The organism is Achromobacter insuavis, assembly GCF_902859645.1.
Taxonomy (GTDB): Bacteria; Pseudomonadota; Gammaproteobacteria; order Burkholderiales; family Burkholderiaceae_B; genus Achromobacter; species Achromobacter insuavis.
The window spans coordinates 1-57,303 of sequence record NZ_CADIJR010000005.1 but is presented as its reverse complement, the minus strand read 5'-3'; the positions used below and the strand labels follow the sequence as shown (position 1 = coordinate 57,303).

Below are 57,303 nucleotides of genomic sequence, written 5' to 3'. Positions count from 1 at the left end.
TGTCGGTCGGCCGCGCGGCGCTGCCGGTGCTGGCCGATGTGCAGGCGCGCGGCGACAGCGCGCGCGCGCGCGGCATGGCGTTGAAATGGTCGGTGCTGATGGTGGCGGCCGGCGCCGTCGCCGTGGCGCTGGGCTGGGTGCTGGCGCCGTGGGGCGTGTCGGTGCTGTTCCAGCGCGGCGCCTTCACCGCCGAGAATACCGAGGCCGTGGCGCATGTGCTGCGCTGGGGCCTGTTGCAGCTGCCGTTCTATTTCGGCGTGCTGATCCTGGTGCAGTTGCTGGCCAGCCAGAACCGCTACCGCATCATGGCCGCCATCGCGGTCGGCAATTTCGCGTTGAAAGCCGCGCTCAACACGGTGCTGGCGCCGAAGATGGGGGCGGCCGGCATCATGCTGGCCACCAGCCTGATGTACGTGCTGTCCTATGTCTGCTACCTGGTGGTGGCCCTGCGCCGCGCCGAACCCAAAGAGGCCGCCTGAATGCCCGCCGTTCCCGAGTCCGGCCGCCCGTTGCGCGTGCTGCTGTTCATCCATTCGCTGCACGGCGGCGGCGCCGAGCGGGTCGCCGCCGACCTGAGCGCGCATTGGGCCGGCATGGGCCGCGAGGTCATGGTGGTGACGCAGGCGAGCGCCGACGGCGACGTCTACACCCTGCATCCGCGGGTGCGGCGCGAGGTGCTGCACACGGCGGGCGAGGGCGGCGGTCTGCGCGGCATCTGGAGCAATGTGCAGCGCGTGCGCGCGCTGCGGCGCGTGATCAAGGCCTTCCGCCCCGATATCGTGCTGGGCATGATGACCACCGCGTCGGTCCTGTCGGTGCTGGCGTCCACCGGGCTGCCGTGCCGCGTCATTGCCACCGAACACACCCATCCGCCATCGCAGACCCTGTCGGGTCTCTGGCAGCGCCTGCGCCGCCTGACCTATCCGCGCGCCGCGCGCGTGGTGGCCCTGACCCGCGGCACCGCGCAATGGATCGAGCAGCATGTGCCGGGTTCGCGCCTGGCGGTGATCCCCAATCCGGTGCATTGGCCGCTGCCCAAGGGCGAGCCGGTGCTGGCGCCGCCCGCGGGCGACGGCCGCAAGCGCCTGCTGGCGGTGGGACGGCTGCATGGGGACAAGGGTTTCGACCTGCTGTTGCAGGCCTACGCGCGGCTGGCGCCGTCGCATCCGGACTGGGATCTGGTTATCCTGGGCGAGGGCGATGAGCGCCGCGCGCTGGAAGCGCAGGTGCGCGAGGCCGGCCTGCGGGATCGCGTCAGCCTGCCGGGACGGGCGGGCAACGTGGGCGACTGGTATCAGAGCGCCGACCTGTATGTGCTGACGTCGCGCTTCGAGGGGCTGTCCAACACTCTGCTGGAATCGATGGCCAGCGGCCTGGCCGCGGTGGCGTTCGATTGCGATACCGGGCCGCGCGAGATCGTGCGCGAAGGGATCGACGGCGTGCTGGTGCGGCCCAACGGCGATGTCGACGCGTTGTGCCGCGAACTGGCCGCGGTGATGGGCGACGAGGCCCTTCGCCGCCGCATGGCCGACGCGGCCACGGCGGTGCGCGAGCGTTTCTCCGCCGAGCGGGTGCTGGGCCAATGGGAAGAACTTTTTGACGGTGTGCGCGCGTCAGGCCGCTAGGCCGCGCCACACCGTTGCTGCGGTGACCACGAGAACCTGAAATCATGTGTGGAATTGTCGGAATTTGGGGCCCCCTGGGTGACAAGGCGCAAGTGCTGGCGGAAAGCTGCCGGCGCATCCGCCACCGCGGGCCGGACAGCAACGGCTTCTGGGAAGACACCGGCGCCGAGCTGGCGCTGGCGCACGTGCGCCTGGCGATCCAGGACCTGACCGAAGCCGGGCATCAGCCGATGGTGTCCGCCTGCGGCCGCTACGTGATGGTGTTCAACGGCGAGATCTACAACCACATGGACATGCGCCAGCAGCTCGAGGCATCGGGCCTGGCGCCGTCCTGGCGCGGCCATTCCGATACCGAGACGCTGCTGGCGGGCTTCACCGCGCTGGGCATCGAGGCGACGCTGCAGGCCTCGGTCGGCATGTTCGCCATCGCGCTGTGGGACCGCGCCTCGCGCAAGCTGGTGCTGGCGCGCGACCGCATGGGCGAAAAGCCGCTGTACTACGGTTACTCGGGCGCCGAGCTGGTGTTCGCCTCGGAACTCAAGGGCCTGATGCCGATCCCCGGGTTCGGCCGCAACCTGAACCGCAATGCGTTGGCGTCGTTCATGCGGCACAACTACATTCCGGCGCCGCAATCCATCTACGAAGGCATCGCCAAGCTGCCCCCGGGCACCTGGATCGAATTCACCGCCGACGACACCCGCAGCCGCCGCATGCCCGAACCGCGCGTGTACTGGTCGGCGCGCGACGCCGCGGATACCGCGGCGCAATCGCTGCTGTCGTTCGATTCCGACGCGCAGGCCACCGATGCGCTCGAAGGCGTGCTGTCCAAGGCCGTGGGCGGCCAGATGCTGTCCGATGTCAGCCTGGGCGCGTTCCTGTCGGGCGGCATCGACTCGTCGACCATCGTTTCGCTGATGCAGGCGCAGAGCTCGCAGCCGGTGCGCACCTTCGCCATCGGCTTCCATGAAAAGGGCTACGACGAGGCGCAGCACGCCAAGGCGGTGGCCATGCACCTGGGCACCGACCATACCGAGCTGTACGTGACCGCCGACGACGCGCTGGCGGTGGTGCCGGGGCTGGCCGACATGTACGACGAACCATTCGCCGATTCGTCGCAGATCCCGACCTCGCTGGTGACGCGCATGGCGCGCCAGCACGTCACCGTGGCCCTGTCCGGCGACGGCGGCGACGAACTGTTCGGCGGTTATTCGCGCTATTTCCGCGTCAACAACTGGTGGCAGAAGTGCGAGCGCATTCCGTCGCTGCTGCGCACGCCGGCCGGCGCGCTGCTCAGCGCCTCGACCCAACTGCCGGGGCGCGGCGCCTGGCGCGGCAAGGTCGGCAAGCTGGGCGAATTGCTGCGCGCCGACTCGCGCGGCGATTTCTACCGCCTGTTCGTGTCGTACTGGTCGGACCCGGCGCGCGTGGTCAAGGGCGGCGTGGAGCCGGTGTCCGAGTTCGCGCGGGCGATGCGCGGCTCGACCTTCGAGTCCATGATGAAGCTCGACACGGTGACCTACCTGCCGGACGATATCCTGGTGAAGGTGGACCGCGCGGCCATGGCGGTGAGCCTGGAGACCCGGGTGCCGCTGATCGACCATCGCGTCTACGAATTCGCCTGGAGCCTGCCGCACCAGTACAAGGTGCGCGGCGCCACCGGCAAATGGCTGTTGCGCCAGGTGCTGTACCGCCACGTGCCGCAGGCGCTGGTCGACCGGCCCAAGCGCGGCTTTGCCGTGCCGCTGGCGGCCTGGCTGCGCGGACCGCTGCGCGACTGGGCCGAGGCGCTGCTGGATCCGGCGCGCCTGCGCCAGGAAGGCTGGTTCGAGCCCGAACCCATCCTGCGCAAGTGGCGCGAGCATGTGTCCGGGCATCGCAATTGGGATAGCCATCTGTGGGGCGTGCTGATGATGCAGGCCTGGCTGGACCGCTACCGCGCCGGTGGCGAACAGGGAGGATCGGTTGGGAGTCGCTGACGAATGAAAATACTGATGCTGGTCAGTTCCATGCACGCCGGCGGCGCCGAGCGCGTGGCCGCCACGCTGGTCAACGCGTGGGCTGAACGCGGTGACGACGTCACCCTGACGCCGACCTATTCGTCCAAGGGCACCTGCTTCTACCCGCTGTCGGACAAGGTCAAGCTGGACTGGCTGGCGGACCTGGCGGGCACCCGCGTGTCGGGGCCGATGGCCGCGTTCAAGCGCCTGCTGACGCTGCGCCGCCACATCCGCGACACGGCGCCGGACGTGGTGGTGTCGTTCCTGACCAACGTCAACGTGGCCGCCATCCTGGCCACCCGCGGCCTGCGCGTGCCGCTGATCGTCTGCGAGCGCACCAACCCGGTCGCCGAGACCACCACCGGCACGGTCTGGCGCCGGCTGCGCCGCCTGCTGTATCCGCGCGCCGACATGGTGACGGTGCAGGCGGCCGACACGGCCGGCCCGTTCTCGCGCCAGGTGCCGGGCATCAAGCGCCTGGCCGTGATTCCCAATCCCCTGCCGGCGCCGCTGCTGGACGCGCCGCTGGTGCCGCAGCATGACGACGGCGCGCCGCGCACGCTGCTGGCGATGGGGCGCCTGGTGACCGACAAGCAATTCGATCTGCTGATCGACGTCTTCGCGCAGCTGGCGCCGGACTTTCCCGACTGGAACCTGCGCATCTGGGGCGAAGGCCCCGAACGTGGCGCGCTGGAGGAACAGGTCGCGCGCCTGGGCCTGCAGGCGCGCATCAGCCTGCCGGGCCGCACCGAAGCGCCGTGGGATGAATTGGCGCAAGGCCAGGCCTTCGTGCTCAGTTCGCTGGTCGAGGGCTTTCCCAACGTGCTGCTGGAAGCGATGGCGCTGGGCCTGCCCTGCGCCGCGTTCGATTGCCCCAGCGGGCCGCGTGAAATGACGCGCGACGGCCAGGATGCGCTGCTGGCGCCCGCGGGCGATCGCGACGCGCTGCGCGAGTCGCTGCGTCGCTTGCTCGGCGATGCGGCGTTGCGTCGGCAACTCGGCCAACGCGGCGCCGCGGCGGTGCGCCAGCGCTATGCCCTGGCCAGCGTGCTGATGGAATGGGACGAATTGTTCGAAGCCGTGAGGGAAGGCCGATGAGCGCGGCGACCTTGCGCGTGGTGCATGTGATCGCCGGCCTGGGGCAGGGCGGCGCGGAATCCGTGCTGTGGCGCCTGTCCACCTATCCGGGGCAGGCCGTCGAGCATATTGTCGTATCGCTGACCGACGAAGGCGTCTACGGCGAGCGGCTGCGCGCCGCCGGCGTGACGGTGCATACGCTGGACATGCCGCGCGGCCGCATCACGCTGGGCGGCTTCATGGCCCTGCGCCGCCTGATCGCCGCGGCGCGGCCCGACGCCGTGCAGACCTGGATGTATCACGCCGATCTGATCGGCGGCCTGGCGGCGCGCCTGGCCGGTGTGCGCGCCATCGCCTGGGGCATCCGCAATTCCGGTGCGCACCTTGAGCGCAGCAGCCGGTCGGCCCGCATGGTGCTGCGCGCCTGCGCGCTGCTGTCGGGCGTGCTGCCCGGCGCCATCGTCTGCGCCGCGCAGGACGCGGCCGAACGGCATGCCGCCAAGGGCTACCGCCGCGATCGCATGGTGGTGATCGCCAACGGCTACGACCTGTCGCGCTATGCGCCCGACACGGCCGCGCGGGAACGGGTGCGTGGCCAATGGGGCCTGGCCGGCGACGTGCCGGTGATCGGCTGCGTGGCGCGCTGGGATCCGTTGAAGGATCATGCCAACCTGTTGCGCGCGGTGGCGGCGCTGGTGCGCGACGGCCGCGACGGCGGCCTGCGCTGCGTGCTGGTGGGACGCGGCATGACCGCGGACAACCCTGAATTGATGGCGCTGGTCGACAAGCTCGACCTGCGCGAACGGCTGGTGCTGGCCGGCCCCAGCGACGACGTGCCCGCGGTGATGAACGGGCTGGACCTGCACGTGCTGTCCAGTTGCGCCGAAGGCTTCCCCAACGTGGTGGCCGAGGCCATGGCCTGCGGCGCCTATTGCGTGGCGACGGACGTGGGCGATGCCGCCTACATCATCGGCGACACCGGCGTGGTGGTGCCGCCCGAGCAGCCCGAGGCGCTGGCGCGCGGCATCGAGAGCGCGCTGCGCGAGGTGGCATTGCGCGGCCGAAGTCGCGCCGGCGAGGCCGGACGGGCGCGGGTGCTGGAGAATTTCGACCTGGCGCGCATGGTGCAGAGCTACGCCGCGGTGTGGCGCCGTCTGTCCGGAGCATCGGCATGAGCGCCGCCCGTCGTCTGCTGTTCGTGGTCAACAACCCGGCCTTCTTCATGTCGCACCGGCTGCCGGTGGCGCAGGCCGCGCAGCGCGCCGGCTACGACGTGCACGTGGCCACGATGGACGGCCCCGCCGTCGCCGACATCGTCGCGCTGGGCATGACCCATCACGTCATTCCGATGACGCGCAGCGGCAAGCATCCGCTGCAGGAACTGGGCACGCTGCTGGCGCTGCTGCGCCTGTTCCGGCGGCTGCGGCCGCGGGTGGTGCACCTGGTGACCATCAAGCCCGTGCTGTACGGCGGCATCGCCGCGCGCCTGGCGCGCGTGCCGGGCATGGTGGCGGCGATTTCCGGGCTGGGCTTCGTGTTCCTGTCCAATTCCCTGAAGATGCGCCTGGTGCGCTCGGTGGTGGCGCGCCTGTATCGCCTGGCGCTGGGTCATCCCAACAGCCGGGTGATCTTCCAGAACGCCAGCGATCGCGATCTGCTCAAATCGCTGGGCGCCGTGCGTGATGAGCAGGTGGTGCTGATCCGCGGCGCCGGCGTCGATCTGGACCTGTGCCAGGCGTTGCCCGAGCCGGCCGCGCCGCCGGTGGTGGCCACCATGGTGGCGCGCCTGCTGCGCGACAAGGGCGTGTGGGAATTCGTCGAGGCGGCGCGCCTGCTGCGCGCGCGCGGCGTGCCCGTGACGATGCGGCTGGTGGGCGGCGTGGATGCAGGCAATCCGACGTCGGCCACGCCGGCCGAGGTCGAGGCCTGGCAACGCGAAGGCTGCGTGGAGGCGCTGGGCGAGCGCTCGGACGTGCCGCAACTGTACGCGGCCTCGCACATCGCCGTGCTGCCGTCCTATCGAGAGGGCCTGCCCAAGTCGCTGATCGAGGCCGCCGCCTGCGGCCGCGCGGTGGTGACGACCGATGTGCCGGGCTGCCGCGATGCCATCGATCCGGACAAGACCGGCCTGCTGGTGCCGGTGCGCGACCCGCAGGCTCTGGCCGACGCCATCGCCCGGCTGGCGGGCGACGCGACGCTGCGCCAGGCGATGGGAACGGCCGGCCGCGCTTTGGCCGAGCGCGAATTCAACATCGAGCGGGTGGCCCGCATCCACGTCGAGCTGTACGACACGCTGAGCGCCTGAGTCGGCCTCAGTGGCCCAGCGCGGCGCCGTCGCGGCGGGGATCGGCGGCGCCATCCAGCCCTTGCGGCGTCACGCGGATCGCGGCGGCGCCGCTTTTCATTTCCACCTGTTCGATCTTGTGGCCCCGCGCGGCCAGCGACGCGCTGGCGTCCGCCGGGACGCGGCCCTTCTCGACCTGGCTGCGGCCGGTGTTGCCCGCCACGTGCGGCAGCGCCAGCGCATCGGCCGGGCGCAGGCCCCATGCCAGCGTGCCGACCACGGCCTGGGCGATGTAGTCGACGATGTAGCCGCCGCCCGCCGAGCCGGTGACCAGCGCCAGCTTGCCGTCGCGGTCGAACACCATGGTGGGCGCCATCGAGGTGACCGGCCGCTTGTTGGGCGCCATGGCATTGGGCGCGCCCTTGCCATGCGCCGACGAGAAATTGGTCAGCGCGTTGTTCAGGAAGAAGCCGTGCGGCATCAGCCACGAGCCGAAGTTCAGGTTGATGGTGGTGGTCATCGACAGGGCGTTGCCCTGCGCGTCGACGATGGCGACCTGGCTGGTCTCGGTGGTACCGGGCGCCTCGGCGCCGGCCGGCGCCGGCACGCCCGCGAACACGCCGGGACGCGGATGCGTCACTGCCCTGGCGGACAGCAGCGCGGCGCGTTCGCGCGTGTAGTCGGGCGCGATCAACTGGCGCACCGGCGCCTTGACCTGGTCCGGATCGCCGATATAGGCCAGCCGGTCGGCGCGGGCGATGCGGGCGGTGTCGATCAGCAGGTGGTCGGCCGCGGCCGAGCCGGGCGCCAGCGTATCGATGCGGCGCGCGGCCAGCATGCCCAGCTGCTGCAGCACGGACACGCCGCCGAAGCTGGGGGGCGGGAAGGTGCAGACCTTCCATGACAGGAAGGGGCCGCAGATCGGCGTGCGTTCGGCCGGGCGATAGGCGGCCAGGTCCTGCGCCTGGATCAGGCTGGGGTACTTGCCCGCGCCCACCGCGGCGAGGACGTCGGCGGTCAGCGCGCCGTGGTTGATGGCGTCGGGATCGGCCGCGACCTTGCGCAGGGCGTCGGCCAGCAGCGGATTGCGGACGGTGGCGCCGACCGGCAGCACCTGGCCCTGCGTGTCGTAGAAGACCTTGCGGATCGCCGGATTCTCGGCCAGCTGCGGCAGCCGCTGCAGGCTGTCGTGCAGATAGGGCGACATCGGGAAGCCGTCTTCGGCGCTGCGGATGCCGGCCTGGAACAGGCTGGCCCATGGCAGCTTGCCGTAGCGCTGGTGCGCCAGCGCCATGACGCGCACGGTGCCGGGCACGCCGACCGGACGGCCGTAGCGCGCCACATCCTTGAGCGGCAGGGTTTCGCCGTTGACGTCGGTGCGCAGGCTGGCGGTGGCGCGCGCCGGCGCCGCGGCCAGGCCGTCCAGGGCCGACAGCGTGGCGCTGCCCTGGTCCCACACCAGCATCAACGAGCCGCCGCCCAGGCCGGACGATTGCGGTTCCACCACGGTCAGCACCATCTGCACGGCGATGGCGGCGTCGACCACGCTGCCGCCGCGCTTGAGGGCATCGAGTCCGGCCGCCGCGGCCAGCGGATTGGCGGCGGCGACCATGCCGGCCGGGGCCTGGGGCTGTGTCTGGGCCTGGGCGGAGGCGGCCGCGCACAAGGCGAGGGCGGCCAGGAACCGTGCGGGGCTGCGGGCTAGCGTAGGCATGGGGCGCTCCGGGAAGGACGACGGGCCATTATTCGCCCGTCATGGCGTCCTGTCCATAGCGGCCCCGGGGCGGGCCGGCCGGCCGCTTTGGCCGGGGCCTAGTCCTGGTGGCGTCGCGCGATGGCGTCGATCCAGAAGCGGGTCGAAGGGTCCTGCGGCGCGACCTGCTGAGATGGCGCATCCAGTTCGCGGATGATGTTCTTGGCCAGCGCCTTGCCGAATTCCACGCCCCACTGGTCGAACGGGTTGATGCCCCAGATCACGCCCTGCGCGAACACCTTGTGCTCGTACAGCGCCAGCAACGCGCCCAGGGTGTAGGCCTCCAGGTGCGGCAGCACGATCAGCGAGGACGGCCGGCCGCCCGGATGCACCTTGTGCTGGGCCAGCAGGCGCGCGCGCGCCGGATCGGCCTCGACCTGCGAGGTCTCGGCCAGCGCTTCCTCGAACGATTTGCCGCGCAGCAGGGCGGCGCGCTGGGCCAGGCAATTGGCGATCAGCAGTTCATGGTGACGCGCATAGGCGTGGTCGGGCTGCTCGCACAGGATGAAGTCGACGGGCGCGCCCGCGGCATCCTGGTGCAGCCACTGGAAGAAGGTGTGCTGGCAGTCGGTGCCCGGCATGCCCCAGACGGCCGGGCCGGTCGGCACGCCGGTCGGGCTGCCGTCCGCCGTGGCCACCTTGCCCAGCGATTCCATTTCGAGCTGCTGCGCCCAGGGCACCACGTGGAAGAGGCGCGAATCGTACGGCGTGATGACCAGCGAGTCGAACCCCAGCACGCTACGGTTGACGACGCCGGCCAGGGCCAGTTGCAGCGGCGCGTTCTCGGCCAGCGGCGCATGGTGGAAGTGCTCGTCCATGGCGGCGGCGCCGGCCAGCAGCTGGTCGAAGGTGTCGTTGCCCAGCGCCAGCGCGACCGGCAGGCCGATGGCCGACCAGAGCGAATACCGGCCGCCGACCCAGTCCCAGATCTGGAAGATGTGGTCCGGCGAGATGCCCAGGTTGAGCGCGGCCTCGACGTTGGCGGTGACCGCCACCACCTGCTTGATCGGGTCCGCCACGCCGGCATCGCGCAGCCAGTTCATAGCGACCTCGGCATTGGCCAGCGGTTCGGTGGTGGTGAACGATTTGGACGCCACGATCACCAGCGTCTCGTGCGGATCGAGGCGCACCATGGCATCGGCCACCGAGTGCGAATCGACGTTCGAGGCGAAGTGGACTTCGCGATGGATGCCGCCGTAGCGCAGCGCCCGGTTGACCAGGCGCGGCCCCCAGTCGCTGCCGCCGATGCCCAGGTGCAGCACGCAGCGGTAGCGCTTGGCGGCATCGGCCTCGCGCACGAACTGGCGCACGCGTTCGCGCTCGGCCAGCACGGCCGCGGCCACCTGGGCCGGGGGCTGGGGCGCGCGCAGCGCGGTATGCCAGGCCGGGCGCTGTTCCGTCCAGTTGGCGTCGCCGCCGTCGAACAGTTGCGCGCGGGCGGCCTCGAAGCCTTGCTGCTCCAGCAGCGCGACGGCGGCTTCCTGCAATGCCGGCGAATGCGCCTGCGCGGTCAGGTCCAGGCGCAGCCCGGGGGCATTGATCAGCCGCAGTTGCTCGCCGCGCCGGTCGGCGTTGCGTGCGGCGGTGGCGAAGCGGTTCCAGGCTGGGCTGTTGAGCAGGGACATGTCTTTTTGTTTTTAGAAGGGCAGGGAGGCGTCGGGCGCCAGTTTAGCCAGTTCGCGCCGGAAGTCACCCTGGATGCGGGCCAGCGCCTCGGCGGTCTGCGCCTCGAAGCGCAGCACCACGACCGGCGTGGTGTTGGACGGACGCGCCAGGCCGAAGCCGTCGGGATACTCGGCGCGCACGCCGTCGATGGTGACCACGCGCACCGCGCCGGGGAACTGGCCCTGTTCCTGCAGCGCCTGCACCAGCGTGAAAGGCTGGCCTTCTTCCATTTCCAGTTTCAGTTCCGGAGTCGATACGTCCTGCGGCAAGGCCTCCAGCGGCGCGCCGGCGTCGGCATGGCGCGAGACGATTTCCAGCAGGCGGGCGCCGGTGTAGAGCCCGTCGTCGAAACCATACCAGCGTTCCTTGAAGAAAATATGGCCGCTCATCTCGCCGGCCAGCGGCGCGCCGGTTTCGGCCAGCTTGGCCTTGACCAGCGAGTGGCCGGTTTTCCACATCAAGGGTTCGCCGCCCGCGGCCTGCACCGACAGCCCGACATGGCGGCTGCACTTGACGTCGTAGATGATGGTGGCGCCGGGATTGCGTTCCAGCACGTCGCGCGCGAACAGCACCAGTTGGCGGTCCGGCCAGATGATCTGGCCGGACTTGGTCACCACGCCGAGGCGGTCGCCGTCGCCGTCGAAGGCCAGGCCGAGTTCGCAGTCGGTGGTGGCCAGGCAATGGATCAGGTCCTGCAGGTTCTTCGGCTCGGCCGGGTCCGGGTGGTGGTTGGGAAAGGTGCCGTCCACCTCGCAGAACAGTTCGGTGACCTCGCAGCCCAGGGCGCGGAACAGCTTGGGGGCGATGGCGCCGGCGACGCCGTTGCCGCAGTCGATCGCGATCTTCATGGGGCGGGCGAGCTTCACGCCCGAGGCGACCCGCGCGATGTACGCGGCCACCAGGTCCAGCTCGCGGCGCACGCCGGTGCGGGCGGCGGGCGCGTCCGGGGCGCCGTTCATGCGGCGCGCCAGGGCCTGCACGTCCTCGCCATACAGGGCGCGGCCGCCCATCATCATCTTGAAGCCGTTGTACTTGGGCGGGTTGTGGCTGCCGGTGATGGCCACGCCGGAGCCGGTCTGCATGATGTGGGTGGCGAAATACACCAGCGGCGTGGGAACCTGTCCGATATCCAGGGTATCGACGCCGCCTTCCAGCATGCCTTCCTGCAGCGCCTGCGACAGCATCTCGCTGCTCAGGCGGCCGTCGCGGCCCACCACCAGCGTCTGCACGCCCTGGTCACGCGCGACCGCGGCCAGCGCCGCGCCCAGCGAGCGGGCGAAGCGCGCGTCGATCAGATCCGGGACGGTGCCGCGGATGTCATACGCCTTGAAGACGGAAGAGGGGAATTGCGCGTTGTCGGCCACGTCGGATCCTTATTGTTTGCTACGGCTTGCCGTGGCAGGACCGCCCGGGATGCCGGCAGCCTGCTGGTAAACCCGGATGCCGGCGCATGCCGGCCAGGGGGCGGAGTTGAATTATCCTCCATCGGGCGGCCGTGTGCCGCCCTGATCTGGTGCGCAAAGGAATCCCTTTTCGCCTTGTTCCGGTGCGTCGGCGCAACGGAAGCGGACCCTTCCTGTCTTGGCGGGCGGTGGCATGGAACTTGCTGGTCATCCGAAGGTGATACGCTTGTCATGCAAGCGGAAAGACCAGAAAGACCGGAGGGGGCCATGGGAGCCAAAGTATCCACAGTCACGTCATCAGGCGGCGCCAGGCGCAGGCGCGGGCCGCCCACGGACTTCGCCGGGCCGGCGGCCGGGCGGGAACGCCGGCTCGACATTCATGTATTCGTATCGCCCGAGGGCGAGCTGGCGACGGGCCGCGCCTGGGAGCGCTGCGTCTGGCGCGACGCCCGCGTGCTGATCGCCGAATGCCCGGCGCCGCATCTGCCGGCCTCGGTCGAAAGCGCCTTGCGCGGGGTTGCCGCCAGCGTGGCGCGGGATCGCGCCTGGCAGGGCATGGGCACGGTGGCCTTTTCGCTGGATGACCGCAGCGGCGTGTTCCGCGTGATCCGCGCCGAGGCGCAGCCGCGTTCGGGCGCCGCCGTGGCCGATTTCGAGCCGGTTGCGGCCCATGCGCTGGAAGTGCGCATCGACGGTTGCGCCGATCGCCACATGCCGTGCACCCACCTGCTGGTGTGCGGCGCCACCCGCGGCGAAGCGCTGCGGCGCGCCTATCGCGCCCTGTCCGAACTGCCCGGCCCCGCCGGCGTGGACCGGGCCTTCCTGCTGAACCGCATCGCCTCGCGCGCCTATTGCACGGGCCTGACGGGCACGCGCCTGGACCAGGCGGTCGGCTAGGGCCGGTTCAGCCTCTACAATAGTCCGCACTACCCTTGAACAGCGCCCGGGCGCGGCCCGGCGCGATCTTTCCGTGCGGCGCCTATGACCTTGCTGAGCGAATTGCAGTCCCTCCTGGGCGAGTCCCATGTGCTGACCGGCGCCGATGCCGAACCTTTCGCGCTGGACTGGCGCCGCCGCTATCGCGGCGAGGCGCTGGCGGTGGTCCGCCCCGGGTCCACGCAGCAAGTGGCCGACGCCATCAAGCTGTGCGCGCGCCATGGCGTGCCGGTGGTGCCGCAAGGCGGCAATACCGGCCTGTGCGGCGGCGCCACGCCCGACGGCTCGGGCAGCGCCGTGGTGCTGTCGACCGCGCGCCTGAACCGGGTGCGCGCGCTCGATACCGACAACGACACCATCACCGTGGAAGCCGGCTGCATCCTGCAGGCCGTGCAGCAGGCCGCCGCCGACGCCGGCCGGCTGTTTCCGCTGAGCCTGGCGGCCGAGGGCAGCTGCACCATCGGCGGCAATCTCGCCACCAACGCCGGCGGCACCCAGGTGCTGCGCTACGGCAACACGCGCGACCTGGCCCTGGGCCTGGAAGTGGTCACCGCCGAGGGCGAGATCTGGAACGGCCTGCGCGGCCTGCGCAAGGACAACACCGGCTACGACCTGCGCGATCTCTACATCGGCAGCGAAGGCACGCTGGGCATCATCACCGCGGCCACGCTCAAGCTGTTCCCGCGGCCGGTCGCGTCCTGCACCGCGCTGTTGACGCTGGACAGCATCGACAACGCGGTCGAGCTGCTGTCGCGGGCCCGCGCCGGCTTCGGCGCCGCGCTGACCGGCTTCGAGCTGATGAGCGGCGACTGCCTGCAGGCGGTGGTGCGCCTGTTCCCGCAGCAGCGCCTGCCGTTCGAGGGCGCGTCCGCCGCCTCGCCGTGGTTCGCGCTGCTGGAGCTGTCCGACAGCGAAAGCGAGGCGCATGCGCGCGAGCGCTTCGAGACGGTGCTGGGCGAGGCCATCGAGGCCGGCCTGGTGAACGACGCCGCCATCGCCGCCAACGTGGCGCAGAGCAAGGCGTTGTGGCACCTGCGCGAGAGCATTCCGCTGGCCGAGGCCGAGCTGGGCAAGTCGGTCAAGCACGACGTCTCGATCCCGATCTCGGCCATCGCCGGCTTCGTGCACCAGACCAATGGCCTGCTGCAGGCGCGCTTTCCCGGCGTGCGCCACGTGATCTTCGGCCACCTGGGCGATGGCAACCTGCACTACAACGTCGCCAACGCGCCGGGCCAGACCGAGGCCGAGCTGCTGGCGCTGCAAAGCGACATCTACGGCGTGGTGCATGACAGCGTGCATGCGCATGCCGGCTCCATCAGCGCGGAACACGGCGTCGGCCAGCTCAAGCGCGACGAGCTGCCGCGCTACAAGAGTCCGGTCGAGCTGGCCCTGATGCGCCGCATCAAGCGCGCGCTGGACCCGCAAGGCCTGATGAATCCCGGCAAGGTGCTGCAAGCCTGAGCGGGGCGTACACAACCTTCTTTCCATGGGGAACGAGAACATGGCGGCCAGTCCCGCAGCGGGTGCGAATCACCGGATCCTGATCGTCGAGGACGATCACACCATCGCCGGCAATCTGTACACCTTCCTGGAAGCGCGCGGTTTCCTGCCGGACGTGGCCTATAGCGGTCCGGCCGCGCTCAAGCGCCTGGAAGAACAGCGGTTCGACGCGATGATCCTGGACATCGGCCTGCCCGGCATGGACGGCAATGCGGTCCTGCACACGGTGCGCGCGGATCGGCGCCTGCCGCTGCCGGTGCTGGTCCTGACGGCCCGCGACAGTCTCGAAGACAAGCTGGCCGGTTTCTCCCATGGCGCCGACGACTACCTGACCAAGCCCTTCGCGCTGCTCGAGGTCGAGGCGCGCCTGCTGGCGCTGATCCAGCGCGCCAAGGGCTCGACCGTGGACACGGTGCGGGTGTTCGGCGAGCTGTCCTATGACACCCGCAGCCGCATGGTGTCGATCGGCGGCAAGCCGGTGCACCTGACGCGCAAGGCCATCATCATCCTCGAAGCGCTGCTGCGCGATCCGGGCCGGGTGGTCTCGCGCGAGGAGCTGGAATCGCAGTTGTGGGGCAGCGAGCCGCCGTCGTCCGACGCCCTGCGCAGCCAGGTGCACCTGCTGCGCCGCGCCCTGGCGGATGCCGGTTTCGACGGCATCGAGACCATGCACGGCACCGGCTGGCGCCTGGTGACGGGGGAGCGCAGCGCATGAGCCGGATCGCGGGCGGCGGGACCCTGACGCAACGGGTGGTGTGGGCGCTGACCGGCACCGTGGCGCTGTTCGTGACGGCGCTGGCCCTGCTCGCCTACCTGACGTTCGACCAGATGGAAGACGATCTGGTCAACGACATCCTCAATACCGAAATGGACCGCCTGGTGCAGCACGCCCGCACCAGCGACCAGTTCCTGCCGCGCCGTGGCGCCCGCGAACTGGGCGGCTCCATGCGCGCCTGGCTCAGTGTCGACGGCCTGGCCCCGGTCGGCATGCCGGAGGAAATCCGCGGGCTCGACAACGGCCTGCACCTGATCGAGCCCGGCGCCTACACCTGGCACGTGATGGTGGCCGACACCGGCACGGGCAAGGTCTACCTGCTTTACGACGCCACCGACAACGAAGAGCGGGTGCACGATTTCGGCCTGATCGTGCTGGGGGTCGGCGCGATCTGCGTGGTCGGGGCCTACGCCCTGTCGCGACGGGTGGCGGCAGTGGCCGTGGGGCCGCTGTTGGAGTTGACCGACCGCCTGTCCACCTGGGCCCCCGGCGCGCCGGACCTGGCCGTGACCCGCGACGACGAGGCGGGCCGGCTGATCGAAGCCTTCAACCGGGTGCAGAACCAGGTCGACCGCTCGATCGCGCGCGAACGCGAGTTCGCCGGCAACCTCAGCCACGAGGTGCGCACGCCCCTGGCCGCGATCCGATCCGACAGCGAGCTGATGCTGCTGACCCAGGAACTGACGCCCGACCAGCGCCAGCGGCTGACGCGGGTGATCGACAACGTCGACGACGTCATCGTCTGCCTGGAAAGCGCCCGCGCCATGGCCCGCGACCAGATGCGTCCGCCCGAGCCGGTCGACCTGTCCGAATGCATGCTGGACGCCTGGCGCGGTTACGAAACCCAGGCCGGCATGGCCGAACTGCGTTTCGACAATGTCATCCCGGCGGACCACATCCGCATCCTCGACCGCTATGCCTTGCTGACCGTCCTGCGCAACCTGGTGCGCAACGCCGTCGAGCACGCGGCGCCAGCCACGCTCACGGCCAGCCTGGGCGCCGACGGCGCGCTGCAGCTGAGCGACGACGGCAAGGGCATCGCGGCGGACGACCTGCCGTTCCTGTTCCGCCGTTACTACAGCGGCCGGTTGCGGGATTCGGGGATGGCCGGACGCGATGAAACCGCGCGCGGCCTGGGCCTGGCCATCGCCAAGCGGGTCTGCGACATGCAGGGCTGGACGCTGACGGTGGATTCGTCGCGCGAGGGGCCGCAGCGCGGCACCCGTTTCACCTTGCGCCTGGACGCGGCGGGGGGCGCGGCGTAGGGCGACCGCAAGGGGGGTGAGCCGCCCCTTTCCCGGCCAGGCCGAATTTGACGAATTTTCGACTGTCGGCCGCCTAAGCTGTTTGCTCCGGCCGATCGCCATCGCCCCTCGCGCTACATGTCACCCTTTTCTCCGCCAGCGGCCGTGCGGCCGACGCCCGCTTTCTACTTTTCCACGCATGTCCTCGGGGTGACGCTGATGCTGGCGTGCCTGGCGTGGTGGGCCAACGCCTCCGGCCTGGACCTGGCCATCGCCCGCGGCCTGTTCAGCGTGCCGCTGGATGACTTCCCCCTGCACACCAACCGCTGGCTCGAACTGGTCGGCCATCGCATGGTGCTGGCCCTGCCCATCGGCATGGCGCTGGGCGCGATCGCCGTCGTCGCGGCCAGCTACCGCATTCCCGCCTGGCGCCACCTGCGCGGCGCGGCGCTGGCGGTGGCGGTGACCTGCATCGTGGGGCAACTGGCCGTCACGCAGCTCAAGCACCACACCACCTTGCCGCGTCCCTATGACCTGGAGACGCTGGGCGGGTACACCCCGTATCCGCTGTCGTGGTGGACCTGGGATCGCGCCAAGGCGGGCGGCGCGCTGCCGAGCGGTCACGCCGGCGCCGGTTACTCGATGTTGACCCTGTATTTCGCCGGCTGGGCCGCGCAGCGGCCCGGATGGCGCTGGTGGGGCCTGGCCGTGGGCATCGCCGCGGGCGTCGGGTTCTCGATCGTGCGCGTGCTGCAGGGCGCGCATTTCCTGAGCCAGACGCTGTGGTCGGCGGCCCTGATGTGGCTGCTGGCCGCGCTGTTCTTCTGGCCGGTGCTGCGGGGCCCGGCCGCGTCGCGTGGTCCGGCCCGCATGCCCGGCGTTCAATTCAGCAGCACGCCCGGCAGCCACAGCGAGAACGCCGGCACGTAGGTGACCAGCGCCAGCGCCGCCAGCAAGGCGCCGTAGAACGGCCAGATGGTCCGCATCACCGTGCCGACCGAGACCCCGCCGATGGCGCACCCCACGAACTGTGTGGTGCCCACCGGCGGCGTGTTCAGCCCCAGCGCGCAGTTCAGCAGCATCACCATGCCGAATTGCACCGGCCCCATGCCGTACTGCATGCAGATCGGCAGGAAGATCGGGGTGCAGATCAGGATGGTCGCGGCCATGTCCAGGAACGTGCCCAGCACGAACAGGATCACGTTGACCATCAGGAAGATCGCCCACGGGCTGGTGGACACCGATGCCATCAGCTCGCCGGTCTTTTCCGCCACGCCGTAGAAGCTGATCAGGTAGCCGAAGGTGGCCGAGATGCCGATCAGCAGCAGCACCACGCCGGTCGTCTTGACCGCCTTGCTGGCGGCGCGCACGAACTGGTCCCAGGTCAGCGAGCGATACACGAAGACCGTCAGCGCCAGCGCGTACAGCACGGCCACCGCGGCCGATTCCGTGGCGGTGAAGACCCCGCTCAGGATGCCCACGATGATCAGCACCACCACGAACAGCCCGGGCGTCGCGGCCACCAGCGAGCGCGCCACGATGTGCCAGCCGGGAAACGTGCCCGCCGGATAGCCGCGGCTGCGCGCCACGAAATACGCCGCCGCCAGGTTGCACAGCGTCAGGATCAGCGCCGGCACCACGCCGGCCGCGATCAGCGCCGCGATCGACACCTTGCCGCCCGCCGCCAGCGTGTAGATGATGATGTTGTGGCTGGTCGGCATCAGCGCGCCCACCAGCGCCGCGTGGGTGGTGACGTTGACCGCGTAGTCGGCGTGATAGCCCTCGCGCTTCATCATCGGGATCATCACCGAGCCCATCGCCGACACATCCGCCACCGGCGAACCCGACACGCCGCCGAACAGCGTGCAGGCCACCACGTTGGACATGCCCAGGCCGCCGCGCACGTGGCCCACCAGCGACTTGGCGAAGGCGACGATGCGGTCGGCGATGCCGCCGTACAGCATCAACTCGCCGGTGAAGATGAAGAACGGGATGGCCAGGAACGAAAACGCATTCATGCCCGAGGTCATCTGCTGGAAGGCCACCGCCAGCGGCAGGTCCTCGTACATGATCGCGGTGATGGACGACAGCCCGATGGCGAACGCCACCGGCACGCCGATCACCAGGAAGCCCATGAAGGTGAAGGAGAGTAGGGTCAGCGCCATGCCGGTACCACCTTTTGGTTGCGCAACAGGGCGATGATGTGCTCGATCGAGAACAGCGCGATCAGGACGCCGGAGAGGGCCGCGGGCACGTACTTCCAGCCGTTGGAGATGCCCAGGTTGGGGATCTTGTAGGCCCACACGGATTCGGCCAGCAGGGCGCAGTTCCACGCCATCAGCGCGCCGAACAGCAGCACCAGCAGGTGGATGAAGATCTTCAGGCGCCGCTGGCCGGCCGCCGGCAATGCGTCGACCAGCGACTCGAAGCCGATGTGGCCGGCGTCGCGCACGCCGACGGCGGCGCCCAGCATGGTGACGTACAGCACCAGCAGCAGCGCCAGGCTTTCGGCCCAGGTGGGGGTGCTGTTCAGCACGTGGCGGCCGAAGATCTGCAGGGTGACCGCGACGATCAGGCAGACCAGCCCGAACACGCTGGTCCACATGCACAGGCGCGCCAGCCGGGCGCAGCCGCGGGAATAGGCGTCCAGCGGGGCAGCCGGGGCATGCGCCCGGCCCCCCGCCGCGACATCCGGGTCATGGGTGGAGGTAGCCAACATGCGGATTCCTTATTGGACGGCCTGGATCTTGGCGACCAGGTCTTTCATGTCGGGCGTGGTGACGAAGCGGTCGTACACCGGTTTCATCGCCGACTGGAACGAGGCCTTGTCGACCTCGACGATCTGCGAGCCGGCCTTCTCGACCACCGCGCGCGACTTCTGCTCGCGCTCGTCCCACAGCTTGCGCATGTAGGGCACCGACTCGCGCGCGGCTTCGCGCAGGATCTTCTGGTCCTCGGCCGACAGCTTGTCCCATTGGCGCTTCGAGAAGATCAGCATCTCGGGCGTCATGGTGTGGTCGGTCAGCGCGTAGTACTTGGCGACCTCGTAGTGGTGCGCGCTCTCGTAGCTCGGATAGTTGTTCTCGGCGGCGTCGACCAGGCCGGTCTTGAGCGAGGTGTAGACCTCACCCATCGGCATCGGCGTGGCGTTGCCGCCCATGGCTTCCACCATCGCCACCGACAGATCCGACTGCTGCACGCGGATCTTCAGGCCCTTGGCGTCGGCCAGCGTCTTGATCGGCTTGTTGCGCGTGTACATCGAGCGCGAGCCGCTGTCATACCAGGCCAGGCCGACGAAGCCGGCCGACTCGCAGGACTTCAGGATCTGTTCGCCGAGCTCGCTGTCGAGCACCTTGTGCAGATGGTCCTTGGAGCGGAACAGGAACGGCAGCGACGGCACGCGGGTGGTCTGGCAGATGTTGTGCATGGCCGCGCTGGACACGCGCGCCATGGCCAGCGCGCCCATCTTCACCTGCTCGATCGAGTCGTCTTCATTGCCGAGCGCGCCACCGGCGTACACCTTGACGGTGATGCGGCCGTTGGTGCGCTGCTTGACCAGTTCGCCGAACTGGCGCACGGCTTGCACGGTGGGGTAATCGTCGGGATGGATGTCCGCGGAGCGCAGCTCGGCGGCATGGGTGGCGGGGATCAGCGTCAGCAAAGCGGCCGCGGCCAGGATGGCGCGGGTCAGGGTCGGGCGCAACATGTCTACCTCCGGTTGGGAGTACGGCGTTTCGTTGAGGGCCATTGCGGCCCCGAAGCTCTTCGATGTGTACGGACCTGCTCACTACTCGTGCTTGGGCGCCTGGGGCGCCGCGGTCGGGTGCTAACCGGCGCTTGCGGTTTCCTCCAGGCCCCGCGCGCCGGGGCGCAGGGCAAAGACGGCGCCGGCGGCGGAATCGGGGGCGGCGTCCGCGGGGCGGATGGACGTGACCAGCAGCAGGTCCAGGTCCGGCCCGCCGAAGGCGCACATGGCGACGCGGGCGGCCGGCACATCCAGGCTGCGGTCGAGGCGGCCGTCAGGCGTATAGCGGTAGATGCGGCCGGCCTCGTTGCCGCAGATCCAGTAGCCGCCGTCGGCGTCGACGGCGGCGCCGTCGGGCCGGCCGGCCGGCAGTTTCGGGATGAAGACGCGGCGGTTGCGCGGCAGGCCGCTGTCGATGTCGTAGTCGAAGGCCCAGACCACCTGCCGCGACGGGTGCGAGTCGGACAGGTACATGGTCCTGCCGTCGGGGCTGAAGGCCAGGCCGTTGGGCACGATCAGGTCGTCGACGATCGCTTCCAGCGGCTGGCCGGGCGCATGGCGATACAGTTTGCCGGCGTTGCGGGCCAGGCCCATGTCCATGACCATGGTGCCGGCCAGGAAGCGGCCCTGGCGGTCGCAGCGGCCGTCATTGAAGCGCATGCCGGGCGCGCCATGGCGCACCGGCGCCAGCGGCCGCGGCTGGCAGGGTTGGCCGGCCACGAGCGGCCCGCAGGCGTACAGGCCGTCCTCCATCGCCAGCAGCCAGCCGTCGCCGCGCGGGGCGAGGCAGCCGGCCATCTGCGGCAGCGTCCAGTGATCGAGCCGGTCGCTGGCGGGCGTCCAGCGCCACAGCGCGCGGCCGGGGATGTCGGTCCAGTGGAAGGCCTGGTCGGCGGCGCGCCACACGGGGCTTTCGCCCACGCCGCAGAGCAGGGTTCCGATGCGTTCGGCAGAGGTCGCCATGGCGGGGAAGTGGCGTATCAGCGCGGAGGAAAGGGGAACGGGCCGGCCTTGACGAACGCGCCGCCCTGGTAGCGCGCGGCGGGGTCGTCGGCCGCCAGCGGCGGCTGCGCCTCGACCTGCGCGCGGAAGATTTCGGAGGAGTCCCCGGGGGCGAAGCCGAGCGCGGCGGCGCCGTGGTTGTCCCACCAGCTGTCGCGGTTGGCCGAGGCGCCATAGGCGATCAGGTGGCCGACGTTGGGCGTGAACAGCGAGCGGACCACCAGGTCGGTCAGATCGTCGTAGCTGAGCCAGGTCACCATCATGCGGCGGTCCCTGGGCTCGGGAAACGACGAGCCGATGCGCAGGCAGACCGTCTCGATGCCGTAGCGGTCGTAGTAAAAACGCGACAGGTTTTCGCCGTAGGCCTTGCTCAGGCCGTAGTAGCCGTCGGGCCGCAACGGCACGTCGGCATCGAGTTGCGCGCCCTGCTCGTAGAAGCCGATGACGTGGTTGGAGCTGGCGAACACCACGCGCCGCACGCCATGGAGGCGGGCCGCTTCGTAGACGTGATAGACGCCCTGGATGTTGGCCGGCAGGATTTCTTCGAAAGAACGCTCCACGGAAACGCCGCCCAGGTGCACAATGGCGTCGGCGCCGCGCACCAGCTCGGAGACGGCGGCGGGATCGGCCAGGTTGCACGGCACGACTTCCTCGCCGGCCGCGGCGGGCGCCATGGCCGCGACGTCGGAGACCCGCAACACGTCGGCATGGGCTTTCAGCCGCGGGCGCAGGACCCGGCCCAGGTTGCCGGCCGCGCCGGTCAATAACAGGCGATGACAGCGGGGGGAGGCAGGCATGCGGTCGACGGTTAGGCTCATGGCGCAACGCTCGGTGGATGGCGCGGTGGAGTGGACTTACCTGGTACGTTATCGTACAACCTGTCCAAAGTATAATAAGCCCGAAATTTTGCAGTCAAGCGCCACGCAACCGCTCCCGGATAATCCCTGATGAACGCTCCTGTCGATACCCCCGTCTTGCCGCAGCGTCGTCCTCGGAACCTGGCCCAGGGCCTGGTCGAGAGCATCTCCGAACGCATCCGCGGCGGCGACATCCGCCCCGGCGACAAGCTGCCCACCGAATCCGAGATCATGCGGCAGTTCGGCGTCAGCCGCACCGTGGTGCGCGAAGCCCTGTCGCGGCTGCAGGCCTCGGGCCTGGTCGAAACCCACCACGGCGTCGGCACCTACGCGCTCGAGCCCAGCGGCGGCGGCGATTTCCGCGTCGATCCGGCCGATATCGCCACGGTGCGCGACGTGCTGGTGCTGCTGGAACTGCGCATCTGCCTGGAAAGCGAGGCCGCCGGCCTGGCCGCGGTGCGCCGCAGCGAGACCCAATTGGCCGAGATGCGCCGGGCGCTGGATGCCTTCAAAAGCGCGCTGGACAGCGGCGGCGACACCATCACGCCCGATTTCCAGTTTCACCTGCTGGTGTCGCAGTCCACCGACAACCGGTATTTCGCCGACCTGATGTCGCACCTGGGCTCGGCCATCATTCCCCGCACCCGCATCAATTCCGCCAAGTTCGCCCACGAAGACCGCGCCGCCTACCTGGCCCGTGTCAACCTGGAGCACGAGGACATCTACAGCGCGATCCTGCGCCAGGATGCCGAAGGCGCGCGCGCCGCGATGCGCACCCACCTGAGCAACAGCCGCGAACGCCTGCGCCGCGCGCAATGACGCCGATCCGCGAGCGCGCGCGGCGGTAGCCGGGCGCCTCACGTTGCGCTTTGGCGTCGAAATCAGATGTCGTACAACATGACAGGGGTGTCATTCGTCTGATAGGGGCCTCGCGCCGCGCTGCCGCCGGCGCTGCGGCGCGTCAATCCGCGTTAACCTTGGCCGTTTTCAATCACCGGACGGCAGGCATGGTTTGGCTGGGTAATCGCGGGCAAGGTAAGCGCGGCGCATCAACGGATTTCATTCGTCCGGGGAGGGCCGCCGCATGCGCCGCCTGACGCTCCGTTTCATCGTGTCCGTGCTGGTTCTGCTGACGCTGAGCCGGCTGGGCCTGTCGTTGTGGATGTGGGACCGGGTCGAGGCGGCCGGCGGGCTGTGGCCGGTGCTGTTCGGCGGCCTGCGCATCGACGTCTGCCTGCTGTCCATGGTGATCGCGCTGCCGGCGGTGTTCTCGCCGTGGCTGGGGCATCGGCCGTGGGCCGCGCGCGTCACCGCCTGGTGGTTCCGCGTCTGGTGGATGCTGTACGTGCTGCTGGAAGTCTCCACGCCGCAGTTCATCGCGGAATACGACACGCGCCCGAACCGCCTGTATTTCATCTACCTGCTCAACCCGAAGGAAGTCGGCTCGATGCTGTGGCAGGGCTACAAGGGCGTGCTGCTGGCCGCCCTGGTGGTGTTGCTGGTGGCCGCGTGGCTGGCGGTCAAGCTGTTCCCGGTGCGGGTGCGCGATCCGTTCCTGGCGTGGTGGAAGCGGCCGCTGGCGTCGCTGGCGATCCTGGCGCTGGTGGTGCTGGGCGCGCGCGGCACGCTGGAGCATCGCCCCATCAACCCGGCCAAGGTCGCGTTCAGCTCGGACGCCATGGTCAATTCGCTGGCGCTCAATTCGCTCTACAGCGTGTTCGACGCCGCCTACCGCATGCGCGATGAGCGCTCGTCGGCCGCGATGTATCCGAAGATGCCGGTCGACGAGATGAACGCCATCGTGCGCGACAAGGCGGGCCTGACAGGCGCGCCGCTGGATGCGCGCTACCCCAGCCTGCACGAGCAGCAGGCCACGGTGCGGCGCGACAAGCCGCTCAACCTGGTGATCATCCTGCAGGAGAGCTTGGGCGCGCAGTATGTCGGCAGCCTGGGCGGCAAGGACCTCACGCCCAATATCGACCGGCTTGGCAAGCAGGGCTGGATGTTCCACCGCGCCTACGCCACCGGCACGCGCTCGGTGCGCGGCATCGAGGCGGTGACGGCGGGCTTCCTGCCCAGCGTGGCCGACGCGGTGGTGAAGCTGCCGCGCTCGCAGACCGGGTTCTTCACGCTGGCGCAGGTGCTGGGCAAGCATGGCTACCACTCGCGTTTCGTGTATGGCGGCGAGTCGCACTTCGACAACATGCGCGCCTTCTTCCTGGGCAACGGTTTCAACGAGGTGGTGGATCGTCCGAAGTTCGAGAACCCGGTGTTCGAAGGCTCGTGGGGCGCGTCCGACGAAGACATGTTCACCCAGGTCGACCGCCTGCTGCGCGCCGACGGCGACAAGCCGGTGTTCACGCTGGCGTTCTCGGTCAGCAACCATTCGCCGTGGGAGTATCCGGCGGGCCGCATCCAGCCGGTGGGCGATCCGGCCAGCGTCGACAACACGGTGCGCTATGCCGACTGGGCGCTGGGCCAGTTCTTCGACAAGGCGCGCAAGGCGCCGTACTGGGACAACACCGTTTTCCTGGTGATCGCCGATCACGATTCCCGCGTGTACGGCTCGATTCCGGTGCCGGTGCGGCACTTCCAGATCCCGGCCCTGATCCTGGGCGCGGGCATCGCGCCGCGCCAGGATGAACGCATCGTGAGCCAGATCGACATGGCGCCCACGCTGCTGTCGCTGATCGGGCTGGACAACGTCAACCCGATGCTGGGCGCGGACCTGACGCAACGCGATCCCAACCGCGCGCTGATGCAGTACGCCGACAATTTCGGCTACCTGCAAGGGGACAAGCTGCTGGTGCTGGAGCCGTCCAAGGCGCCGCGTGAATTCCGCTACCGCGCGGCGCCGGTCGGGCAGGACGAGACCTACGAGCCGGTCGAACCGGTGGACGAAGCCTTGATCAAGGAGGCGCTGGCGCACGCGCTGTGGGCCAGCTGGGTCTACCGCGAAGAAAAATACCGCCTGCCTTGACTTCACCCCGTCCGGGGCTGGGGCTGGTTTGATCCCGCTCAAACCGGCCCGAAGCCAGCCCTCGCACACTCGCGCTCATGACTTTTCCCGATCCGCTCGCCGGCACGGTCCGGCCTCCCGCCCCTGATGCAACCGACGCGCCCGCGTCCGTCCCGGCCGCGCGCTGGCGCGGCTGGCCGGTGCCGCGCGGCCGCCTGGCCTGGCTGACCGGCGTGTTCAGCACGCTCATGATCGGCGTCAGCACGCTGTTCTGGTGCCTGCTGCTGTTCCCCATGGCGCTGCTGAAGCTGGCGTTGCCCTTCGCCGCCGCCCGGCGCCGCATCGATCCGATCCTCAATGGCATCGCCACGGCCTGGATCAGCGTCAATACCGCCTGGTTCACGCGCATCCAGCGCGCGCCCTGGGACGTGCGCGGCAATACCGGCTTGCGCTACGCCGACTGGTACCTGGTCAACTGCAACCACCAGTCCTGGGTCGATATCTTCGTGCTGCAAGGCTCGCTGAACCGTCGCATCCCGCTGCTGAAGTTCTTCCTCAAGCAGCAGCTGATCTACGTGCCGGTGATCGGGCTGGCGTGGTGGGCGCTGGATTTCCCGTTCATGAAACGCCATGGCAAGGCCGCGCTGCGCCGCAATCCGGCCCTGGGACGCGAGGACCAGGAAACCGCGCGCCGCGCCTGCCAGAAGTTCTCATTGGTGCCGACCAGCGTGATGGTGTTTGCCGAGGGCACGCGCTTCACCCCGGCCAAGCGTGACGCGCAGGGTTCGCCGTACCGCCACCTGCTCAAGCCCAAGGCGGGCGGGCTGGCGGTGTCGCTGAACGCGATGGGCACGCGCTTTCGTTCGATGATCGATGTCACCATCGCCTATCCGGCGGGCGTGCCCAGCTTCTGGGACATGGCCTGCGGCCGCATGGGCGAGGTGCGGGTGCGCATGCATCACGTGCCGGTGCCGCCGGCTTTCTGCGAAGGTGACTACAGCCGCGACAAGGCCTTCCGCACCGAATTCCACCACTGGCTGGGCCAGCAGTGGCAGGCCAAGGACGACGAGATCGAGGCGTTGACGGCCGATGCGGCCGCCAAGCCCCGATCGTGACAGGCGACGCTCAGACCCGCGCCGGCAGCACCGTGCCCGAGCATTCGCCGAAGCCGATGCGCGGGTAGCCGGCCTTGACGCACTCGGCGCGCATGATGACCTGGTCGCCATCCTGCAGGAAGGTGCGCTTCTCGCCCCAGGGCAGTTCGATCGGGTTCTTGCCGCCGTGGTTCAGTTCCAGCAGCGAGCCGGCTTCCGACGGCTGCGGGCCCGACAGCGTGCCGGTGCCGAGCATGTCGCCCGGCTGCAGGTTGCAGCCGTTCACCGTGTGGTGCGTGATCAGTTGCGCCACGTTCCAGTACGCATCGCGGAAGTTGCTGCCCGACAGGCGGGCCGGCGCCTGCTTGCCGGCGCGCGACTGTTCGGTCGTCAGCAGCACTTCCATCCGCACGTCGTAGGCGCCCTTGGCGCGGTTGGCGTCGGAGGCCAGGTACGGCAGCGGCTGCGGCTCGGACGGGCCGCGGTTCCATTGCGTGCGGAACGGCTCCAGCGCTTCCAGCGTGACGATCCACGGCGAAATGGTCGAGGCGAAGTTCTTCGCCAGGAACGGGCCCAGCGGCTGGTATTCCCAGGCCTGGATGTCGCGCGCCGACCAGTCGTTCAGGATGCACAGGCCGAACACGTGGGCGTCGGCGTCCGCCAGCGCGATGCGGTCGCCCTGCGCGTTGCCGGTGCCGACGAAAATGCCCAGTTCCAGTTCGTAGTCCAGCCGTACGCACGGGCCGAATTGCGGCGCCTCGCCCTCATTGGCGGGACGCGTCTGGCCGACCGGGCGGGCGAACTTCTGGTCCACGCCGATGCTGGAGGCGCGGCCGTGGTAGCCGATCGGCACCCACTTGTAGTTCGGCAGCAGGGGATTGTCGGGGCGGAACTGCTTGCCCACGGCGGTGGCGTGGTGCACCGAGATGTAGAAGTCGGTGTAGTCGCCGATGCGGGCGGGCGTGGTGTATTCGGCGTCGGCCTGGGCCACCAGCAGCGGCTCGACCGTGGCGCGCAGCGCGGCGCCTTCGCGCAGCGCGCGCGACAGCGCCAGGCGCAGCGCGCTCCAGTGGGCCTGGCCCAGGGCCATCAGCGCGTTCAGGCTGTCGCCCTGGCAGGCGGCCAGCGCCTCGGCGGCGGCGCCCTCGAACGGCTTGGCCGCGGCCAGCGCGGCCAGGTCGACGATCTGGTCGCCGATGGCCACGCCGGGCCGGAACGATTCCTGCGAGTCCTTGCGGCGGAACGCGGCGTAGGGCAGGTTCTGCACCGGGAAGTCCGACGCGCCGGTGTTGGCGCTGGCGACCCAGCTCTTCAGGGACGGGTCGTGGGTTTCGTTGATGGGAGTGGTCATGGCGGGAATGTCTCGTTCAGTGTTTGTAAGGGGCCGGCGGGCGCCGGGAAAATCCAAAGCCAAACGGCGATGCGCTTGCGCGCATCGCCGTGGGCGGGCGTGACGGCGGAAACGCCGGTCACGCCTTGCGGGGATCGAAGTGCTTCTTCAGGCCCTGCCAGCACCGGTAATAGTCGCCCTGCAATTCTACCGAGGCCAGCGCCTGCGCCGTCGGGCGGATCACGCGCCGCGTCTCGAACATGAAGGCCATGGTCTCGCGGATGTAGTGCGCGTGGCTGGTGTCGGCGTGCGAGGCTTTCTCGAAGGTCTCGGCGTCGGGGCCGTGGCCGCTCATGCAGTTGTGCAGGCTGGCGCCGCCGGGGGCGAAGCCGTCGGCCTTGGCGTCGTACACGCCCTGGATCAGGCCCATGAATTCGCTGGCGACGTTGCGGTGGAACCAGGGCGGACGGAAGGTGTTTTCCATCGCCAGGATGCGCGGCGGGAAGATGGCGAAGTCCATGTTGGCCGTGCCCGGGGTGTCGGACGGCGCGGTCAGCACCGTGAAGATCGACGGGTCCGGATGGTCGTAGCTGATCGAGCCGATGGTGTTGAAGTGGCGCAGGTCGTACTTGTACGGCGCGTGCGTGCCGTGCCAGGCCACCACGTCCAGCGGCGAGTGGCCGATCGCGGCGCGCCAGAAGCCGCCGGTGAACTTGGCGATCAGTTCGAAGTCGCCTTCCACGTCTTCGTACCAGGCCACCGGCGTCTTGAAGTCGCGGGCGTTGGCCAGGCAGTTCGAGCCGATCGGGCCCAGTTCGGGCAGGCGCAGCGCGGCGCCGAAGTTCTCCAGCATATAGCCGCGCGCGGTGCCGTCCAGCAGTTGCACGCTGAAGCGCACGCCGCGCGGGATCACGGCGATCTCCAGCGGCTCCAGGTCGATCAGGCCCAGTTCGGTGGCCAGGCGCAGGCGGCCCTGCTGCGGCACCAGCAGCAGCTCGCCGTCGGCGTTGTAGAAATAGCGGCCCTGCATCGAGCGGTTGGCGGCATACAGGTGGATGCCGACGCCGCCCTGTTCATCGGGGCCGCCGTTGCCGCCCCAGGTCTTCACGCCCTCGACGAAGTCGGTGGGCGTGGCGGGGATGGGCAGGGGGCTCCAGCGCAGCTGGTTGGGCGTGACCGGGCCGTGGCCGAACGCGCTTTCCCAGCCGGCGGCGCCGCCGAACGGCTCGAACGGCAGGTGCTGGGCGCCCGGGCGGATCCGATACAGCCACGAACGGCGGTTCTCGCTGCGCGGCGCGGTGAAGGCGGTGCCGGACAGCTGTTCGGCGTACAGGCCGTAGGGGCATTGCTGCGGCGAATTGCGGCCCAGCGGCAGCGCGCCGGGTAGGGCTTCGGTGGCACAGTCGTTGCCGAAGCCGGTCTGGTATTGCAGTTCCATGGAATCCTCCTGGGTGGCGCGCGATGCGTGGCCGCGCGGTCTTGGTCTTGGCGCGCCGGATGGGGCCGTCCGGCGTCGATACGTCATTGTCGGAAAAATCCCCCGCTACGGCTACGGGAATGCAAAAATAGCAACTATAAATTTTGTGAATAGTAGGGGTGCCTGATGGCGGACTTGCGCGACGTCGACCTGAACCTGCTGATCCTGTTCCAGCACCTGCTGGAGGACCGCAACCTGTCCGCCGTGGCGCGGCGGCTGGACCTGTCGCAGCCGGCGGTCAGCAATGCCCTGCGCCGGCTGCGGCTGGCCTTCGGCGACGAGCTGTTCGTGCGCACCGCGCAAGGCATGCTGCCGACGCCGCGCGCGCAGCGCCTGGCCGGCCCGGTGAGCGAGGCGCTGGCGATGCTGTCGCAGGCCCTGCAGGACCAGGACGCGTTCGACGCCACCGCCAGCACGCGGCGTTTCCGCGTGGCGATGACCGACGTCGGCGAGATCCATTTCATGCCGCGGCTGATGGAGGTCTGCGTGCAGGTGGCGCCGCAGGTGCGCATCGATTCGGTGCGGGTGCAAGGTCCCGATCTCTCGCGCGAGATGGAGGCGGGCCGGATCGACCTGGCCATCGGCGCGTTCGACGAGATGGGGGCGGGGACCTTGCAGCGCATGCTGTTCCGGCAGGGCTACGCCACGCTGTTCCGCCAGGCGCATCCCACCGCCCATGCCGGCATGGGGCTGAAGGCATTCCGCGCCGAGCGCCACCTGATCGTGTCGCGCGCCGCGCCCTACGGCCAGGTGGTCCAGTCGATGGAGCGGGCCGGGGTGATGCTGGCCGAGCATTTCAGCGTGCCGCATTTCTCGGCCGTGCCGTACATCGTCAGCGCCACCGACCTGTTGGCCACGGTGCCCGAGAAACTGGCGGCCAGCGCCGCGCCGCCCTTCGGCCTGCGCTACATGACGCCGCCGGTGAAGGTGCCGGCGCTGCAGACCAATATGTACTGGCAGCGCCGCTACGACCGTGATGGAGGCAACCAGTGGCTGCGCGCCCTGATCGTCAATGCGTTTGCGGTGGGTTCGCCGCCGGCGTGACCGACGCGCGCGCCTGCGCCAGCGCTTCGCGCAGCACCGCCATGTCGCCCAGGTGGTTGGCCAGCAGCAGGATCAGCGCCGCGTTCATCTCCTGGCTCTGTTCGTTGCTCAGGTCGCGATGGGCGTCGATCAGCGCTTCGTAGAAGTCGTCCGGCGCGGCCAGGTTGGTTTCGGTGTTCAGCATGGATAGGGCCTCCGGGTTCAGGCGCGGCCAATCGCGCGGTTGACGGCCGACGTCACCGCGTCGGGCTGGAAGGCGCGCCAGCGCGCGGCGATGTGCTGGTCGGGGCGGATCAGATAGGCGGTGCCGGACAGCGCGTCGTAGCGCTGGGCCAGCAGGCCCTCGTTGTCGACGACGTGCGCCATGTCTTCCGGCCAGCCGGCGGTATCGCAGCCGGGTCCGGCCACCAGCACGGCTTTCACCGGCACGGCGGCCAGGCGCAGCGCGCGCAGGGCCTGCAAGGTGTCGATCGCGGGCGGCTGGTCGCCGCAGAACAGGGCCAGCGTGAAACCCGCGTCCAGTTGCGACAGCCACCACGGCGAGTCGCCGGGTCCGCGCACCGGCGCGTCCAGCGCCACCGCGCCGGGCCGCATGCGGCCGGCGAACGTGTCGCGGTCGGGGCTGTTCAGCGGCGAATCGGCGTAGGTGGCGGGCAGCGACAGGCGGCCGCTGTTGACTAGCGTGCGCGCGAACGCATGGGTGCGGGCCAGGTTCAGCACGGCGTTGCGGAAGCTGCGGCTGATGTCGCTCTTGGGCGTGATGAAGTCGGTGGCGCGCGACGAGTTCAGGATGTTCTCGTCGGCGGCGTGCTCGCGTTCGGCGGCGTAGCTGTCGATCAGCGATTCGGGCGCCTGGCCGGCCAGCACCAGGCGCAGTTTCCAGGCCAGGTTCTCGGCATCCTGCACGCCGCTGTTGGCGCCGCGCGCGCCGAACGGCGAGACGCGGTGCGCCGAGTCGCCGGCGAACACCACGCGGCCGTGGCGGAACTTGTCCATGCGCTCGCAGGCGAAGGTGTAGACGCTGACCCATTCCAGGTCGAATTGCGCGTCCGGGCCGAGCAGGGCGCGGATGCGCGGCAGCACGTTCTCGGGCTTGACGGCCTCGACCGGGTCGGCGTTCCAGCCCAGCTGGAAGTCGATGCGCCAGACGTTGTCGGGCTGCATGTGCAGCAGCACCGATTGATTGGGGTGGAAGGGCGGGTCGAACCAGAACCAGCGCTCGGCCGGGAAGTCGGCCTTCATCTTGACGTCGGCGATGAGGAAGCGGTCGCGGAAGATGCGGCCATGGCTTTCCTGGCCGATCAGCTTGCGCACCGGCGAACGGGCGCCGTCACAGGCCACCAGCCAGTCGGCGCGCAGCGCGTAGCCGCCTTCGGGCGTGTCGATCGACAGCACCACGCCGTCGCCGGCCTGTTCCAGGCCCACCACCTTGTTCTTCCAGCGCAGGTCGATGTTCGGTTCCTGGCGCGCCTGTTCGTACAGATAGCCTTCGGCGTAGTACTGCTGCAGGTTGATGAAGGCGGGGCGGCGATGGCCGGGTTCCGGCAGCAGGTCGAAGCGCCAGACCTCCTGGTCGCGGAAGAACACCTTGCCCACGTTCCACGACACGCCCTTGTCGACCATGCGCTGGCCGACGCCGAGGCGGTCCCAGATTTCGAGGGTGCGCTTGGAAAAGCAGATGGCGCGCGAGCCGGTGGACAGGCGGTAGTCGTCGTCCAGCACCACCACCCGCACGCCCTGGCGCGCCAGATCCAGCGCCGTGGTCAGGCCGACCGGGCCGGCGCCCACCACCACCACCGGGTGGCGCGCCTGCGTCGCGGCGGCCTGGTCGGCGTGCTTCTCATAGGCGAATTCCATCGCCTGAAAGTCGATGTCTCCCACGGTTGTCTCCTGTGTGGGTCATTTTGTTTTTATGCGCGGCGCCGCGCGTCGCCCGCGGCGCATGGCCGGCGGGTCGTGCGGCGCCGTTTCAATCGGTGGAACCGCGGCCGGCGGACCGGCCGCGCGGGATCAGCCCTCCAGCTGGGCCCACATTTCCAGGTCGCGCTTGTCGGTCCAGATGCGCGGGTGGACGTGGCCGCTGGCCTCGTCGTAAGCGCGCGACACGTCGAACGGCATGCAGTGGTCGAAGATGACCCAGTCGCTGTAGCGCGGCTTCATGAAGTCGTAGACCTCGCGGTAGATCGTCTTCAGGTCCTTGCCCTCGGCCACGCCGCGGTTGACCGCGCCGTACAGGTCGGTCAGGAAGGCGCGCGTGCCGGCCAGGCCCTGGCGCACTTCGGTGGCGTTCTTCAGCGCGGGGCCGCGGCCGGGCACCATCTTTTCGGCCTCGAAGCCCGACAGCGCGTCCAGCGTGCTGGGCCAGTCGCGGAAGTAGGCGTCGCCGCAGTAGGGGGTGGACTGGTATTCGACCAGGTCGCCGGCGAACAGGATCTTCTGCTCGGGCAGCCAGGCGATGGTGTCGCCCTTGGTGTGGCCGCGGCCGACCTGCAGCAGCTTGACTTCCAGGTTGCCCAGGTTGACGGTCATCTCGCCCTTGAACGTCATGGTGGGCCAGACCAGGCCGGGGGGAATCGATTCGGCGTTGCGGAACAGGCGCGGGAAGCGGCCGATCTCGCTGGCCTTGTCCTGCTCGCCGCGTTCGGCGATCAGGTCGTAGGTGTCGCGGCTGGCCAGGATCTCCTGGGCGTTGTAGGCCGAGGCGCCGAACACGCGCACCGCGTGGTAGTGCGACAGCAGGATGTACTTGATCGGCTTGTCGGTGACTTCGCGGATGCGGCGGATGACGTCCTGCGCCATCACCGGCGTGGCCTGGGTGTCGACCACCATGACGGCCTCGTCGCCGATGATCACGCCCGTGTTGGGGTCGCCTTCGGCGGTGTAGGCATAGGCGTTGTCGGACAGCTTTTCGAACGACACGACCTTGTCGGTCAGGTCGGCGTGCGAGGCGAATTGCTTGCTCATGGAGGCTCCTTCCACTTTTATAGGAATAGGGTGTGTGGAAGGACTATAGCTTGGCGTTAGTGGTTGTGCAATACGTTTGCTATAAACGAATCGCGCCTTTTTGGCAGGGATTTCCCTTGGATTTCCAGGGCTTGCCCAAATGCATCCGGGCCGCGCAGGGCGGCCCGGACGGGAACCTTTCGGGCCACGGGCGGCCCCAGGGGTTTGGATGTTTCAAGCGGCGCGCTCAGGTCTTCTGGCACTTGGGGCAGTAATAGGTGGCCCGCTGGCCCTGGACGATGCGCTTGATCGGCGTGCCGCAGACCCGGCAGGGCTGGCCGGCGCGCTCGTAGACCGCCGCGTGGATCTCGAAATACGCGCCCGGTTCGCCGGTGGCGCCGACGTAGTCGCGCAGGGTGCTGCCGCCGGAGGTCAGGGCGTCGGCCAGGGTGGCGCGCACCATGTCCGCCAGGCGGTCGCAGCGGGCGCGCGACAGTTTGTTGGCCGGGGTCTTGGGGTTGATGCGGGCGCGGAACAGGCTTTCGGAGGCGTAGATATTGCCCACGCCGACCACCGCCATGCCGGCCAGCAGCACCTGCTTGATCGCGGCGCCGTGGTTCTTGAAGTGGTGGTGCAGCCAGGCGCCGTCAAAGCGCGGATCGAACGGCTCGATGCCGAGCTTGGCCAGCAGGGGGTGGTTTTCGACCGGTCCGTCCGCATCGGGGTGCCACAGCACCGCGCCGAAGCGGCGCGGGTCGTGCAGCCGCAGCACGGCCTGGTCGAAGATCCATTCGACGTGGTCGTGCTTGCGCAGGAATTCGCCCGGGGCCACGCTGCGCAGCGACCCGGACATGCCGAGATGCACGATCTGGGTGCCGTGGTCGAAGCGCAGCAGCAGGTATTTGCCGCGGCGGCCGCATTCCAGCACGGTGCGGCCGCCCACCAGGGCGGGCAGGTCGGCCGGGATGGGCCAGCGCATCCGGGACTCGTGGACGACCAGCCGCGTGAGGGGGCGGCCGGTGATGACGGCGTCGATTCCGCGACGCGTGGTTTCAACTTCAGGCAGTTCCGGCATGAGCCAGTGTAAGATCATCAATTGCGTGTACGAAGATTGTGCCACCAACCGGACGGGCCGCGTGAAGTCGTCTTTCAAACAAATGAATATCGGGATTGCCGCGCTGGCGCTTGCGTTGGCCTCCGCCCTGGCCCCTCAGGCCCAGGCCGCCGACAGCCGGACGCGGGATGCGACCGGCCCCCGCATGGCGCCCCAGAACCGCCAGCCAGAAACCGAGGTGATCCGCCTGCGTCCGGGCCAGCTGCCCTACGTGTCGCTGACCGCCGACATCTTCTACCGTGTCCTGGCGTCGGAAATCGCCGCCCAGCGCGGCATGTACGGCACCGCCGCCAACACCATGGTCGGCCTGGCGCGCGACACCGGCGATCCCCGCCTGGCGCGCCGCGGCCTGGAATTCCAGCTGGCCGGCGGCAACCTGCCGGGCGCCCTGGACGCCGCCCGCGTCTGGGCCCGCCTGTCGCCCAACGATCTCGAGGCCAGCTCCACCGAATTGGCGCTGGCCGCCGCCAACGGCCAGACCAAGGGGCTGTCGCAGGCCCTGCGCAACCGCATCGAGGCCTCGCGCGACAAGCCGGCCGCCATCGGCCAGGCCCTGGCCGTGCTGAGCCGCCTGAACGACCGCCGCCTGGCGCTGCGCATCCTTGACGAAGCGCTGAGCGACAGCGTGCGCAAGCTGCCCGCCGCCCACCTGGCGCTGGCCGACGTGGCCTCCGCCGCCGGCGACTACCCGCGCGCCTCCCAGGAGGCCCATGCCGCCCTGGCCGCCGACCCCAAGTCCGAACCGGCCGCCCAGCGCGTCCTCGAGTACGGCGCCAAGGTCGACCCGCAGCGCGCGCAGGCCGATGCCCGCGCCTACATCAACCGCAATCCCAACGCCCGCAAGGTCCGGCTGATGCTGGCCGGCCAGATGGCCGACGCCGGCGACTACAATGGCGCCCTGGCTGAATTGCAGGCCATGTCGCGCCGCTCGCCGGAAGACTTCGACCTGCTCTTCATGCAGGCCCAGCTGGCCTACAAGGCTGGCCAGCTGCCGCAGGCCAAGACCTTGCTGCAGCAGTACCTGGACGTCCAGAACCAGCGCCAGCGCGCCATCGTGCCGGGCGCCACCGACGCCGGCGCCGCCGCGGCCGATGCCCACGTGCTGCTGTCGCGCATCGCCGAAGACCAGGGCCAGTACGACGAAGCCATCGCCGAACTGGGCCGCATCGACGATCCGTCGCTGCGCTTCTCGGCGCGCATGCGCCAGGCCGCCCTGCGCGCCAAGTCCGGCCGGGTCGACGACGCCATCAAGATGGTCGACGCCGCCGCGCCCCAGGACGAGGAAGAGCGCACCCTGGGCGTGCTGACCAAGGCCCAGATCCTGCGCGATGCCGACCGCATCGGCCAGGCCGTGTCGGTGCTGGAAGCGGCCGACCAGGCGCTGCCCGACACCGTCGAGATCAAGTACGAGCTGGCCATGCTGTACGAGCGCCAGGACCGCCTGGCCGACCTCGAACGCATGCTGCGCCAGGTCATCGCCCTCGATCCCGAGCATGCCCACGCCTACAACGCGCTGGGCTACACGCTGGCCGACCACAACCAGCGCCTGCCCGAAGCGCTGGACCTGATCACCCAGGCGCTGGAACTGTCGCCCAACGACCCGTTCATCCTGGACAGCATGGGCTGGGTCAAATTCCGCATGGGCGACCAGGTCGCCGCCGCCGACTACCTGCGCCGCGCCTACAGCGTGCGTCCGGAAGCCGACATCGCCGCCCATCTGGCCGAAGTGCTGTGGACCCAGGGCAAGCGCGACCAGGCGGTCGAACTGCTGCGCGCCGCCTTGGCCAAGGATCCCAAGAACAAGACCGTGCTCGAGGTCGTCAAGCGCCTCGGAGTCAGCCTGTGACGGCAGCGGTCGCGACGACGCCTCGCGGGTTGGCCGGCGGCATGGCCTGGATGCGCTGGGCCCTGCTGGCCCTGCTGGCCTTCGCGCTGGCGGCCTGCACCACCACGCCCAAGCCCATCGAGGGCGTCTCGGCCGACGCCTTCTCGCGCATCGGCCGTTTCGCCATCACGGTCAACGAGGAAAGCGGCAAGCAGAATGCCGTGCAGGGCGGCTTCTCCTGGTCGGACGACGGCCGCCGCTATGTGCTGGACCTGACCAACCCGCTCGGCTCGACCGAGGCGCGCGTCGAGGGCCAGCCCGGCGCGGCCAGCCTGACCAAGGCCGACGGCACCCGCCTGGTGGCCGACAACCCCGACGCCCTGGCCGAAGACGCCCTGGGCAGCAGCATGCCGGTGTCCGGCCTGCGCGACTGGCTGCGCGGCAGGCTGCCGGGCCAGCCCGAGGCCACCGACGTCTCCAACGACGAGCTGGGCCGCCCCGTGGCGTTCGAGCAGGGCGGCTGGCGCGCGCGGTTGTCGCGCTATGACACGCTCGGTCCGCAGATGCTGGTGCTCGAGCGCCAGGAGCCCGGCCGCCGCATCATGGTGCGGTTGGTCGTCAACAAGCCCTGATTGCTTCCGGTCTGTGACGTTCGCGACGGCCCTTCGGGGCCGTTGTGTCGTCTGCCGGTAGCACGTCCGTTTCGCCTCAATCGGCAAATAAGCGTTGCAAAAGCGACTCTGTTACTGATTGATAGATTCTGTTTAACCTGAATAATTCCTCCACACTCGCGCGCGCGACCCCTGCGCGCGGCATGCAAGGCCGGTGGTCGCGGATCGCACCGCCGCTTTTTTACGGAGAATGCCAATGTTCAGGAATACGCGGATCGCGACGATGCTCTTGGGGATCATCGCGGTGTTTTTCACTTTCCAGCTGCTGGTGGGCGGCATGGGTTTCGTCGCGCTGCGGCAGACCAATCAGGACGTCGGCCAGCTCTATCGCCTTTCCTCGCAACAGGTCAACGCCGTGAACACGGCCGCGCTGTCGCTGGTGGCGGCGCGCACCGACCTGAGCCGCTACGCCACGCGCGTGGCGCAGGGCAATGCCAGCGACACCACCGCGCTGCGCCTGGCGCGCCAGCGCATCGCCGCGGGCGACCGCGCCTTCCAGACCTTTGCAGGCGGTCTGTCGGCCGACGAGAAGGTCGTCTCCAAGGACCTGATCGAGGCCTACACCAACCTCAGCAACAACCTGCAGAGCGTCGGCAAAGTGCTCGAGGCCGGCGACATGGACGCCTATTTCAAGCAGGGCACGCAGCAGGTGCAGGAGCTGCTGGTGTCCGAGCGTGACGCCTTCATGAAGCGCGCCGAGACCACCGGCCAGGAGGTGATGGACGAGATCTCGCTGTTCCACATGATCTTCTCGTATCTGCTGGCCGGCATCCTGGTGCTGGGCCTGCTGATGGCGGTGGGCGCGCACGTGCTGATCCGCCGCATGATCGTGCGTCCGCTGCTGGAGGCCGGCGAGATCTTCCGCCGCATCGCCGAAGGCGACCTGACGCGCCGCGTGGCCGATCGCGGCCGCAACGAGATCGGCGCGCTGCTGAGCGCGCTGCGCGCGATGCAGGACAGCCTGGTGCGCACGGTGTCCACGGTGCGCCGTGGCGTCGATGAGATCAACGTCGGCGCGCGCGAAATCTCGTCCGGCAACGCCGACCTGTCCAGCCGCACCGAAGAGCAGGCCGCCTCACTCGAGGAAACCGCGGCCAGCATGGAAGAGCTGGCCACCACGGTGAAGCAGAACGCCGACACCGCGCGCGAAGCCAACCGCATGGTCGCCGCCTCGGCCGCCGTGGCGCAACGCGGCGGCGAGGCCGTCTCCAGCGTGGTCGAGACCATGCGCGCCATCTCGGGCAGCTCGTCGCGCATTTCCGACATCGTCGGCGTGATCGACGGCATCGCCTTCCAGACCAACATCCTGGCGCTCAATGCGGCCGTGGAAGCCGCGCGCGCCGGCGAGCAGGGCAAGGGCTTTGCCGTGGTCGCCAGCGAGGTGCGCACGCTGGCCCAGCGCAGCGCCGCCGCCGCCAAGGAAATCAAGCAGCTCATCGAGGACTCGGCGCAGAAGGTCGGCGTCGGTTCCGAGCAGGTCGAAACCGCGGGCGCCACCATGCGCGAGATCGTCGATTCGGTGCAGCGCGTGACCAGCCTGATGGGCGAAATCTCCGCCGCGTCGGAAGAGCAGGCCACCGGCATCGACCAGGTCAACCGCGCCGTCACGCAGATGGATGGCGTGACGCAGCAGAACGCCGCGCTGGTGGAGCAGGCCGCCGCCGCGGCCGGCGCGCTCGAAGAGCAGGCGCGCCAGCTGGCGGGCGCCGTGGCCGTGTTCAAGCTGCCGGAGGGGCAGGTGATCGAGGCGCCGGCCGAGCGCCTGGCCGGCCGCGTCGCGCCGCAGATCGCCTGATCCGGGGCCGTGCCGACGGTCCTTCTTTGCCGCGCCTGGCGCCGCCGTGTCCGGCGGATCGCTAAAATCGACGCAATCGTCCTTTTTCCCGATCCGCCGTGACTCTCTACGACGTACCCGCGCCCGCCAAGGTGAACCTGTTCCTGCACGTGGTGGGCCGCCGTCCCGACGGCTACCATCTGCTGCAGACCGCTTTCCGCTTCATCGACCTGTGCGACACGCTGCATTTCGAGGCGCGCGCCGATGGCGTCATCAGCCGCGCCACGGAATTGCCCGGCGTGTCGGAACAGGACGATCTCACCCTGCGCGCCGCCCGCGCGCTGCAACAGGCCACCGGCACGCGCCAGGGCGCGCAGATCGCGCTGGAAAAGCGCATTCCGCAGGGCGGCGGACTGGGCGGCGGATCGAGCGACGCGGCCACCGTGCTGATCGCGTTGAATCGCCTGTGGGGCACCGGCCTGTCGCGGCGCGAGCTGATGGACCTGGCGCTGCCGCTGGGCGCGGACGTGCCGGTGTTCGTGTTCGGCCAGTCCGCTTTTGCCGAGGGCGTGGGCGAAAAACTGACGGCGCTGGACCTGCCGGCGCGGGCCTATCTGGTGGCGCAGCCGGACGCGAGCGTGCCGACCGTTGGAATTTTTTCCGCACCCGATTTGACAAGGGATTCTTCTTACATCACAATAGCGGACTTTCTTGCTTCGCCTACATTTTCCTTCGGGAAAAATGATTTGGAGCCGGTGGTCTACCGTCTTTATCCTGAGGTTCTCAGGGCATCGCGGTGGCTTGCAGAGCAGGGTGTGTTGAAAGACACGGGAACCCAAGTTCGCATGTCGGGATCTGGCGCGTGTTTGTACGCCGAGTTTTCCGAACTTTCGGAGGCCGTTTTGGCGAAAACGGAAATTACCGCTACAATGCGCGGCGCTGTTGAATTAAACAGCACAACGCATCCACGGTTCCGGTTAGTGCAGGCATGTCCTGGGTTGACTGAACATCCGTTGCGGAATTGGATTGCAAGATAGTTGGGGAGTCGCCAAGCTGGTTAAGGCACCGGATTTTGATTCCGGCATGCGAAGGTTCGAATCCTTCCTCCCCAGCCAACCGAATACATAACAAAGCTGTTGAACACGCCTGTAAGACACTGGCCCGGGTTCAGCAGCTTTTTTATTTTCCGGTTTCAGCAGGTTCTCGCATCACCTCGTTAGTGTCTCGAAACGACCATCGCATCATCCATCATGGCAAACGATAGCTTCATGATCTTCACGGGCACGGCCAATACTCGGCTGGCCGTGGACGTAGTCAACCACCTCGATATGTCCCTGGGCAAGATGACCGTCGGTCGCTTCTCCGACGGCGAGGTGATGGTCGAGATCAACGAAAACGTGCGCGGCAAGGACGTCTTCGTCCTGCAGCCCACCTGTGCGCCTACCAATGACAACCTGATGGAAATCATGGTGATGGTCGATGCCCTGCGCCGCGCTTCGGCCGGCCGCATCACCGCCGCGATTCCCTATTTCGGCTACGCCCGCCAGGACCGCCGCCCGCGTTCGGCGCGCGTCGCGATCTCGGCCAAGGTCGTGGCCAACATGCTGCAAGTGGCTGGCGTCGACCGCGTCCTGACGATGGACCTGCACGCCGACCAGATCCAGGGTTTCTTCGACATTCCCGTGGACAACATCTACGCGGGCCCGATCCTGCTGGGTGACATCTGGCGCCGCAATTTCTCGAACCTGGTCGTCGTGTCCCCGGACATCGGCGGCGTGGTGCGGGCCCGCGCGCTGGCCAAGCAGCTCGAAGCCGACCTGGCCATCATCGACAAGCGTCGTCCGCGCGCCAACGTGTCGGAAGTGATGAACATCATCGGTGAAGTCGACGGCCGCACCTGCATCATCATGGACGACATGGTCGACACCGCCGGCACGCTGTGCAAGGCGGCCCAGGCCCTGAAGGACCGCGGCGCCGGCGCCGTTTACGCCTATTGCACGCACCCCGTGCTGTCGGGCGGCGCCATCGACCGCATCGAGGCGTCGGAACTGGACGAACTGGTCGTCACCGACACCATTCCGCTCTCCGAGCAAGGCCAGGCCAGCGGCAAGATCCGCCAGCTTTCGTGCGCCGCGCTGCTGGGCGAGACCATCCTGCGTATCTCGAACGCGGAATCGGTCAGCTCGCTGTTCGTCGACTGACGCCAGCCTCCCCGTTTTTTGTGTCTTGCTGGTCGCGGCAAGACGCAAGCAACACGGCGCACCTGTTGTGCGCCGTGATCACAACCGGCGAAGTCCGCTTCGCCAATTTTTGTTTTTGGAGTTTTCCATGAAATTTACTGCCACTGCGCGTAGCGTCCAGGGTTCGAGTGCGAGCCGCCGCCTGCGCCGCGCGGGCCGCGTTCCCGCCATTGTCTATGGTGGTACGGCTGCCCCGTTGAACATCGAACTCGACCACAACGAGATCTACCACGCCCTGCGCAAGGAAGAATTCCACGCTTCGATCCTGCAAATGCAGCTCGAAGGCGCCAAGGACGAACAGGTCCTGCTGCGTTCGGTTCAATGGCACGCCTACAAGCCGCAAGTCCTGCACGTGGACTTCCAGCGCGTCGACGCCAACCAGGCGCTGCGCACCAAGGTGCCGCTGCACTTCGTGAACGCTGAAGTCTCGCCGGCCGTCAAGCTGAGCGGCGCGATCATCAGCCACGTCGCCACCGAACTGGAAATCACCTGCCTGCCGTCGGCGCTGCCCCAGTTCATCGAAGTCAACCTGGCCGACATCCTGGCCGGCGCTTCGATCCACCTGGCCGACATCAAGCTGCCGATGGGCGTGACCTACGTCCCGCACGGTGGTGAAGAGAACCCGCTGCTGGCCGCCGCTGTCGTCAAGGGTGGCGCTGCCGCCGACGACGCCGACGCCGCTCCGGCTGCTCCCGCCGCCTAAGTCCTGCCGGAAAGCTTCGGCTTTCCCGCGGCTTGCGCCCGAAACCCTGCGTGTGCATTTGCATGCGCAGGGTTTTTTGGTTTAAACACCCCCCATCATGTCTATTCCCATACGCCTCATCGTGGGATTGGGTAACCCCGGTCCCGACTACGAAACCACCCGCCACAACGCGGGCTTCTGGCTGGCCGACCACCTGGCGGACGACCTGCGCGCTTCGTTCGCGCTGGAGAAGTCGTTCTTCGGCATGGTGGCCAAATCCCGCCTGGGGGCCGACAACGTCCTGCTGCTCAAGCCCAACACCTACATGAACCGTTCCGGCCAGGCGGTCGGGGCGCTGGCGCGCTTCTACAAGCTGACGCCGGAGCAGGTGCTGGTGCTGCACGACGAACTCGACCTGATGCCGGGCCAGGTGAAACTCAAGCAGGGTGGCGGCCACGCCGGCCACAACGGCCTGAAGGACATCCAGGCCGCGCTGGGCAGCCCGAACTTCTGGCGCCTGCGCATCGGCATCGGCCATCCGCGCACGCTCGGCCTGGCGCAGCAGGTGGCGGACTTCGTGCTGCATCCGCCGCGCCGCGAGGAACAGAAGGAGATCGAGGCGGTCATCGACCGCTGCCGCGCCGTGGTGCCCGCCATGCTGGCTGGCGACTTCGCGCTGGCCACCCGCCAGTTGCACAGCGGCAACGACGCCTGATGGACGGCGCTCCGGCTTTCGCCGAACCGCGCAAGCTGCGTTTCCGCAGCGAGCTGGCGGACTTCTGGCGCTTCGTGCGCCATCCGCATCCGGCGCGCCGCCTGCCTGGCCGCACGCCGGCGATCGGTTGGGTGTCGGACTGGTGGCCGGGCGTCGGCCCCGGACGCCTGCTGGCCTGGGCCGCGGTGCTGTGGCTGATCAATCTGTTCGCCCTGGGGCCGGTGGCGGTCGCCGCGGCCGGCGCCGGCGGCGTCACGCATCGGCTGGACCCGGCCAACATCCCCTGGCTGACGGCGGTGATCTGGGCCCCGCTGGTCGAGGAAATGCTGTTCCGCTATGGCCTGCGCCGGCCCAAGCAGGCGCTGTGGCTGTGCCCGGCGCTGCTGCCGGTGGTGCTGTACGGGCCGCGCATCTGGACCGGCCTGCTGCTGGCCGCCTTCGTGCTGCTGGCCTGCTGGTCGCTGCGCCCGCGTTCGGAGCCGCTCAAGGGCTGGAACACCGCCTGGCGGCGCCATTACCTGAAGCACTTCGGCTGGGTCTTCCACCTGGTGGCGCTGACCTTCGCCGCCGTGCACCTGACCAACTTCGTCTTCAATCACACGCCGTACTGGCTGCTGCCGCTGCTGGTGCTGCCGCAATGGGTCACCGGCCTGGTGCTGGGCTGGATCCGCATCCGCCGGGGCATCGGCGCGGCGATCGCGCTGCACGCCATGTTCAACGCCGGCCCCATTTTGCTGATCTGGGCCGTGATGCGCTGGGCTCCCACGGCGGCCGGTTGAGCCGTCCGTCCCCCTGGGCGCGGTCATCATGGCGCGTCGCCCGGCGGGGTAAACTAGAACGTTAACGATCAATACCGTACTTACACAGGATTCCCATGGCTCTGCAATGCGGCATCGTCGGCCTGCCCAACGTTGGCAAATCGACACTCTTCAACGCTCTGACCCGCGCCGGCATCGCCGCCGAGAACTATCCGTTCTGCACCATCGAGCCGAATGTCGGCGTGGTCGAGGTGCCGGATCCGCGTCTGCAGAAGCTGGCCGAGATCGTCAAGCCCGAGCGCATCCTGTCGGCCACGGTCGAGTTCGTCGACATCGCCGGCCTGGTGGCGGGCGCCAGCAAGGGCGAAGGCCTGGGCAACCAGTTCCTCTCGCACATCCGTGAAACCGACGCCATCGTCAACGTGGTGCGCTGCTTCGAGGATCCCAACGTGATCCACGTGGCCGGCAAGGTCGACCCGATCGCCGACATCGAAGTCATCGAAACCGAACTTGCGCTGGCCGACCTGCAGACCGCCGAAAAGGCCCTGCAACGCCACCAGAAGACCGCGCGTTCCGGCGACAAGGAATCGCAGCGCCTGGTCGCCGTGCTGGAAAAGTGCGTGGCGCAGCTGAACGAAGCCAAGCCGATCCGCGCGCTCGACCTGTCCACTGAGGAAAAGGCCGACATCGCCCAGCTCTGCTTCATCACCGCCAAGCGCGCGATGTACGTGGGCAACGTGGCCGACGACGGCTTCACCGACAACCCGCTGCTGGACCGCCTGACCGAATTCGCCGCCGCCCGCAACGCGCCGGTGGTCGCCATCTGCGCCGCCATCGAATCGGAAATCGTCGACCTGGACGACGCCGACCGCCAGGCTTTCCTGTCGGACATGGGCATGGAAGAACCGGGCCTGAACCGCCTGATCCGCGCCGCCTTCAAGCTGCTCGGCCTGCAGACCTACTTCACCGCCGGCGTGAAGGAAGTACGCGCCTGGACCGTGCCGATCGGCGCCACCGCGCCCCAGGCCGCGGGCGTGATCCACACCGACTTCGAACGCGGCTTCATCCGCGCGCAGACCATCGCGTATGAAGACTACATCGCCTACAAGGGCGAGCAGGGCGCCAAGGAAGCGGGCAAGATGCGGGCGGAAGGCAAGGAATACATCGTGCAGGATGGCGATGTGATGAATTTCTTGTTCAACGTCTGATCGTTGTTCCCAAGCGCGTTCGGTCGCGCTTCATGAATGTGAACGGGGCAGGCCCTTGGCAACAAGGGCCTGCCCCGTTCATTTAGAACTTCGCCTGCAGGCTCAACGTCACCCGCCGCGGCTCGCCGTAGATCAAGCCGTTATAGAACCCATACTGCCGATAGTAGGTCTTGTCGAACAGGTTGCTGACGTTGAGCATGGCCGACAGATGGCGGTTGATGTCGTAGCGCGCCATCGCGTTGAACAGCGCATAGCCCTTCAGCGGAATCGGCGAGCTGTCGAAGCCGCCGTGGCCATCCGGCTGGCCGGGATAGGGCTCGGACACCGTCTTGCCTTGCCAGGTCAGGCCGCCGCCGATGGTCAGCCCCCGCAGCATTCCCTGCAGCCGGTAGGTGGTGTTCAGCCGCAGCAGATGGCGCGGGTCGGGACGGTCGGCGGTGTCGTTGTTGCCGACGTCCAGGTAGGTGTAGCCCAGATAGACGTTCCATGCGGCGGTCATGGCGCCGGCGATTTCGGCGTCGACGCCCTTGACGATGACGCCGGTGCCGGGCCGGTAGGCCTGGTCGCCATCGGGCGTCAAGCTGTCGCCGTCTTTCAGGGCGACGTTCTTCTGCAGGCTGCGGAATGCCGACACGGCGGCATTGAGCGCGCCATTGAACCATTCGCCCTTGATGCCGGCCTCGTAGCTCGCGCCCGTGATGGGCTTGAGGGTGTCGCCGCCTTCGTTCTTGCCGGTCTGCGGCGTGAAGACATCGGTGTAGCTGGCGTAGACCGAGTAGTTCGGTGTCAGCCCATAGACCAGGCCGTAGTAGGGCGTCCAGGCGTGGGCGGCGTTTTCGCCGGTGCGCGCCCCGCGGACACCCGCCGCGTTGTAGTTGTCGCTGTGGATCTGGTAGACGCTGCGGCGCAGCCCGGTGATCAGGGTCAGGTCGTCGGCGAGCTCGAAGCGGCCCGCGACGTAGCCGCCATATAGCGTTGTCCGGGTGACGCGGCGGGCGTCGGTGCGGAACGCGCGGATGTTGCCGTATTCGTCGCCGCGCCAGGCGCGCCAATCCGCCACGGGCAACTCGGTGCGGTATTGGCAGCGGCCCTTGAAGCCGGCGATGCCATCGATGCTGCAGTTGCTGCTGTTGAAGGTCCAGGACGGTTCGTCCATGCGGGAGCCGTTCAGGCCGACGAGCAGTTCATGCCGGCGTCCGAGCAGTTCCAGCGGGCCCGACAGATCCAGCGAGAAGGCGTCGGTTTCGCCTTCCGTTTCCGAGTGGATGGCATTGAGGTAGGCGCCGCTGCCGTCCTGCTTCCAATGGGGCCAGCGGACCTTGCCGTTGTTGACCTTGATGGCGCCCTTGTTGCTCAGGTCCGCGCGCGAGGTGTGGGCATAGTCGGCGCGCAGCTTCCAGTCGTTGTCGAAGCGATGGTCGAGCGAGGCGAACAGCGTCTTCGCTTCCATGTCGCTCTTGCTCCAGTCCGCCGCGAGGTTGAGGCTGCGGCGGAAATGGGTCGGCGAGCCGTCCGCGAACCAGGCGGGCACGTTGGCGCCCCAGGAGGCGCCGTGGAAGATGCTGTGTTCGTACTGGAAGCCCAGCCCCACCTGCGTGCGGGCGGTCACATCCATGGCGACGCTGGCCAGGAACCCCTGCCGCTCGATGCCCGAGCGGTCGCGGAATCCGTCGGAGTTCTCGCCGCTGAACACCAGGCGCGAGCGGACGCGGCCGTCCGCCGCCAGCGGTATGTTGATGTCGCCGACGGCATTCTTCTTGTTCCAGCTGCCGGTGCGCAGGATCAGGCTCGCGCCGAGCGTGCGGCCAGGGCGCTTGCGCAACAGGTCGACGGTGGCGGAGGGATCGCCGATGCCGCCCATCAAGCCGTTCGCGCCGCGCACGATGCTGACGCGGTCGTAGAGGTCCATGTTGATCGCGCCGCTGCCGCCGCCGTTGAACGAGGATCCGCCGATGATCGACAGGCCATCGACCTTGTAGTTGGTGATGTCGAATCCGCGGGACCGGTAGGTGGTGCGCCCGCCGTTGTCCAGCTCGACGAAAGTGATGCCGGTGGTGCTGCCCAGGACGTCGCCGATGGACTGCATGCCCTGGTCGTCCATCTGCTGGCGCGTGACCACCGACACGGACTGGGGGGTTTCCTTGGGGCTCAGGGTCAGGCCCGTCGAGGCGCGGGTGGCGGGAACGGTATAGGCGCGTGTCGTCTCGGTGGGTTCGTCGGTCTGCCCGGTCACTTCGATGGCGGGCAGCGTGGCCGGGGCGGGCGAGGCCGTGGCGCCGGCGTCCGGCTGCCGCGCTTGGGCGGGGGCCGATGCCAGGGCCAGGGCAATCAGGCCGAGCAGGACGGACGAGCCAGACGGATGTGGGTGCATGAAGGGATCCCTTGAAACTTGAAAAGCAATGCCATTGATTGGCATTTCCATTTCGTAAATGAGGCGCCAAGGGAATATGCCGGATCTCTGGCGAAATGGATCAAGCCGGGCCGCGTGGCCCGCAAAAGAAGACTTGTTCAAGGCAGGCGCGGCGCGAGCCCCGCTGCGCGCGCGGCGGGCAGGACGATGGTGTGCCCCGCCGGCCGTCAGGCGCCGTCGATTGCGTTCACCACGGTTCCAGGAGCCAGCCCTGTTGCGTGGCGTGCAGCCGATCCGTGAGCGCGAGGCTGTCCAGGAACGCGTCGTCGTGCGACACCACCGCCAGGGCGCCTGGGTAACCGCGCAGCATGCTTTCCAGCGCGAGCGTGGAGGGCAGGTCGAGGTGATTGCTCGGTTCGTCCAGCAGCAATAGCCGCGGCGGCGGATCGGCGTAGAGCGCGCAGGCCAGCGCCGCCTTCAGGCGTTCGCCGCCGCTGAGCGCGCCGCTTGGCGCCGTGATCTTGCGCGCGTCCAGGCCGAGGTGCGCCAGTCGCATGCGCAGTTCGCCTTCGTCGAGGGCGGCGTTGACCGCTTGCAGTTGTTCGAGCACGGGCCGATCCGAGACCAGGTCGGTCAGGCGCTGGTCGAGATAGACGCATTCGGACGCGCCCTTGCGCTCGCCCGACAGGGGCGCGAGCAGGCCCGCCAGCACCTTGAGCAAGGTCGACTTGCCGCACCCATTCGGGCCGGTGACCGCGATGCGTTGCTGGCCGCCGAGCAGCAGGTCGACGTGGCGGGTGGGGCCTGCGATGAAGGGCAACGTGACGGCGTCCAGCTCCGCCACGCGCCGCTGCGCCGCCTGCGCGACGGGCAGGGCATGCAGCGAGATGTCGGCGTCCTTTTCCACCTGCGCCGCGGCGTCGCGCACGGCCTGGGCGAGGCGTTCGTGGGCGGCGGCATGTTGCTGCCGCAGCCTGCCGGCCGAGTCCTCGCTGCGGCCCTTTTGCCGGTCGAGCAGGATCTTGGCCTGGTTGGCCTCCTTGCCATGCCGCTGGCCGCGCGCCTGGCGGCGTTCCTGCCGCTCGCGCTGCGCTTGCATGGCCTGTTCTTCGCGCCGGCGTTCGAGCTTGTGGTGTTCGAGCCGCTCCAGGGCATTCGATCGTTCAAGCGCCTTGCTCGCGGCATAGGCGCTGTAGTTGCCGCCGTAGCCGCGCAGGCCCAGCGATGAGAGCTCCACGATGCGCGCCAGGGTGTCGAGCAGTTGCCGGTCATGGCTGACGACCAGCAGGCCGCGCGGCCAATGGCGCAACTGGTCGATCAGCGCCTGCCGGTTGGGCCGGTCCAGGTGATTGCTGGGTTCGTCGAGGATGAGGAAGTCGGCCTCGGACAGCAGGGCGCTGACCAGCGCCACGCGCATGGCTTCGCCGCCGCTCAGGGCGCTGGCGGGCGTCGCGGCGTCGAGGTGGCCGAGGCCGTCGCGTTCCAGCACTTGCCGCAGGCGTTGGCGGATGTCCCAGCGGTCGCCGACGCGCTCGAAGTCTTCCGGCGCGCTGCTGCCGGCTTCGATGCGCGCCAGGGCGTCCAGCGTCGTTTGCACGCCGGCCAGGCTGGCGACCGTGGCGCCGGCGGGCAGGGAGACCTGCTGCGCCAGGTAGAAGACGCTGCCCGATCGCAGGCAACGCCCGTTCGACGGCGGCAACTGGCCGGCCAGGATCCGCGCGAGCACGGTCTTGCCGGCGCCATTGCGCCCGACCAGGCCGGTGGGGCGTTGGTCGAAGGTTTCGTCGAGTCCGGAAAAAAGCGGGCTGCCATCGGGCAGCAGGTACGACACGCTTTCGAGCGTGAGATAGGGAGTCGTCATGCGTGATGCTTCCAGGGATGCCAGGAACTCCCCCTGCGAACGGGGGCGGGTGGAGACTGGCCGTCATTGCGACGGCGGCATCAATGGCGCATGGGACGAATACCTCGATGGATGGAGTTCAGGCCGTTACTTTAAAAGCCCTTGGCGGAATTGGCAAAACGCGAGCGCGGCCAAGCCGTGCGCGGCGGCGGGAAGCGCGGGGCAAAGATGCCCATGCACCTGAGCCCGCGCGCCGAGGCGCGGCGTCTCAGGCGTCCAGGCATGCCGCGACCAGCCATCCCGCCAGGTACAGCCCGACGCCGAACGACGCATGCGCCATCAGGCTGCGCAGCCGCGCCACGCCGGGTTTCGGCATCCGCGAGGCCGCGATGCCGGCGCCCATGCCGGGTTGCAGGATCAGGAATGGCGCCGCGACCGTGGCGATGCCGACGATCAGCGCCGGCAGCAGCGTCGGCCGCGCGGCCCAGGCCGGGCCCCAGAGCGCCAGCAGCAGCAGGGCGAACAGGACGCCGATGGCGTAGTGGGCGATCCAGCCGATGGCGCGTTCGCCCGCGATGGGCGCCGAGCGCGCGATGCCGGGATGGGTCAGGCGGCCGCGCGGCAGGTGGCCGATCCAGCGGCCGACCATGGCGTAGTCCAGCGACGGCGCGTTGAACAGGCGCTTGAGCAGCAGCGCCCACAGATCCATGACGAGGGTGGCGCCGACGCCGATCAGCACGGCGCGAAGCAGGAGGTCAGAAGGCATGCGGGGATTCCGGCAAGATGAAATAACAATCAATAGATTAATTGAATGTTATTCAATAACCTTTCCGGGTGTCAATGGCACGGACGAATGGCGGGGCTTTGCCCGCGCGTAGCGGCACGGGGGGATGGCTTTGGTCGCGACCGTTGGCGGGCTGCCCTGGGCGGCCCTGGGCGTGGTTACTCGCCCTTGTTGCCGCTGGCGGCGCGCAGGAAATTCTCTTCCAGCACGTTCAGCACGCGGTTCAGCGTGTCGATGTCGGTGGCCGACAGGCCCTTGAGCGATTCGTCGAAGAAGGCGGCCCGCTTGGGCAGGGCCTCGTCGACCACGGCCTGGCCGGCGGGCGTGAGGCGGGCGTTGGTCAGGCGATTGTCCTGCGCGTCGACCGCGCGCGCGATCCAGCCGAGCTTCTGCATCGCCTGCAGCTGGCGGGTGAGCGAGGCGGGATCGAGGCGGCAGCGTTCGGCCAGGTGCTTCTGCGAACACTGGCCGTTTTCATGCAGCGCCAGCAGGATGCGCCAGCGCGGCAGCGCGTGGCCGACCTGGCCGCTGAAGGCGCTCTGCATGACGCGGTAGGTCTGGCCCATGTGCTGGATGACCTGCAGGCCCTGTTGTTGTTTGGGCAAAAGCTACTCTCCGACGCTGGCGGGCTCCGGTTTGGAGACGCGCGCCAATTGCACCAGGGGGACGCGCCGCACGCACCAGAGCGCCAGCACCGCGACCGCCAGGGCGATGAGTTGCCCTTCGTGGATGGCGCTGACCAGCGCCACGCGCGCGATCTCGATCAGCGACGCTCCATCCTGGCCTTGATGCGCCAATTGTGCCAGGAACTGCGTCTGGGCCTCGGGATTGACCAGCATCTGCGGGTCGTCCAGCTGCGGTAGCCAGCGCGCCGAGGCGCCGCGCAGCGTCGATTCGACGCCGCTGAAGTAGCTGTGGTTGACCATGGTGCCGACCACGGCGGTGCCGAGCATGCCGCCGATCATGCGCAGCGATTGCAGCAGCGCGGTGGCGATGCCCAGGTGGGTGCGCCCGGCGGTCTGCTGCGCGAACACGGTCAGGTTGGGCATGATGAAGCCCATGCCCAGGCCGGCCATCAGCATGTAGCCGGCGATCAGCCAGTGCGCGGTGTAGTTGTGGGTGGTGACGATTCCCAGGCAGGACAGCGCCATCAGCAGGAAGCCCGCGTACAGCATGCGGTTGGGGTTGCGGATGCGGGTGATGATGCGGCCGTTGATGATGCTGCCGACGGTGATGAAGACCACCAGCGGCGTGATCAGCAGGCCGGCGTCCTGCGGCGACAGGCCGAAGCCGCCCTGCAGCAGCAGCGGCGCGTAGAACAGCAGCGAATACATGGTCACGCCGACCAGCAGCGCCAGCGTGAACAGCGTGGCCAGGCCGCGGTTGCGGAACATGTCGAACGGCAGCAGCGGATGCGGGCAGCGGCGTTCCCACCAGTACAGCAGGCCGAAGGCGGCGATGCTGCCGACGCCCAGCAGCACGATGGTGGCGCTCAGGCCTTGCTTGGGCAGCAGCTCCACCAGCAGCTGCAGGCCGCCGAGCGCGACGGCGATCAGCAGCGCGCCCTGCCAGTCCAGGCGCACCTTGCCCTCGGTGTGGTTGCGCAGGTGCGGCAGGTAGCGCGCCACGAACCACAGGCCGAGGATGCCGATGGGCAGGTTGACGTAGAACACCGAGCGCCAGCCGTAGTGCTCGGTCAGCGCGCCGCCCAGCGTCGGGCCGACCGCGTTGGCGATGCCGAAGGCCGAACTGAGCATGACCTGCCAGCGCAGCCGCACGTGCGGGTCCGGGAACAGGTCGGGAATGGAGGCGAAGGCGGTGCCCACCAGCATGCCGCCGCCCACGCCCTGCAGGGCCCGCGCCAGCACCAGCGTGAACATGCTGTCGGCGGCGCCGCACAGCACCGAGGCCAGGGTGAACAGCACGATCGCCGCCACCACGAAGGGCTTGCGGCCGTAGTAGTCGCCCAGCCGGCCGAAGATCGGCACGGTGATGACGGAGGTCAGCAGGTACGAGGTCGCCACCCAGGCATACAGCTCGAAGCCCTTGAGCTCGGCCACGATGGTGGGCAGCGCGGTGCCCACCACGGTCTGGTCGATGGCGACCATCATCATGACGAAGCACATGCCCAGCATGGCGAGCAGGGTCTGCCGGAAGGGAAGCACCTGGCCGGGTGAATAAGGGGTGCTGGGGGCGGGGGCGGGCATTGTTGGACGGATCAATTATTGATGGATCAATAATTCTAGTCCTACAATCGCCGAGACAGAAAACCGTCAGTTTCAGGCCTGGCGCGCAGGCGGGCCCGATTTGTTACGATAGCGGTATGTGCACGCTGGTCATGCCGGCGTCTTCAGCAGGTCTTTCCATGGCAGTCCCTCTCCGCTTGGCGTATCGGCCCCCGGCCTGACGCACGCGGCGGCATGCGATCGAAGACGGACAAATCATGAAGCCGCGCGTCCGGCGCGACGGCAAAGCGCCATTCCCGCGCCAGGCGCGGCGGGTGGCATTCTAGGATTACCAGTCGAGGTACCGACGGGGCGGCAATGAAAACGTGGTTCAAGCGCATTCTGATAGGCCTGGTGGTGTTGGTTGTCGTGGCCGTCGTTGGCCTGGCCATCTTTTTGCTGACGTTCGACCCCAACGCGTACAAGTACAAGCTCGAAGAGCTGGTCCAGGAACGCTATCACCGCACGCTCACGATCGACGGCGAGATCGAGCTGTCGCTGTTCCCGCGCATCGGCCTGTCGGTGCAGGGCGTGTCGCTGTCCGAGGTCAATAGCACCGAGACCTTCGCCTCCATCGAGAGCACCCGCCTGGCGGTGGCCGTGTGGCCGCTGCTGTCCAACAGCTTCGTGGTCGATCATGTCGCCATCAGCGGCTTCAAGGCGCGCGTGGTGCGCGGCAAGGACGGCCAGTTCAACTTCAGCAACCTGGTGGGCGGCACCGCGCCCGTGGTGGCCACGCCCGCCAATCCCGCCGAGGCCCTCGCGGGGGCGGCGCAGACCGCCGCGCAGGCCCTGACCAGCGGCACGCTGCCGCCGTCGCGCAACAACATGCAGATCGACATCGCCGGCCTCGACCTGAAGGACGGCGAGGTGCTGCTGCAGGACGAGATGTCGGGCATGGCCGTGGCCGTGACCAAGATCAACGCCAACACCGGCCGCGTCACCTTCAACCAGCCCTTCGATGTGCGCCTGACGGCGCGCCTGGAAGGCGGCAATCCGCGCATCGACGCCAATCTGACCGGCCAGGCGCTGCTGACGCTGGATCCGTCCGCCAAGCGCTACGCGGCGCAGAAACTCGACCTGCGCATGGACGGCAAGCTGCCGGGCGCCGAGGCCAAGAGCCTGGCGGTGCGCGGCAACCTGGCGTTCAACGGCCAGAAGTCGGCGCTGGACGTGGCCGGCCTGGAAGTCGTGTTCCAGGGCGACGTGACCGACCCGGCCGCGCGCGCCACCAACGTCGACGCCAGCGTGGCCATGCCCAAGCTGTCGATCGACCCGCACAAGAGCCAGTTGCAGATCGAGAAGCTGGCGGTGCGCGCCAAGGGCGGCGTGGCCGACGGCCCGTTCGAATTCGCCGTGGACGCGCCGGCGCTGAACATTTCGCCGACGCAGGCCACGGGCGAGGCGCTGACCGGCCGCGTGCGCATCAGCGGCCTGGACGCCAGCTTCGGCCTGAACGGCATCAGCGGCAACGCCACCGAGCTCGACATCAAGGAAGCCAAGCTCGACAGCACATCCAAGAAGGGCGAGCGCGTGGTCAAGCTGACCTTCGCCTCGCCGCTGTCGCTGAACCTGCTGCAGCGCCAGGGCGGCCTGGCGGGCCTGCGCGGCGACGTCAACATCACCGACCCGGGCCTGCCCAAGGGCAGCCTGCAGATTCCCGTGATCGGCAGCCTCAACGTCGACCTGTTGAAAGACACGGCCAGCAGCAAGATCAACGCCGTGCTCGAAGGCGGCAAGTTCGACCTGACCGCCGACATCGCCAAGCTGAGCGACGCGCCGCAGGTGAACTTCGCGCTGGCGGTGGACACGCTGGACCTGGACAAGCTGGTGCCGCCGGCGGCGGCTGCCGCCGCGCCGGCCAAGCCGCCCGCCGACGGCAAGAAGGACGAAAACAAGCCGGTTGCGCCGGCCGCGCCCGCGGACGATTCGATCAACCTGTCGGCGCTGGTCGGCCCGAGCGTGAACGGCACGCTCAAGGTCGGCAAGCTGGTGGTGCGCGGCCTGAAGGCCGATGACGTCGCCGCCGCCGTCAAGCTCGATCGCGGCAAGCTCGACATCTCCAGCCTGACCGCCGGCCTGTACGGCGGCAAGCTGGCCGGCGCGCTGTCGGTGGACGCGGCGCAGGGCAACCAGCTGGCGACCAAGATGTCGCTGGCCGGCATTTCGATCGAGCCGCTGCTGATGGACCTGGCGCAGCGCAACGTGCTGAGCGGCACGGGCAGCCTGGCGCTGGACCTGAAGACCGCCGGCGCCAACGCCTATGCCATGAAGAGCGGCCTGGGCGGCACGCTGCAGGTGCGGCTGCGCGATGGCGCGGTCAAGGGCATCAACCTGACGCAGACGCTGCGCGAACTGAAGGCCGCGCTCAAGCCCGAGTCGCAGGACGAAACGGTGGCGGCCGACACCAGCAAGCAGACCGCGTTCTCGGAAATGGATGCCGACCTGGCCTTCACCAAGGGCGTGGCGAGCGTCAAGCGCCTGAACGTCGTGTCGCCGCTGCTGCGCGTGACGCAGGGCGAGCCGGCCACCATCGACTTCGTCAAGAACGAGCTGGACCTGGTGGCGCGCGCGCGCGTCGTCAATCCGGCCGCTGACCCCGAAGGCAAGGAACTGATCGACCTGAAGGACGTGACGATTCCGGTGCACGTGCGCGGTCCGTTCGAGAAGCCCACCTACACGCTGCTGTGGAAGGACGCCATCGCCGGCATCCTCAAGCGCAGCCTGGAAAACAAGCTGCGCGAAGCCGTGACCGGCAAGGGCAAGGGCGGCGCGGCCGTGGACAAGGCGCTCAAGGGCCTGCTGGGCAAATGAGCGCCGCCTTCCAGCCCATCGCCCAGTGCGGCCACACGGAACAGGCCGAAGCCGCCGCCTATCACCGGCAGTGGCTGGTCGCCAATGATTCGGGCCAATGGCTCAATCGCGAGCTGTGCCCGCGGCTGGCCGACGTGACGGTGGAATTGCGCCTGGGCTACCTGGTGCTGCGCGCGCCGGGCATGCTGCGCATGGATATTCCGCTGGACGTGATCGAGGACGACGACAGCGTGCGCTACAGCATGAAGGTCGGCGAGCAGGTCATCGACGTGGTCGACGAGGGCGAGCTGGCCGCCGCCTGGATCTCGAATTTCGTGCAGGTGCCGTGCCGCATCATGAAGGTGCATCCGGACACGCCGGTGACCGCCTGGCCGGACTGACCCGGCGCGGCCAGGCGCCGCGCTCAACGCGGGGCGAGACCCGCTTCAGGCCGCCTGCTTGCGCTTGAATTCAAAGACGGTGTGGGCCAGCAGGCCTGCCACCAGGCCCCAGAAGGCCGAACCGATCCCCCAGAAACTGAAGCCCGACGCCGTCGCCAGCAGCGTGATGAGCGCGGCTTCGCGCCGCTGCGGATTGGCCATGGCGGCGGCCATGCCGCCCATGATGGTGCCCAGCAGCGCCAGGCCCGCCAGGGCCGCCAGCAGCGCGGCCGGCAAAGCCTGGAAGAACACCGCGACCGCGCCGGCGACGATGCTCAGCGCGAAGTAGCTGACGCCGTAGGTGGCCGCGGCGATGTAGCGCTTGGACGGCTCGGCGTGCGCCTCGGGGCCGGTGCAGATGGCCGCGCTGATCGCGCCCAGCGTGACGCTGTGGGCGCCGAAGGGCGCGGCCAGCAGGCCCAGGAAGCCGGTGGCGGCGACCAGCCGCGAGGCCGGCGGGCGATAGCCGGCGGCCTGCAGGATGGCCAGGCCGGGCAGGTTCTGCGAGGCCATCGCCACCACGAACAGCGGCACGCCCAGGCTGACCGCGGCCTGCATGCTGAAGACGGGCGTGGTCCAGACGAATTCGGTCAGGTGCCAGTCGAGCTGGTCGACCTGCACGAGGCCCAGGCCGGCGGCCATGGCGACCGCCACGGCCATCACCATCAGCACGGCGTAGCGCGGCGCCCAGCGCCGGCACACTAGGTAGGCGGCGCACATGGCCAGCACCAGCGCCGGCTGCTTGCCGACGTTGGTGAAGATGCCCATGCCGAAGTTGAGCAGCACGCCGGCCAGCATGGCGGCGGCCACTTCACCGGGAATGCGGCGCAGGATGGGATCGATCCAGCCGAACAGGCCGCAGGCCAGCGTCAGCGCGGCGGCCAGCACGAAGGCGCCGATGGCTTCGGGGAACGGCACGCCGGCCAGCGCGGTGACCAGCAGCGCGGCGCCGGGCGTGGACCAGGCCATGACGATGGGCAGGCCGGTGCGCAGGCTGTAGGCCGCGCCGCCCAGGCCCAGCACCAGGCTGAGTGAACCGATCCAGGAACCGATGCGGGCGGCATCCAGGCCGGCGGCGTGGCCGGCCTGCACCATCAGCACCGCGGTGCCGCCGAAGCTGACCAGCACGGCGACCAGGCCGGCCGCGATCGCGGAGGCGGACAGGTCGCGGCGGGCGTTGGGGCGGGAGGAGGGAGTGTCGAAGCCGGGCTGGGCGGTGTCGCTCATGCGGCACCGGTCAGGCGGCGGTACTTGGCCATCAGCTGTTCCTGGCCTTCATTCCATTGCGGATGCAGCTCGATGCATTCCACCGGGCAGACCACCTTGCATTGCGGCTCGTCGTGATGGCCGACGCATTCGGTGCAGCGGTCGGGGTCGATGACGTAGTAGTCCTCGCCCATGGAAATCGCGTCGTTCGGGCACTGGGGCTCGCAAACGTCGCAATTGATGCATTCTTCGGTGATGGTCAGGGCCATGATGGAGGGGCTACGGAATCCGGCAGGGATATTGCAATTGTACTGCCGGGCCCGCGGCGGGCCGGGCAAGCCCCTGGCGCCGACCTGCCCATCGCCGCTCATGAGGGGCGCCGAGCGGGCCGCCAAAACGCAGGGAGGGCGCGCAAGGCGCCCTCCGGGAGGGTTCGGTGAGGCGGAGAGCGGGGACGCTCAGCCCGGCCAGGATTGCTCGCGGCGTTCCTTGGCCTTTTCCTGCAGCCAGCGTTCCACCGAGGGGAACACGAACTTGCTGACGTCGCCGCCCAGCTGGGCGATTTCGCGCACGATGGTGCCGGAGATGAACTGGTATTGATCCGACGGCGTCATGAACAGGGTCTCGACGTCGGGCAGCAGATGGCGGTTCATGCCGGCCATCTGGAATTCGTATTCGAAGTCGGACACGGCGCGCAGGCCGCGCACGATGACGCGTCCACCCTGGTCGCGCACGAAATCCTTGAGCAGGCCGCCGAAGCTCTGCACTTCCACGTTGGGATAGTGCCCCAGCACTTCGCGCGCGATGTCCACGCGTTCGTCGATGCTGAAGAAGGGCTTCTTGTTGCGGCTGTGCGCGATGCCGACCACGACTTTGTCGAAAAGCGTGGCGGCGCGGCGGACCAGGTCTTCGTGGCCTCTGGTCAGCGGGTCGAAAGTGCCAGGGTAAACAGCGATGATCATGCGAGCTCCGTACCGTTATTAGTGGTGTACACCATCCTCCGAAGCTCGGATTATTGATCTATTTGCGCAATGCAGCAAATTCCAGGAGGTGGTAGTGCACCGCCCCGGCCTTGTCCTGGCGCAGGATCGTGAATCCCTCGGGGGGCTCGATGGCGTTTTCGGCCTCGACGTAGACCAGGCCGCCCTCGGCCAGGATGCCCGGCAGGATCGGCCACAGGCGCGGCAGCCAGCCTTGTCCGAAGGGCGGATCGAGCAGGATGAGATCAAATCGGGACGCATCCATTCTTTCGGCGACCTGCATCGCATCGCCCACGTGGATGCGTATCATGTCGGCTTTGAGCTTGTCGCGCAGTGTCCGCAGCGCGGACGCGGCGGTCTTGTCCCGCTCGACCATCTGTACATGCGCCACGCCGCGCGAGGCCGCCTCGAAGCCCAGGGCGCCGCTGCCGGCGAACAGATCCAGCACCTGTTTGTCGGCGAATTCGCCGCCCCACAGGTGGTTGAGCCAGTTGAACAGCGTTTCCCGCACCCGGTCGGGCGTCGGGCGGAGCGTCTCCACGTCGGGCACGACGATAGGGGTGCGCCGGTATTGGCCCCCGACGATACGAATATACTTGTTACCCATGTTTAGCCGCTTCTTCAAGAAAAAATCCCCTCCGCCCGCCGCGCCGGCCCAGCCCGCGCCGCCGCCGGAGCAGGTGGACGCCGGGATCGCGCCGCAAGCCGAGGTCGAGGTCCCCGCCCAGCCCGTCGAACCCATCGTTCCGGCCCGCGAATTCGCGCCCGTCGCGACGCCCGAGGTGACCCTGCCGGTGCCGTCCGCCGAGGTGCCCGCGCCGGCTTCGGCCAGTGTGCCGCAACCGGCGCCGGCCGTGGTGCCGCAACCGCAGGCCTCGGCGCCCGTGGTTGCGCCTGCCGCCACGCCCGTTTCCACACCTGCTTCCGCCGCACCCGCTTCCGCGCCCGTAGCCGCCGCGCCGGCCGTGACGCCCAGCGCCGCCGCGCC

At 68.8% G+C, this 57,303-nt stretch carries 49 protein-coding genes and 1 tRNA gene (1 of these 50 only partly in view); 27 read left to right on the top strand and 23 right to left on the bottom strand.

Annotated features, from left to right (window positions below):
- The 6 genes in view from murJ to H0523_RS04925 are tightly spaced (at most 44 nt apart) and all read left to right on the top strand, a layout consistent with a single transcriptional unit that may run on beyond the window.
- Positions 1-479: the final stretch of a murein biosynthesis integral membrane protein MurJ gene (gene murJ, locus H0523_RS04950; protein WP_054428982.1), read on the top strand. It extends 871 nt beyond the left edge of the window; 479 of the gene's 1,350 nt are visible here — the last part of the coding sequence; the start codon falls outside the window, past its left edge; it ends in the stop codon at positions 477-479.
- Positions 480-1,625, top strand: coding sequence for a glycosyltransferase family 4 protein (locus H0523_RS04945; protein WP_054428981.1), 1,146 nt, complete (start codon positions 480-482; stop codon positions 1,623-1,625).
- A gap of 44 nt (positions 1,626-1,669) precedes the next feature.
- Complete coding sequence (gene asnB / locus H0523_RS04940; protein ID WP_054428980.1) at positions 1,670-3,601, top strand: asparagine synthase (glutamine-hydrolyzing); 1,932 nt, start codon at positions 1,670-1,672, stop codon at positions 3,599-3,601.
- Between the two features lie 3 nt (positions 3,602-3,604).
- Positions 3,605-4,720: a glycosyltransferase family 4 protein gene (locus tag H0523_RS04935; protein WP_054428979.1), complete on the top strand. Its 1,116-nt coding sequence runs from the start codon at positions 3,605-3,607 to the stop codon at positions 4,718-4,720.
- Positions 4,717-5,874: a glycosyltransferase family 4 protein gene (locus H0523_RS04930; protein WP_054428978.1), complete on the top strand. Its 1,158-nt coding sequence runs from the start codon at positions 4,717-4,719 to the stop codon at positions 5,872-5,874. Before H0523_RS04935 ends, H0523_RS04930 begins: the two co-directional genes overlap by 4 nt.
- Positions 5,871-7,004, top strand: coding sequence for a glycosyltransferase family 4 protein (locus H0523_RS04925; RefSeq protein WP_054428977.1), 1,134 nt, complete (start codon positions 5,871-5,873; stop codon positions 7,002-7,004). The genes H0523_RS04930 and H0523_RS04925 overlap by 4 nt, the downstream gene beginning before the upstream one ends.
- Before the next feature lie 7 nt (positions 7,005-7,011).
- Here the strand turns inward: H0523_RS04925 and H0523_RS04920 are convergent, their stop codons facing one another.
- From H0523_RS04920 to H0523_RS04910, 3 genes are all read right to left on the bottom strand, one after another.
- Positions 7,012-8,697 carry a gamma-glutamyltransferase family protein gene (locus H0523_RS04920; protein ID WP_231689718.1) on the bottom strand — a complete coding sequence of 562 codons (1,686 nt, stop codon included), beginning with the start codon at positions 8,695-8,697 and terminating at the stop codon, positions 7,012-7,014.
- A gap of 98 nt (positions 8,698-8,795) precedes the next feature.
- Positions 8,796-10,361 carry a glucose-6-phosphate isomerase gene (pgi, locus tag H0523_RS04915; RefSeq protein ID WP_054428975.1) on the bottom strand — a complete coding sequence of 522 codons (1,566 nt, stop codon included), beginning with the start codon at positions 10,359-10,361 and terminating at the stop codon, positions 8,796-8,798.
- A 12-nt stretch (positions 10,362-10,373) separates the two neighbouring features.
- On the bottom strand, positions 10,374-11,765 hold the full coding sequence (locus H0523_RS04910) for a phosphomannomutase/phosphoglucomutase (protein ID WP_006391388.1): 1,392 nt from the start codon (positions 11,763-11,765) through the stop codon (positions 10,374-10,376).
- A gap of 306 nt (positions 11,766-12,071) precedes the next feature.
- Between H0523_RS04910 and H0523_RS04905 the strand changes: the two genes are divergently transcribed.
- From H0523_RS04905 to H0523_RS04885, 5 genes are all read left to right on the top strand, one after another.
- Entirely contained in the window at positions 12,072-12,701 is a 630-nt protein-coding gene (locus H0523_RS04905; RefSeq protein WP_054428974.1) for a BPTD_3102 family carboxylase-like protein, read from the top strand.
- An 84-nt stretch (positions 12,702-12,785) separates the two neighbouring features.
- Entirely contained in the window at positions 12,786-14,201 is a 1,416-nt protein-coding gene (locus H0523_RS04900) for an FAD-binding oxidoreductase (protein ID WP_054428973.1), read from the top strand.
- Between the two features lie 40 nt (positions 14,202-14,241).
- The gene (locus tag H0523_RS04895) at positions 14,242-14,955 is read left to right on the top strand and encodes a response regulator transcription factor (protein WP_054429260.1); all 714 of its coding nucleotides are present in this window, start codon (positions 14,242-14,244) and stop codon (positions 14,953-14,955) included.
- A complete protein-coding gene (locus H0523_RS04890) occupies positions 14,952-16,280 on the top strand; it encodes a sensor histidine kinase (RefSeq protein WP_054428972.1) in 1,329 nt (442 codons plus the stop codon). Before H0523_RS04895 ends, H0523_RS04890 begins: the two co-directional genes overlap by 4 nt.
- A gap of 117 nt (positions 16,281-16,397) precedes the next feature.
- A complete protein-coding gene (locus H0523_RS04885; protein WP_054428971.1) occupies positions 16,398-17,189 on the top strand; it encodes a phosphatase PAP2 family protein in 792 nt (263 codons plus the stop codon).
- Here the strand turns inward: H0523_RS04885 and H0523_RS04880 are convergent.
- The 5 genes from H0523_RS04880 to H0523_RS04860 all read right to left on the bottom strand — a co-directional run bounded on the left by H0523_RS04880 (position 17,141) and on the right by H0523_RS04860 (position 21,824).
- Complete coding sequence (locus H0523_RS04880; protein WP_006391382.1) at positions 17,141-18,424, bottom strand: TRAP transporter large permease; 1,284 nt, start codon at positions 18,422-18,424, stop codon at positions 17,141-17,143. The genes H0523_RS04885 and H0523_RS04880 overlap by 49 nt on opposite strands.
- Entirely contained in the window at positions 18,415-18,978 is a 564-nt protein-coding gene (locus H0523_RS04875) for a TRAP transporter small permease (protein WP_082380458.1), read from the bottom strand. Before H0523_RS04875 ends, H0523_RS04880 begins: the two co-directional genes overlap by 10 nt.
- 9 nt (positions 18,979-18,987) lie before the next feature.
- Positions 18,988-19,965, bottom strand: coding sequence for a TRAP transporter substrate-binding protein (locus tag H0523_RS04870; RefSeq protein WP_054428970.1), 978 nt, complete (start codon positions 19,963-19,965; stop codon positions 18,988-18,990).
- Positions 19,966-20,085: 120 nt separating this feature from the next.
- Complete coding sequence (locus H0523_RS04865) at positions 20,086-20,967, bottom strand: SMP-30/gluconolactonase/LRE family protein (protein ID WP_054428969.1); 882 nt, start codon at positions 20,965-20,967, stop codon at positions 20,086-20,088.
- A gap of 17 nt (positions 20,968-20,984) precedes the next feature.
- Positions 20,985-21,824 carry an NAD-dependent epimerase/dehydratase family protein gene (locus H0523_RS04860; protein ID WP_054428968.1) on the bottom strand — a complete coding sequence of 280 codons (840 nt, stop codon included), beginning with the start codon at positions 21,822-21,824 and terminating at the stop codon, positions 20,985-20,987.
- Between the two features lie 129 nt (positions 21,825-21,953).
- Between H0523_RS04860 and H0523_RS04855 the strand changes: the two genes are divergently transcribed.
- The 3 genes from H0523_RS04855 to yihG all read left to right on the top strand — a co-directional run bounded on the left by H0523_RS04855 (position 21,954) and on the right by yihG (position 25,937).
- Complete coding sequence (locus H0523_RS04855; RefSeq protein ID WP_054428967.1) at positions 21,954-22,682, top strand: FadR/GntR family transcriptional regulator; 729 nt, start codon at positions 21,954-21,956, stop codon at positions 22,680-22,682.
- Positions 22,683-22,947: 265 nt separating this feature from the next.
- Positions 22,948-24,843 carry an LTA synthase family protein gene (locus H0523_RS04850; RefSeq protein WP_054428966.1) on the top strand — a complete coding sequence of 632 codons (1,896 nt, stop codon included), beginning with the start codon at positions 22,948-22,950 and terminating at the stop codon, positions 24,841-24,843.
- A gap of 179 nt (positions 24,844-25,022) precedes the next feature.
- Positions 25,023-25,937: a 1-acylglycerol-3-phosphate O-acyltransferase, YihG family gene (gene yihG / locus H0523_RS04845; RefSeq protein ID WP_054429258.1), complete on the top strand. Its 915-nt coding sequence runs from the start codon at positions 25,023-25,025 to the stop codon at positions 25,935-25,937.
- A gap of 10 nt (positions 25,938-25,947) precedes the next feature.
- Here the strand turns inward: yihG and fahA are convergent, their stop codons facing one another.
- Both fahA and hmgA read right to left on the bottom strand, forming a co-directional pair.
- Positions 25,948-27,267, bottom strand: a complete 1,320-nt coding sequence (gene fahA, locus H0523_RS04840) for a fumarylacetoacetase (RefSeq protein ID WP_054428965.1) — start codon at positions 27,265-27,267, stop codon at positions 25,948-25,950.
- Positions 27,268-27,385: 118 nt separating this feature from the next.
- A complete protein-coding gene (gene hmgA, locus H0523_RS04835) occupies positions 27,386-28,684 on the bottom strand; it encodes a homogentisate 1,2-dioxygenase (protein WP_054428964.1) in 1,299 nt (432 codons plus the stop codon).
- 165 nt (positions 28,685-28,849) lie between these two features.
- Here hmgA and H0523_RS04830 point away from each other — a divergent pair, with 165 nt between their 5' ends.
- Positions 28,850-29,767, top strand: a complete 918-nt coding sequence (locus H0523_RS04830; protein ID WP_054428963.1) for a LysR family transcriptional regulator — start codon at positions 28,850-28,852, stop codon at positions 29,765-29,767.
- Here the strand turns inward: H0523_RS04830 and H0523_RS04825 are convergent.
- From H0523_RS04825 to mutM, 4 genes are all read right to left on the bottom strand, one after another.
- The gene (locus H0523_RS04825) at positions 29,733-29,951 is read right to left on the bottom strand and encodes a DUF2783 domain-containing protein (protein WP_054428962.1); all 219 of its coding nucleotides are present in this window, start codon (positions 29,949-29,951) and stop codon (positions 29,733-29,735) included. The two genes, H0523_RS04830 and H0523_RS04825, sit on opposite strands and share 35 nt — an antisense overlap.
- A gap of 17 nt (positions 29,952-29,968) precedes the next feature.
- Positions 29,969-31,648, bottom strand: a complete 1,680-nt coding sequence (locus tag H0523_RS04820; RefSeq protein ID WP_054428961.1) for an FAD-dependent oxidoreductase — start codon at positions 31,646-31,648, stop codon at positions 29,969-29,971.
- Positions 31,649-31,777: 129 nt separating this feature from the next.
- Entirely contained in the window at positions 31,778-32,731 is a 954-nt protein-coding gene (locus H0523_RS04815; RefSeq protein ID WP_054428960.1) for an MBL fold metallo-hydrolase, read from the bottom strand.
- Positions 32,732-32,957: 226 nt separating this feature from the next.
- Positions 32,958-33,785 (bottom strand): bifunctional DNA-formamidopyrimidine glycosylase/DNA-(apurinic or apyrimidinic site) lyase, encoded by an 828-nt coding sequence (mutM, locus tag H0523_RS04810; protein WP_054428959.1) that lies wholly within the window; start codon positions 33,783-33,785, stop codon positions 32,958-32,960.
- Here mutM and H0523_RS04805 point away from each other — a divergent pair.
- The 10 genes from H0523_RS04805 (at position 33,784) to ychF (ending at position 43,697) form a co-directional block, all read left to right on the top strand.
- Positions 33,784-35,670, top strand: a complete 1,887-nt coding sequence (locus H0523_RS04805) for a tetratricopeptide repeat protein (RefSeq protein ID WP_054428958.1) — start codon at positions 33,784-33,786, stop codon at positions 35,668-35,670. The genes mutM and H0523_RS04805 overlap by 2 nt on opposite strands.
- A 41-nt stretch (positions 35,671-35,711) precedes the next feature.
- Positions 35,712-36,281 (top strand): lipoprotein insertase outer membrane protein LolB, encoded by a 570-nt coding sequence (gene lolB, locus H0523_RS04800; RefSeq protein WP_054429257.1) that lies wholly within the window; start codon positions 35,712-35,714, stop codon positions 36,279-36,281.
- A 235-nt stretch (positions 36,282-36,516) separates the two neighbouring features.
- Positions 36,517-38,115, top strand: coding sequence for a methyl-accepting chemotaxis protein (locus H0523_RS04795; protein WP_054428957.1), 1,599 nt, complete (start codon positions 36,517-36,519; stop codon positions 38,113-38,115).
- Between the two features lie 98 nt (positions 38,116-38,213).
- Positions 38,214-39,131: a 4-(cytidine 5'-diphospho)-2-C-methyl-D-erythritol kinase gene (gene ispE, locus H0523_RS04790; protein ID WP_054428956.1), complete on the top strand. Its 918-nt coding sequence runs from the start codon at positions 38,214-38,216 to the stop codon at positions 39,129-39,131.
- 1 nt (position 39,132) lies between these two features.
- Positions 39,133-39,209: transfer RNA gene (locus H0523_RS04785), tRNA-Gln, on the top strand.
- Positions 39,210-39,344: 135 nt separating this feature from the next.
- Positions 39,345-40,295, top strand: a complete 951-nt coding sequence (locus H0523_RS04780; RefSeq protein ID WP_006227587.1) for a ribose-phosphate pyrophosphokinase — start codon at positions 39,345-39,347, stop codon at positions 40,293-40,295.
- Between the two features lie 127 nt (positions 40,296-40,422).
- Entirely contained in the window at positions 40,423-41,037 is a 615-nt protein-coding gene (locus tag H0523_RS04775; protein ID WP_054428955.1) for a 50S ribosomal protein L25/general stress protein Ctc, read from the top strand.
- A 97-nt stretch (positions 41,038-41,134) separates the two neighbouring features.
- The gene (pth, locus tag H0523_RS04770) at positions 41,135-41,731 is read left to right on the top strand and encodes an aminoacyl-tRNA hydrolase (protein ID WP_026384832.1); all 597 of its coding nucleotides are present in this window, start codon (positions 41,135-41,137) and stop codon (positions 41,729-41,731) included.
- On the top strand, positions 41,731-42,510 hold the full coding sequence (locus H0523_RS04765) for a CPBP family glutamic-type intramembrane protease (protein ID WP_054428954.1): 780 nt from the start codon (positions 41,731-41,733) through the stop codon (positions 42,508-42,510). The genes pth and H0523_RS04765 overlap by 1 nt, the downstream gene beginning before the upstream one ends.
- 95 nt (positions 42,511-42,605) lie before the next feature.
- Positions 42,606-43,697, top strand: a complete 1,092-nt coding sequence (ychF, locus tag H0523_RS04760; RefSeq protein WP_054428953.1) for a redox-regulated ATPase YchF — start codon at positions 42,606-42,608, stop codon at positions 43,695-43,697.
- Between the two features lie 82 nt (positions 43,698-43,779).
- On the opposite strand, the gene H0523_RS04755 is transcribed toward ychF, so the two are convergent.
- The 5 genes from H0523_RS04755 to H0523_RS04735 form a co-directional block, all read right to left on the bottom strand.
- Positions 43,780-46,068 (bottom strand): TonB-dependent siderophore receptor, encoded by a 2,289-nt coding sequence (locus tag H0523_RS04755; protein ID WP_054428952.1) that lies wholly within the window; start codon positions 46,066-46,068, stop codon positions 43,780-43,782.
- A gap of 226 nt (positions 46,069-46,294) precedes the next feature.
- Entirely contained in the window at positions 46,295-47,908 is a 1,614-nt protein-coding gene (locus H0523_RS04750; protein WP_054428951.1) for an ABC-F family ATP-binding cassette domain-containing protein, read from the bottom strand.
- Positions 47,909-48,155: 247 nt separating this feature from the next.
- Positions 48,156-48,653 carry a DUF2938 domain-containing protein gene (locus H0523_RS04745; RefSeq protein ID WP_054428950.1) on the bottom strand — a complete coding sequence of 166 codons (498 nt, stop codon included), beginning with the start codon at positions 48,651-48,653 and terminating at the stop codon, positions 48,156-48,158.
- A 176-nt stretch (positions 48,654-48,829) separates the two neighbouring features.
- Complete coding sequence (locus tag H0523_RS04740; RefSeq protein ID WP_054428949.1) at positions 48,830-49,276, bottom strand: MarR family winged helix-turn-helix transcriptional regulator; 447 nt, start codon at positions 49,274-49,276, stop codon at positions 48,830-48,832.
- 3 nt (positions 49,277-49,279) lie between these two features.
- Entirely contained in the window at positions 49,280-50,878 is a 1,599-nt protein-coding gene (locus H0523_RS04735; protein ID WP_035359525.1) for an MDR family MFS transporter, read from the bottom strand.
- A gap of 336 nt (positions 50,879-51,214) precedes the next feature.
- Here H0523_RS04735 and H0523_RS04730 point away from each other — a divergent pair, with 336 nt between their 5' ends.
- Positions 51,215-53,710 (top strand): AsmA family protein, encoded by a 2,496-nt coding sequence (locus H0523_RS04730; RefSeq protein WP_054428948.1) that lies wholly within the window; start codon positions 51,215-51,217, stop codon positions 53,708-53,710.
- Entirely contained in the window at positions 53,707-54,090 is a 384-nt protein-coding gene (locus H0523_RS04725) for an MOSC N-terminal beta barrel domain-containing protein (protein ID WP_054428947.1), read from the top strand. The genes H0523_RS04730 and H0523_RS04725 overlap by 4 nt, the downstream gene beginning before the upstream one ends.
- Before the next feature lie 45 nt (positions 54,091-54,135).
- Here the strand turns inward: H0523_RS04725 and H0523_RS04720 are convergent, their stop codons facing one another.
- From H0523_RS04720 to rsmD, 4 genes are all read right to left on the bottom strand, one after another.
- A complete protein-coding gene (locus H0523_RS04720) occupies positions 54,136-55,356 on the bottom strand; it encodes a benzoate/H(+) symporter BenE family transporter (RefSeq protein ID WP_054428945.1) in 1,221 nt (406 codons plus the stop codon).
- Complete coding sequence (locus H0523_RS04715) at positions 55,353-55,604, bottom strand: YfhL family 4Fe-4S dicluster ferredoxin (protein ID WP_006391351.1); 252 nt, start codon at positions 55,602-55,604, stop codon at positions 55,353-55,355. The genes H0523_RS04720 and H0523_RS04715 overlap by 4 nt, the downstream gene beginning before the upstream one ends.
- Positions 55,605-55,793: 189 nt before the next feature.
- Positions 55,794-56,297, bottom strand: a complete 504-nt coding sequence (gene coaD / locus H0523_RS04710; RefSeq protein ID WP_006385942.1) for a pantetheine-phosphate adenylyltransferase — start codon at positions 56,295-56,297, stop codon at positions 55,794-55,796.
- A gap of 58 nt (positions 56,298-56,355) precedes the next feature.
- Positions 56,356-56,922, bottom strand: coding sequence for a 16S rRNA (guanine(966)-N(2))-methyltransferase RsmD (gene rsmD / locus H0523_RS04705; protein WP_054428943.1), 567 nt, complete (start codon positions 56,920-56,922; stop codon positions 56,356-56,358).
- Between the last annotated feature and the right edge of the window lie 381 nt (positions 56,923-57,303).

Coding starts and splice junctions, on each gene's coding strand:
- H0523_RS04945 (WP_054428981.1), top strand. CDS start 480: ATGCCCGCCGTTCCCGAGTCCGGCCGCCCGTTGCGCGTGCTGCTGTTC.
- asnB (WP_054428980.1), top strand. CDS start 1,670: ATGTGTGGAATTGTCGGAATTTGGGGCCCCCTGGGTGACAAGGCGCAA.
- H0523_RS04935 (WP_054428979.1), top strand. CDS start 3,605: ATGAAAATACTGATGCTGGTCAGTTCCATGCACGCCGGCGGCGCCGAG.
- H0523_RS04930 (WP_054428978.1), top strand. CDS start 4,717: ATGAGCGCGGCGACCTTGCGCGTGGTGCATGTGATCGCCGGCCTGGGG.
- H0523_RS04925 (WP_054428977.1), top strand. CDS start 5,871: ATGAGCGCCGCCCGTCGTCTGCTGTTCGTGGTCAACAACCCGGCCTTC.
- H0523_RS04920 (WP_231689718.1), bottom strand. CDS start 8,697: ATGCCTACGCTAGCCCGCAGCCCCGCACGGTTCCTGGCCGCCCTCGCC.
- pgi (WP_054428975.1), bottom strand. CDS start 10,361: ATGTCCCTGCTCAACAGCCCAGCCTGGAACCGCTTCGCCACCGCCGCA.
- H0523_RS04905 (WP_054428974.1), top strand. CDS start 12,072: ATGGGAGCCAAAGTATCCACAGTCACGTCATCAGGCGGCGCCAGGCGC.
- H0523_RS04900 (WP_054428973.1), top strand. CDS start 12,786: ATGACCTTGCTGAGCGAATTGCAGTCCCTCCTGGGCGAGTCCCATGTG.
- H0523_RS04895 (WP_054429260.1), top strand. CDS start 14,242: ATGGCGGCCAGTCCCGCAGCGGGTGCGAATCACCGGATCCTGATCGTC.
- H0523_RS04890 (WP_054428972.1), top strand. CDS start 14,952: ATGAGCCGGATCGCGGGCGGCGGGACCCTGACGCAACGGGTGGTGTGG.
- H0523_RS04885 (WP_054428971.1), top strand. CDS start 16,398: ATGTCACCCTTTTCTCCGCCAGCGGCCGTGCGGCCGACGCCCGCTTTC.
- H0523_RS04880 (WP_006391382.1), bottom strand. CDS start 18,424: ATGGCGCTGACCCTACTCTCCTTCACCTTCATGGGCTTCCTGGTGATC.
- H0523_RS04875 (WP_082380458.1), bottom strand. CDS start 18,978: ATGTTGGCTACCTCCACCCATGACCCGGATGTCGCGGCGGGGGGCCGG.
- H0523_RS04870 (WP_054428970.1), bottom strand. CDS start 19,965: ATGTTGCGCCCGACCCTGACCCGCGCCATCCTGGCCGCGGCCGCTTTG.
- H0523_RS04865 (WP_054428969.1), bottom strand. CDS start 20,967: ATGGCGACCTCTGCCGAACGCATCGGAACCCTGCTCTGCGGCGTGGGC.
- H0523_RS04860 (WP_054428968.1), bottom strand. CDS start 21,824: ATGAGCCTAACCGTCGACCGCATGCCTGCCTCCCCCCGCTGTCATCGC.
- H0523_RS04855 (WP_054428967.1), top strand. CDS start 21,954: ATGAACGCTCCTGTCGATACCCCCGTCTTGCCGCAGCGTCGTCCTCGG.
- H0523_RS04850 (WP_054428966.1), top strand. CDS start 22,948: ATGCGCCGCCTGACGCTCCGTTTCATCGTGTCCGTGCTGGTTCTGCTG.
- fahA (WP_054428965.1), bottom strand. CDS start 27,267: ATGACCACTCCCATCAACGAAACCCACGACCCGTCCCTGAAGAGCTGG.
- hmgA (WP_054428964.1), bottom strand. CDS start 28,684: ATGGAACTGCAATACCAGACCGGCTTCGGCAACGACTGTGCCACCGAA.
- H0523_RS04830 (WP_054428963.1), top strand. CDS start 28,850: ATGGCGGACTTGCGCGACGTCGACCTGAACCTGCTGATCCTGTTCCAG.
- H0523_RS04825 (WP_054428962.1), bottom strand. CDS start 29,951: ATGCTGAACACCGAAACCAACCTGGCCGCGCCGGACGACTTCTACGAA.
- H0523_RS04815 (WP_054428960.1), bottom strand. CDS start 32,731: ATGAGCAAGCAATTCGCCTCGCACGCCGACCTGACCGACAAGGTCGTG.
- H0523_RS04805 (WP_054428958.1), top strand. CDS start 33,784: ATGAGCCAGTGTAAGATCATCAATTGCGTGTACGAAGATTGTGCCACC.
- mutM (WP_054428959.1), bottom strand. CDS start 33,785: ATGCCGGAACTGCCTGAAGTTGAAACCACGCGTCGCGGAATCGACGCC.
- lolB (WP_054429257.1), top strand. CDS start 35,712: ATGGCCTGGATGCGCTGGGCCCTGCTGGCCCTGCTGGCCTTCGCGCTG.
- H0523_RS04795 (WP_054428957.1), top strand. CDS start 36,517: ATGTTCAGGAATACGCGGATCGCGACGATGCTCTTGGGGATCATCGCG.
- H0523_RS04780 (WP_006227587.1), top strand. CDS start 39,345: ATGGCAAACGATAGCTTCATGATCTTCACGGGCACGGCCAATACTCGG.
- H0523_RS04775 (WP_054428955.1), top strand. CDS start 40,423: ATGAAATTTACTGCCACTGCGCGTAGCGTCCAGGGTTCGAGTGCGAGC.
- pth (WP_026384832.1), top strand. CDS start 41,135: ATGTCTATTCCCATACGCCTCATCGTGGGATTGGGTAACCCCGGTCCC.
- H0523_RS04765 (WP_054428954.1), top strand. CDS start 41,731: ATGGACGGCGCTCCGGCTTTCGCCGAACCGCGCAAGCTGCGTTTCCGC.
- ychF (WP_054428953.1), top strand. CDS start 42,606: ATGGCTCTGCAATGCGGCATCGTCGGCCTGCCCAACGTTGGCAAATCG.
- H0523_RS04755 (WP_054428952.1), bottom strand. CDS start 46,068: ATGCACCCACATCCGTCTGGCTCGTCCGTCCTGCTCGGCCTGATTGCC.
- H0523_RS04750 (WP_054428951.1), bottom strand. CDS start 47,908: ATGACGACTCCCTATCTCACGCTCGAAAGCGTGTCGTACCTGCTGCCC.
- H0523_RS04745 (WP_054428950.1), bottom strand. CDS start 48,653: ATGCCTTCTGACCTCCTGCTTCGCGCCGTGCTGATCGGCGTCGGCGCC.
- H0523_RS04735 (WP_035359525.1), bottom strand. CDS start 50,878: ATGCCCGCCCCCGCCCCCAGCACCCCTTATTCACCCGGCCAGGTGCTT.
- H0523_RS04730 (WP_054428948.1), top strand. CDS start 51,215: ATGAAAACGTGGTTCAAGCGCATTCTGATAGGCCTGGTGGTGTTGGTT.
- H0523_RS04725 (WP_054428947.1), top strand. CDS start 53,707: ATGAGCGCCGCCTTCCAGCCCATCGCCCAGTGCGGCCACACGGAACAG.
- H0523_RS04720 (WP_054428945.1), bottom strand. CDS start 55,356: ATGAGCGACACCGCCCAGCCCGGCTTCGACACTCCCTCCTCCCGCCCC.
- H0523_RS04715 (WP_006391351.1), bottom strand. CDS start 55,604: ATGGCCCTGACCATCACCGAAGAATGCATCAATTGCGACGTTTGCGAG.
- coaD (WP_006385942.1), bottom strand. CDS start 56,297: ATGATCATCGCTGTTTACCCTGGCACTTTCGACCCGCTGACCAGAGGC.
- rsmD (WP_054428943.1), bottom strand. CDS start 56,922: ATGGGTAACAAGTATATTCGTATCGTCGGGGGCCAATACCGGCGCACC.